General features: G+C 39.6%; 33 protein-coding genes and 1 pseudogene (2 of these 34 cut by a window edge). 12 read left to right on the plus strand and 22 right to left on the minus strand.

From position 1 onward, the window contains the following. Both ACFG4S_RS06650 and ACFG4S_RS06655 read left to right on the plus strand, forming a co-directional pair. Positions 1-2,847: the 3' portion of an NB-ARC domain-containing protein gene (locus ACFG4S_RS06650; RefSeq protein ID WP_392534038.1), read on the plus strand. It extends 681 nt beyond the left edge of the window; 2,847 of the gene's 3,528 nt are visible here — the last part of the coding sequence; its start codon lies beyond the left edge, outside the window; its stop codon occupies positions 2,845-2,847. 153 nt (positions 2,848-3,000) lie between these two features. Then, positions 3,001-3,228, plus strand: a pseudogene (locus tag ACFG4S_RS06655) (IS4 family transposase); the annotation flags it as partial. 171 nt (positions 3,229-3,399) lie between these two features. Here ACFG4S_RS06655 and ACFG4S_RS06660 read toward each other — a convergent pair. Then, positions 3,400-3,819, minus strand: coding sequence for a hypothetical protein (locus ACFG4S_RS06660; protein ID WP_392534039.1), 420 nt, complete (start codon positions 3,817-3,819; stop codon positions 3,400-3,402). Positions 3,820-4,189: 370 nt separating this feature from the next. Here ACFG4S_RS06660 and ACFG4S_RS06665 point away from each other — a divergent pair, with 370 nt between their 5' ends. Then, positions 4,190-4,483, plus strand: a complete 294-nt coding sequence (locus ACFG4S_RS06665; RefSeq protein WP_392534040.1) for a hypothetical protein — start codon at positions 4,190-4,192, stop codon at positions 4,481-4,483. 12 nt (positions 4,484-4,495) lie between these two features. Here ACFG4S_RS06665 and ACFG4S_RS06670 read toward each other — a convergent pair whose 3' ends face one another. Beyond that, complete coding sequence (locus tag ACFG4S_RS06670) at positions 4,496-6,202, minus strand: putative bifunctional diguanylate cyclase/phosphodiesterase (protein WP_392534041.1); 1,707 nt, start codon at positions 6,200-6,202, stop codon at positions 4,496-4,498. Between the two features lie 1,049 nt (positions 6,203-7,251). Between ACFG4S_RS06670 and miaB the strand changes: the two genes are divergently transcribed. Next, a complete protein-coding gene (miaB, locus tag ACFG4S_RS06675; protein WP_392534042.1) occupies positions 7,252-8,616 on the plus strand; it encodes a tRNA (N6-isopentenyl adenosine(37)-C2)-methylthiotransferase MiaB in 1,365 nt (454 codons plus the stop codon). 99 nt (positions 8,617-8,715) lie between these two features. Here the strand turns inward: miaB and ACFG4S_RS06680 are convergent, their stop codons facing one another. The 3 genes from ACFG4S_RS06680 to sat all read right to left on the minus strand — a co-directional run bounded on the left by ACFG4S_RS06680 (position 8,716) and on the right by sat (position 13,103). Then, positions 8,716-8,925, minus strand: coding sequence for a hypothetical protein (locus ACFG4S_RS06680; protein ID WP_392534043.1), 210 nt, complete (start codon positions 8,923-8,925; stop codon positions 8,716-8,718). Between the two features lie 531 nt (positions 8,926-9,456). Continuing rightward, a complete protein-coding gene (locus ACFG4S_RS06685) occupies positions 9,457-11,589 on the minus strand; it encodes a caspase family protein (RefSeq protein ID WP_392534044.1) in 2,133 nt (710 codons plus the stop codon). Between the two features lie 335 nt (positions 11,590-11,924). Further along, complete coding sequence (gene sat, locus ACFG4S_RS06690) at positions 11,925-13,103, minus strand: sulfate adenylyltransferase (RefSeq protein ID WP_392534045.1); 1,179 nt, start codon at positions 13,101-13,103, stop codon at positions 11,925-11,927. Positions 13,104-13,242: 139 nt separating this feature from the next. Between sat and ACFG4S_RS06695 the strand changes: the two genes are divergently transcribed. From ACFG4S_RS06695 to ACFG4S_RS06710, 4 genes are all read left to right on the plus strand, one after another. Beyond that, positions 13,243-13,506, plus strand: a complete 264-nt coding sequence (locus ACFG4S_RS06695) for a hypothetical protein (RefSeq protein ID WP_392534046.1) — start codon at positions 13,243-13,245, stop codon at positions 13,504-13,506. 309 nt (positions 13,507-13,815) lie between these two features. Beyond that, positions 13,816-19,818 (plus strand): AAA family ATPase, encoded by a 6,003-nt coding sequence (locus ACFG4S_RS06700; protein WP_392534047.1) that lies wholly within the window; start codon positions 13,816-13,818, stop codon positions 19,816-19,818. Positions 19,819-19,821: 3 nt separating this feature from the next. Beyond that, a complete protein-coding gene (locus ACFG4S_RS06705; RefSeq protein WP_392534048.1) occupies positions 19,822-21,363 on the plus strand; it encodes a response regulator in 1,542 nt (513 codons plus the stop codon). Positions 21,364-21,417: 54 nt separating this feature from the next. After that, a complete protein-coding gene (locus ACFG4S_RS06710; RefSeq protein ID WP_392534049.1) occupies positions 21,418-21,891 on the plus strand; it encodes a hypothetical protein in 474 nt (157 codons plus the stop codon). An 84-nt stretch (positions 21,892-21,975) separates the two neighbouring features. Here the strand turns inward: ACFG4S_RS06710 and ACFG4S_RS06715 are convergent, their stop codons facing one another. Then, positions 21,976-23,325 carry an N-acetylmuramoyl-L-alanine amidase gene (locus tag ACFG4S_RS06715; RefSeq protein WP_392534050.1) on the minus strand — a complete coding sequence of 450 codons (1,350 nt, stop codon included), beginning with the start codon at positions 23,323-23,325 and terminating at the stop codon, positions 21,976-21,978. Between the two features lie 508 nt (positions 23,326-23,833). Here ACFG4S_RS06715 and dnaG point away from each other — a divergent pair. Together dnaG and ACFG4S_RS06725 are read left to right on the plus strand one after the other, a co-directional pair. Beyond that, complete coding sequence (gene dnaG / locus ACFG4S_RS06720; RefSeq protein ID WP_392534051.1) at positions 23,834-25,756, plus strand: DNA primase; 1,923 nt, start codon at positions 23,834-23,836, stop codon at positions 25,754-25,756. 43 nt (positions 25,757-25,799) lie between these two features. Next, positions 25,800-26,015, plus strand: a complete 216-nt coding sequence (locus tag ACFG4S_RS06725; RefSeq protein WP_392534052.1) for a hypothetical protein — start codon at positions 25,800-25,802, stop codon at positions 26,013-26,015. 136 nt (positions 26,016-26,151) lie between these two features. Here the strand turns inward: ACFG4S_RS06725 and ACFG4S_RS06730 are convergent, their stop codons facing one another. The 5 genes from ACFG4S_RS06730 to ACFG4S_RS06750 form a co-directional block, all read right to left on the minus strand. Continuing rightward, a complete protein-coding gene (locus tag ACFG4S_RS06730) occupies positions 26,152-27,072 on the minus strand; it encodes an Rpn family recombination-promoting nuclease/putative transposase (RefSeq protein WP_392534053.1) in 921 nt (306 codons plus the stop codon). Between the two features lie 389 nt (positions 27,073-27,461). Next, positions 27,462-27,797 (minus strand): XisI protein, encoded by a 336-nt coding sequence (locus tag ACFG4S_RS06735; RefSeq protein ID WP_392534054.1) that lies wholly within the window; start codon positions 27,795-27,797, stop codon positions 27,462-27,464. Next, positions 27,785-28,204, minus strand: coding sequence for an element excision factor XisH family protein (locus ACFG4S_RS06740; RefSeq protein WP_392535926.1), 420 nt, complete (start codon positions 28,202-28,204; stop codon positions 27,785-27,787). The genes ACFG4S_RS06735 and ACFG4S_RS06740 overlap by 13 nt, the downstream gene beginning before the upstream one ends. An 89-nt stretch (positions 28,205-28,293) precedes the next feature. Continuing rightward, positions 28,294-29,307: a glycerophosphodiester phosphodiesterase gene (locus tag ACFG4S_RS06745; protein WP_392534055.1), complete on the minus strand. Its 1,014-nt coding sequence runs from the start codon at positions 29,305-29,307 to the stop codon at positions 28,294-28,296. A 346-nt stretch (positions 29,308-29,653) separates the two neighbouring features. Continuing rightward, positions 29,654-31,192, minus strand: a complete 1,539-nt coding sequence (locus tag ACFG4S_RS06750) for a glycosyltransferase family 39 protein (RefSeq protein WP_392534056.1) — start codon at positions 31,190-31,192, stop codon at positions 29,654-29,656. A gap of 637 nt (positions 31,193-31,829) precedes the next feature. Between ACFG4S_RS06750 and ACFG4S_RS06755 the strand changes: the two genes are divergently transcribed. Further along, positions 31,830-32,180 carry a histidine triad nucleotide-binding protein gene (locus ACFG4S_RS06755; protein ID WP_392534057.1) on the plus strand — a complete coding sequence of 117 codons (351 nt, stop codon included), beginning with the start codon at positions 31,830-31,832 and terminating at the stop codon, positions 32,178-32,180. A gap of 119 nt (positions 32,181-32,299) precedes the next feature. Here ACFG4S_RS06755 and ACFG4S_RS06760 read toward each other — a convergent pair whose 3' ends face one another. The 6 genes from ACFG4S_RS06760 to ACFG4S_RS06785 form a co-directional block, all read right to left on the minus strand. Beyond that, a complete protein-coding gene (locus ACFG4S_RS06760) occupies positions 32,300-32,980 on the minus strand; it encodes a RibD family protein (protein WP_392534058.1) in 681 nt (226 codons plus the stop codon). 30 nt (positions 32,981-33,010) lie between these two features. Beyond that, entirely contained in the window at positions 33,011-34,522 is a 1,512-nt protein-coding gene (locus ACFG4S_RS06765) for a BamA/TamA family outer membrane protein (protein WP_392534059.1), read from the minus strand. A gap of 111 nt (positions 34,523-34,633) precedes the next feature. Beyond that, positions 34,634-35,641, minus strand: coding sequence for a 2-hydroxyacid dehydrogenase (locus ACFG4S_RS06770; protein ID WP_392534060.1), 1,008 nt, complete (start codon positions 35,639-35,641; stop codon positions 34,634-34,636). A 198-nt stretch (positions 35,642-35,839) separates the two neighbouring features. Continuing rightward, positions 35,840-36,271 (minus strand): hypothetical protein, encoded by a 432-nt coding sequence (locus ACFG4S_RS06775; protein ID WP_392534061.1) that lies wholly within the window; start codon positions 36,269-36,271, stop codon positions 35,840-35,842. Between the two features lie 58 nt (positions 36,272-36,329). Continuing rightward, positions 36,330-38,015, minus strand: coding sequence for a GUN4 domain-containing protein (locus ACFG4S_RS06780; RefSeq protein ID WP_392534062.1), 1,686 nt, complete (start codon positions 38,013-38,015; stop codon positions 36,330-36,332). A 30-nt stretch (positions 38,016-38,045) separates the two neighbouring features. Further along, complete coding sequence (locus tag ACFG4S_RS06785) at positions 38,046-40,121, minus strand: ABC transporter ATP-binding protein/permease (RefSeq protein WP_392534063.1); 2,076 nt, start codon at positions 40,119-40,121, stop codon at positions 38,046-38,048. Between the two features lie 124 nt (positions 40,122-40,245). On the opposite strand from ACFG4S_RS06785, the gene ACFG4S_RS06790 reads away from it, so the two are divergent. Next, a complete protein-coding gene (locus ACFG4S_RS06790) occupies positions 40,246-40,374 on the plus strand; it encodes a hypothetical protein (protein WP_392534064.1) in 129 nt (42 codons plus the stop codon). A gap of 27 nt (positions 40,375-40,401) precedes the next feature. Here the strand turns inward: ACFG4S_RS06790 and ACFG4S_RS06795 are convergent, their stop codons facing one another. From ACFG4S_RS06795 to ACFG4S_RS06815, 5 genes are all read right to left on the minus strand, one after another. Next, on the minus strand, positions 40,402-41,580 hold the full coding sequence (locus ACFG4S_RS06795; RefSeq protein ID WP_392534065.1) for a 2-isopropylmalate synthase: 1,179 nt from the start codon (positions 41,578-41,580) through the stop codon (positions 40,402-40,404). 84 nt (positions 41,581-41,664) lie between these two features. Beyond that, positions 41,665-45,891, minus strand: coding sequence for an amino acid adenylation domain-containing protein (locus tag ACFG4S_RS06800; protein WP_392534066.1), 4,227 nt, complete (start codon positions 45,889-45,891; stop codon positions 41,665-41,667). Next, positions 45,888-53,627, minus strand: a complete 7,740-nt coding sequence (locus tag ACFG4S_RS06805; protein WP_392534067.1) for an amino acid adenylation domain-containing protein — start codon at positions 53,625-53,627, stop codon at positions 45,888-45,890. Before ACFG4S_RS06805 ends, ACFG4S_RS06800 begins: the two co-directional genes overlap by 4 nt. Before the next feature lie 82 nt (positions 53,628-53,709). After that, on the minus strand, positions 53,710-56,925 hold the full coding sequence (locus ACFG4S_RS06810; RefSeq protein WP_392534068.1) for an amino acid adenylation domain-containing protein: 3,216 nt from the start codon (positions 56,923-56,925) through the stop codon (positions 53,710-53,712). 104 nt (positions 56,926-57,029) lie between these two features. Further along, positions 57,030-57,671, minus strand: partial view of an amino acid adenylation domain-containing protein gene (locus ACFG4S_RS06815; protein ID WP_392534069.1) — the 3' end only. It continues 5,949 nt past the right edge of the window; only the last 642 of its 6,591 coding nucleotides appear in the window; its start codon lies beyond the right edge, outside the window — the gene reads right to left on this strand; the stop codon is at positions 57,030-57,032.

Here is a 57,671-nt window from a genome sequence, read left to right on the forward strand (position 1 = left end):
CGTTATCGAGATGGATATGAAGGATATAGCGAACTTCTAAAACGATTAGGAGAAACGGAACAACAAAGCTGCTTAATTGTCACAAGCAGGGAAAAACCGAAAGAAGTTGCATCAATGGAAGGAGGTGGTTTATGTGTTCGTTCATTTTTGCTCAAAGGCCTTTTGGCAAATGACGGCCAAGAAATTTTAAAAATCAAAGGAATATCAGCTTCAGACGATGAACTAAGAACATTAGTTGCACGTTATGGAGGTAATGCTCTAGCTTTAAAAGTAGTTGCGACAACTATTCAAGATTTATTTGGTGGTAATGTTTCGGAATTTTTAAAACAAGATGCAGTTGTTTTCGGTGACATTTGGGATATTTTAGAGCAGCAGTTTGAACGTTTATCAGATTTAGAAAAAGAAATAATATATTGGCTGGCGATTAATCATGAGCCAGTTTCGCTTTCGGAATTACAAAAAGATATTATATCAGCATTAACATTCCAAAAGTTTGTGGAGGTTTTGGAATCTTTGGTGAGGCGCTCTCTAGTTGAAAAAAGCGAAGCACTATTCACTCTCCAACCTGTAGTTATGGAATATGTGATTAATCGCTTAGTAGAGCAAGTTTGTCAAGAAATTAGCACTCATAATATTGATATTTTCCGATGTCATGCTTTAGTAAAGGCAACGGCAAAAGACTACGTAAGAGAAAATCAAATTCACCTGATCCTTAAACCAGTAATCGAAGGGCTTTTTGCAATCTTTAGAAGCCAAAGAAATCTGGAAAATCATCTAATTCAAATTCTTGCAACCCTCAGAGAAATATCGCCGCTAGAACAAAGTTATACTGCTGGAAATATTATTAATTTGCTGGGTTATTTGGGAACTGACCTGAGTGGTAGTGATTTTTCTAATCTAACTATTTGGCAAGCAGATTTGCGGAATGTAAATTTGCAAAATACTAGTTTTGTAAATGCTAATCTAGCTAAATGTGTTTTTGCAGAAACCATTGGCGGTATTCATGCAGTGGCATTTAGTCCTGATGGCAAACTATTAGCTACAGGAGATACTAATGGTGAGGTTCGCCTGTATCAAGTTGCCGATGGAAAACAACTGCTCATTTGCAAAGGACACACAGGTTTTATCTGGCCTGTAACTTTTAGCCCCGATGGTCATCTCCTGGCTAGCGGCAGTGATGACCAAACAGTGAAGTTGTGGGATACTAACACTGGGCAATGCCTCGCCACCTACCACGGTCATACCGCTGGAATCTGGTCAGTTTCCTTCAGTTCCAATGGTCAAATTCTTGCAAGTAGTAGTGAAGACACAACGGTAAGATTGTGGGATGTTGTTACCGGACGATGTATTCAGACTTTCCAAGGACACAGTAGCCGAGTCTGGTCAGTAGCCTTTAGTCCTGATGATACAATGCTTGCTACTGGGAATGATGACTCCTCCATCAGACTGTGGGATATTAAGACTAGTCAATGCATCAAGACTTTCCTGGGACACACCCATAGGGTGCAGTCAGTTGCTTTTAGTCCAGATACTGATAAGCTAATTAGTGGTTGTCATGACCGAACGGTAAGGCTATGGGATATTAACACTAGTGAATGTCTTTATACTTTTCAGGGTCATACTGATTTGGTTAATTCAGTTGCGTTTAGTTCAGATGGCGATCGCCTAGCAAGTGGCAGTGATGACCAAACTGTAAAACTGTGGGATGTTAACACAGGTCTTTGTCTCAAAACTCTTAAGGGGCATGGTAGTCGTGTATGGTCAGTTGCTTTTAGTCCTGATGGTAAAATGCTCGCCAGTGGCAGTGATGACCAAACAGTGAGGCTGTGGGATGTTAATACAGGTGGATGTCTCAAGACCTTACAAGGTTATTGTAATGGCATCTGGTCGGTGACCTTTAGTTCCAATGGTCAAATTCTTGCAAGTGGCAATAACGACCAAACAGTGAAACTTTGGGATACTAGCACTGGTTTTTGCTTAAAAACGTTGCGGGGACATAGTAATCGCGTTACATCAGTTTCCCTCAGCCAAGACGGTAACCTCCTTGCCAGTGGCAGTGAGGATCAAACTGTGAAACTGTGGAATGCCAACACAGGTCAGTGTCTCAAAACCTTGGGCGGACATAGTAATCGGATTATATCAGTTGCCTTTAGTCCCGATGGTAAAATGCTAGCAACTGGCAGTGATGACCAAACTATAAAACTGTGGGATGTCAGCACAGGTAAATGTCTCAAAACTTTCCAAGGGCACACTCAGCGGATTTGGTCAGTTGCTTTTAGCCCCGATGGTCAGACACTAGCCAGTGGTTGCCATGACCAAACAGTAAGGTTGTGGGATGTCTGCATTGGTAGTTGCATTCAAGTTCTGGAAGGTCATACTGACTGGATCTGGTCAGTCGTTTTTAGTCCTGACGGTATGACTTTAGCAAGTAGCAGCGGAGATCAGACGGTGAAACTGTGGGATATCAGCACAGGTAAGTGTCTGAGAACCTTGCAGGGGCATACTAATTGCGTATACTCATCTACCATCAGTATAGATGGTTGCATTTTAGCCAGTGGTAGCGGAGATCAAACAATCAAGCTGTGGGATTTAAGCACCAACAAAGAAATAAAAACTTTGTCAGGACATAGCAAGTGGGTTTGGTCGGTTGCGTTTAATCCTCAAGGTAAGATTTTGGCCAGTGGTAGCGAAGATGAAACGATTAGGCTTTGGGATGTAGAAACAGGTGAGTGCCTAAAAACTCTGAGATGCGAAAGACCTTATGAAGGGATGAATATTACTGGGGTGACTGATTTAACTGAGGCAACTATTGCAACCTTGAAGGTTTTAGGGGCGTGTAATTTTTAGTTCTACCTGGTATCGGCTCATCGTTGTCCCGCCGTTTCAAGGAAATGTTCTCAAATATGCGATAAATACTGTTAGATAAAGACATAACAAAAACTTATCGTCATACAGTAGCACGTGATTCATCAAGTTAGCACCTATTTTGGCCGAATACCAATGGTACAGACAACGGTTTCTCAAGGTTGCGATTATTTGGGCAAAATACCTGCCAATGTCAAATTCCTTACAGAAAAAACTTTAGAAGATGGTTCGTATCTATCGTACATTTATCCTTCAGAAAAGCTGCGAAAAAAAGGTTTTCAGCCTCTACTGGTACGAGTTATTGAATACACAATTGAGCATCCTGAACACCTTCTACACCAAAAGGTAACAGAAATAAATAACTGGGCAGATAGATTAAATAACCAACTTGAAAGAGTGCTGACGTATGATGAGTGAATCCCTTGAAGTCTAATGCAACGGAAAGCGAACTTCTTCGGGAAAAGTTTGGTGCAATTAAAAATTGTGATTGATCATTCGTGCTGGGTGATTAAATGACGAGTTATCAATGACAGATTATCTTCTTCTGCGTCTGTTATCTAATAAATTAACAGCAGCACCAGCAGCAGCACCATTGACACCATTTTTCCAGGTAGTTCTACAACCACCAGAAATTGCACCTGCTAATACACCAGCACCAGCACCTACACCGATATCTTGAACAGGTAAACGTCCCTTTCTTCTTCTGGCTCTGGTGCTTCTTACACCATTGGCAGCATTAACAGCAGCACCAGCAGCAGCACCTTTAAAAGCATTGTCTAATACCGAACCACAATTTGTTAAAACCCCACTTAATACACCTGCTCCAGCTCCAATGGCTGCATTATTAATAACTCGGTCATCAGCAGAAGCAGGTTGAACCGGGATTAAGCTAGTACCAGCTAAAGTAGCAGCCATCAAGCCAGGTAGGAATGCGCGTTTTAGCATGTTTTGCATGGTAGTACCCTCTGAAAATCTTACGATTGGTGAACAACCAAATTTCAGTGCGCTCACTAAGCCTCGTATTTCTAATTTTAGACAATAGAAATATTATCTAAAATAAGGATATTTGGATAATTAGACACACTAAAAGGTAATTTTAGCCCAAAGCTTGTTGTATTTACTGAGTGGACAATAATTAAACTGACACATTAACTAAAAAATAGTAAACCAAAAAGTTTTTCTTCAAAGAGCGCATTTTGACTTGGAGCGATCGCGCTTGACGCTCAGAACCCTTGTAATCAATTTTGTGGCATCGCTGCTTTATTGGTATGGCAACCGCGTTTGAGCTTTGTAGCTCTCTCAACGCGAGGCGACTGGATGCTGAGTGATTTACAAGGGATTTCCTGCACAGTTAATTCGACAGAATTTATTCAAGTTGGCAAATGGTTTGGAAGGAATGTATCTCAGCTTCAATAAAAATCCTTTTGAACCTGACGATGACGGCAGTAGCAAAGTCCAACCACAACCCCAAACCGACCAAGATCCTTTTGAGAATTTAAAACAGCAAGATACTGTCAAACCACAGCCTGTTTATAATACCAATGGTTGGGCGTCGGAAGCTATGCTCATTGACAACCGGAACTGCTATTTCTTGGTCAGTTTTACCCCAGACATTTGAGACCTATATTTATTATGCAGCTATCTGCTGTCTTTGCGGGGAATTCTGCTTGAGTATTTCGGTAATTCTGTCAGTGGGAGCAGGGATACCAAAGTAGAATCCTTGTCCTTCTTGACACCCACACTTTTGTAGATACTCAAGCTGTTCTTCAGTTTCCACCCCTTCGGCTGTAATTTTTAACTGGAGGCTTTTAGCTAATGCAATTATGGCATCGGTGACGGCGGCACTATCAGAATTAGATGTCACGTCTTGGACAAATGAGCGGTCAATTTTGAGCATGTTCACAGGGAAGCGCTTCAAATAGTTGAGAGAAGAATAACCAGTACCGAAGTCATCCAAAGCTAGCCATATTCCTAGTTCTCGTAATTTTTTCAGAGTTTTAACGGAATGCTCAATATCACTTATCAAAGAGCTTTCAGTGACTTCCAGTTCTAGATAAGATGTTTGCAATCCTGTCTTCTCTAAGATTTGTTTGACAAGCTCAACTAAATTTAGTTGTTCAAATTGTCGAGCCGAGAGGTTCACTGACATACGAATTGGTGGCAGTCCAGCAACTTGCCAAGCTCGATTTTGAGCGCAAGCGGTTCGCAACACCCATTCACCAATAGGTATGATTAAACCGTTATGTTCGGCAATGGGAATAAACTTTGCTGGAGAAACCAAACCTCTAGTAGGATGTTGCCAGCGCAATAGTGCTTCCATTCCTGTGATTTGTCTGGTGTGCAAATCAATCAGTGGTTGGTAATAAATTACCATTTCGCCGCGCTCCAGCGCCCCATGTAATTCGTTTTCTAATGCTAATCGCTCTTGCAATTGAGCATTAATTTCTGGTGAATAAAACTGGTATTGACTAGACCCTTGCTGTTTTGCTTGATACAGTGCTATATGAGCCTGCTGTAATAGTAAATCTACACTATTTCGATCGCCTAAGTCACTAATTGTAATACCTATGCTGGCTGTGATGTGAATGTGCTGACCATCTATAAAGAAGGGTTTAGCCAATGTACTTTGTAGAATACTTGTTAAACTAATCACTTTTTCAAAGGAAAAGATATCTATGTGAGCGATCGCAAACTCATCTTGACTCAAACGCCCCAAAATATCTGTTTTAGCCATACAGTTTGTCAAGCGTTGGGCAACTGCTCTTAATAGGTGATTGGATGTTTCATGCTCCAACCCATGACTTATAGCAGTGAAATCATCAATGGCCAGCGAAAGAACAGCAATTAGTTGCTGGGGATTTTGAGATTGTGACACATTTTGATTAAGGCGATCGCAGAATAAATCCCGATTCGGTAACCCAGTTAGATTGTCGTAATTACTAATGTGGTGAATTAACTCATCTAATTTGTGAAGAGTTTGTGAAGTATCTGCCATGAGAGTACCTGCCTCATCCGTAAATTGTCTAGGCAGTTCCGGTAATTTTTTGGTTTGCAAATAGTCTTCCAATGCCGTATGAGTCAAAATAACCGGAGCAAGCAAGTAACGCAGTACAGCGAGGGTCGCTGCTGTACCCGCTAGTGTAGCCAAAAGTGCATTCAACAGTACTTGCATTGCCATCTCCCAAGAATAGGAGTTGGAAGTCACGACATTGAAGATTAAACTCAGAAGTGGTACGTGAGTTCCCAAAAAAGCCACTACCATGATTTTGGCAGTATAACTTTTTTTGAGTAATGGGAATTGAGCTAGAAAAGAGTATAGAAAGAGTTCCTGATTCATCTGTATACACCTTAATTCAGACTTGAGATTCAATAAATGATTTAGTAGTATTAAATATTTGGCAATTTACTGATTCCAGATTAATCAATATGCAGTAAAACTAGCTGTGGTTCATTCCTTTCGATTTGAGTGATGTCTAACGACAAGCCGCTTCCCTACGAAAGAAAGGTTACGCCAACGCGACTATGCACTTTTCCCATCGACTGCAATGAAGTTGCTGGATTATCAAGCAAGATACTTTAAGATTACTTTGATTTATATATTGCTGTCATATATTGACACTAGTTATTAGTTCATTAACAGACTTTATCTGTGTCTTCATCAAAAAAATACGTAGTTATAAAATTAGTTATAAGTACTTAAAGTATGAATTTTGATTCCCATAACATTCCGATTTGATTTTGATAAATCTACAAGAGTAACAAAGTACATCTGTAAGTCTCGACAATCGGTATATGCAAGATTGGAGAAAACTGCATGATATCGTTTCCGCCCTTTCCAGAGAGATAATTGTTGTAGGTAAAACTGCGCCGCTCGCCGCTAGTCACGTAACCATAATTTTAACTATTAAACTTGAGGAAAAATACATCTATTAATAGTAATTAATAGCCACATTTTTGAACTCACAAAGTACACAGGATCAAAAATATAGCTATTATTCATTGGGAATATCTCACCTTTGCAAATATACCAGGCGATTAGAAATCGCGCCTACGCGGACTCAAAGAATTTGAAACCCACGCAGGTCGGTTTTGTCTGTATAGCCGCTAATTCGATTCGCTAGGTCAGGTGTGTTTTTACACTCATTGAGATACTCCCTTATTCATTCACCTTTTAGGCTGACTAAAATGCAGAATTTATTACTGATAGGTGCATTCTTTATCTATCTAAAGATTGCAAAAAACTGCATTGCAATTTAGACTGTTTTTCACATCAATGGACTACGGTTGAGACAGAGGTAGAGAGGAAACAATGCATCACCTGAGTTAAGAGCGTTATAAAATAGAAATAAAGTTTATATACATTACGCTAATTAAGCAGAATTGCCCATGACCACTTCTAAACGCCACTACCACATAACTACTTTCGGTTGTCAGATGAATAAAGCTGACTCAGAGCGCATGGCTGGCGTCCTAGAAAACATGGGCTTTGAGTGGTCGGAAGACCCAAATAATGCAGATGTAATTCTCTACAATACCTGCACAATTCGAGATAATGCCGAGCAAAAAGTATATTCTTATCTTGGCAGACAGGCAAAGCGCAAGCACGAGCAGCCTGATTTAACCCTCATAGTTGCTGGTTGCGTTGCCCAGCAAGAAGGCGAAGCACTGTTGCGACGCGTGCCAGAATTAGACTTGGTAATGGGGCCACAACATGCCAATCGTCTGAAAGATTTGCTGGAGTCAGTGTTTGAGGGTAACCAAGTTGTGGCAACCGAGTCGGTTCACATTATTGAGGATATCACCCAGCCGCGACGGGATAGTAAAGTCACAGCTTGGGTAAATGTGATTTACGGCTGTAACGAACGTTGCACTTACTGCGTGGTTCCCAACGTGCGCGGTATCGAACAATCTCGCACACCAGAAGCTATTCGTGCAGAAATGCTGGAATTAGGACGACAAGGTTACAAAGAAGTTACTCTACTCGGTCAAAATATTGACGCTTACGGTAGGGATTTACCAGGAACCACACCAGAAGGTCGGCATCTACACAACTTCACAGATTTACTTTATTACGTCCATGATGTGCCAGGGGTTGAAAGGATAAGATTTGCTACAAGCCATCCCCGTTATTTTACAGAAAGACTAATTCGGGCTTGTGCTGAGTTGCCCAAAGTCTGCGAACACTTCCACATTCCCTTTCAATCTGGGGATAATGAACTTTTAAAGGCGATGGCGCGGGGTTATACTCATGAAAAGTATCGTCGGATTATTGATACTATTCGGCGGTATATGCCAGATGCTTCAATTAGTGCTGATGCAATTGTTGGTTTTCCTGGGGAGACAGAACAACAGTTTGAAAATACTTTGAAACTAGTAGAAGATATCGGATTTGATATGTTGAATACAGCCGCATATTCACCCCGGCCAGGGACACCCGCCGCTTTGTGGGACAATCAACTGAGCGAAGAAATTAAAAGCGATCGCCTACAACGGCTCAATCATCTGGGAAACTTAAAAGTAGCAGAGCGATCGCAACGTTACTTCGGACGCATTGAAGAAGTTTTAGTAGAAGACGAAAATCCCAAAGATAAAACTCAAGTCATGGGACGCACTGGTGGTAATCGTTTAACCTTCTTCGCCGGTGACATCAACGAATTGAAAGGGCAGTTATTAAAGGTAAAAATTACCGAAGTTCGCCCTTTTAGCTTGACGGGTGAACCAGTTGAAGTGCGAGAAGTGATGCCAGTTTAATGCTTTGCGATTTGACGGTTTATGACATACTCACACCGAGATTGCACTCGAACAGTCAGTGTAAGTATGTCTTAGTCATCTGAAGTTCAATTCCTCTACTTAACCTCGGGGGCGATCGCAATGATAAGGATAAAGCCACTCACACTTGAAAAGTCCGTGGGTATGTTTTTCAAAAAAGGTTCCAGCGTGACGTCCAGGTGATATGTCGATTCCAGCCTTGCTTTTTATTTCGTATAACCAAGGAAACGCTACTACTAAAACAGCAATGACAGCAAATATGGAGAAAATTGTGGTTTTAAGAAAGGGCATTTTTCGATAATTGCTGTTGTGGTTTTGAGGCATAGTATAAGTGAAAAACTAATAATCGATCTTAGCCTAAACCTGAAATCAGATGCGAAATATTCTAGAACCGCAAAGTTTGCTAGAGAAGGTCAAATATTCAGGTAAACTAGGGAACGCATAGAATATGTGGTGTATAAATCAATACGGTTCAGTTAAGGGCTACTGGTACAAAATTTTGGGTTTTCGAGACGCGATAAATCGCCGTCTCTACAAGTTTTTTGGTCTTATCTGAACTGTATTGGTGTATAAATGGCAAGAAAAAGCCCTCAACCAAAAGCGACATTATCTGAAGTACTAGATAATTCGCCAGAATATCTGCGAAGATGAGCGAATTTTCTTGCGGTTGCGGGGTGCAGCTTTAGTGCGTCGGAAAGGGCGTGTAGTGTTACCTCGTTGTCAACTTTATGCGGAGTATTTCCGGGAGTATCTACAAGGAGAATACGATTTTGTCTTTTGTGAATGATGACTGATGCCCGATGCCCGATGCCCAATCTGTATTTACACAACCTGAAAACTAAAGCTCAGGCTTGCCCAATTATTCACATCCAAGATATATGAGTCAGCAGCTGTGCCGTTCATCTCGGTTTTGATGGCGCTAGCGTTATGCAAGTCTTGTAGTAAGGCTTGTATAACATCTAGGGAATTTAACAATGGGGCAATTGGCTGTTCGTCGGGTGCGGGATATTTCGCAGTGTTCATAAGGGCGAGTGTTGCAACCAAGGGGGCGCTATTAAAAATTAGTTGTTGTTCGGAAAAGAAGGCTGGGCTGGGAATTACCCATTCAGAACCAGCATTAGTTTTGGGTAAGGTGAGGGTTTCTCCTGGGGCGATGACAACTTCTTTGAAGAGGGGCTTGGTCTCGGTAGTGTTTGTTTCTGGAGGAGTTTCCCAAGAGTAGAAGGCAACTGCTGTTTGATTATTTTTTAATCCTAACAAGATTAAATATACTGGGCGATCGCTTTGATTTTCCACACGATACTGTATTCGACTACCAATAGGCACAATGGGAGTGCTGAGTTGGGAGTGCTGAGTGCTGAGTGATTTTTCTCTAGTGAGAGTTCGTACTGTTTCTCGTTGTGTTAAGACCTCAGTTAATGTACCACGAATTATCTCTAGGCTTGCTTTGATTGCTAGGCGGGAAGAACCTGCATTTTCTGTCAGTCGCCATAACTTGGCTGCTAGCAGGGTGGATAATTTTGGCACTAACCGCAGTACTGCCACTTTTACTGCTTCCCCAACTTCCCCAGCAGTGTTGGGAATTAACTCGCCATCAAGAGTAAATAGTCCATAACGACTAGGTGCTTGCTGTAGCTTACCAAATATATAATCGGCTGGTTGTTCCCCTGCTGTGACGGTGGATACATGGGCAGTGGCAGCAAAGCCACTTGTGGCATCTACTCGTTCAATTCTTTCTAGTCCAGTATCTAGACCAATTATTAAATTAATATTTCTTGGTAAAACTCGGACTGCTTCTTGAATAAGTTGCCCGACTTGTATGGGAGTTGCACCTTGAATTTTGGCAATTTGGGCTTTTGCTGTTAATCCAGTACGCGATCGCAATATCAATTGCTCTGTTGTTGGTAGAGTCAATCGAGAATTAACTCCGTAGTATAGCAGCACTTGGGCAGGTAATCCTCCTAACCACAAATGGACTGTTTTACCGTCTTCTTCAATAGCTCTCACCACGCCCTCTGCACCAATGCTATTATCTGGCAGTTGAGACGTTACATGTAAAATTTCTGCATCTTGATTTTTTTGAGTTTTTAATAACCCTGGCTGCTGTTTGCTACCCAATTTATACAGAGAATTTCCCACATGGGAGAGGGCGACTGGAATTTTTGTCGCTGGGGTAACTTCCCATAAATACTGCGTCAAGGCGTAAGTAAATAACCCCGCACTAAAACCAGAAAAGAGTTCTTCCCTGGCTGACTGCTTTGGGTCTGAGGTCGCTGTTAAAATAACAGGAGTGCTGGGTGATTTTTGAGTTTGAAGTTGTTTGAGAAATTCGAGTTCTTCTATTGCTAACTTCGCTTCTACTGACTCTGGAAGGGCGCGAGTTTTTAATCCCATCGCTGAGCTAGGAGGATAATAGCTAGTATCTAATACTCCTGTGACTTTATTTGTCGGCAGCGATCGCAATAATAATAGTAATGTTTCTTCTAATAAATAATTGACTATTTTACCATTTTCTGTAGTTTGACTTTCATTAGCTGGCACCAGAGCATTTTGGATTGTCTCTGGCAATGTTTCCAATTTGACACGACTGCCATAGCCGCTAAAGTGAAAGACAACTACATCGCCAGGTTTAGCTTGCTTGCCCAGATGGTCTAAAAAAGCTGCCTCAATGAATTCTCTGCTAGCTTGTTCCTCAGTTAAAGTCAAGATATCTGAACCTTGGAAGCCAAAGCGATGCATTAAAAGTTCTCTTTGAAGTTCCACATCAGTCAGACAACCACTGAGGGCGGAAATTTTGGGGTATTGGTTGATACCAATTAATAATGCTAACTTGCGCGGACTGGGTTGTGCCAAAGCATAGTAATAGCGATTTCCCAAAGTCAACCACTCAGCTTCAGTTAGCCCCAATACGGCAAGTATTGAGCCAATTCTGTTTAAAAACGTGCGCCGTTTCATAATTTAGCTATCAGTCCTCAACCTATCAGCTAGCAGCTTAAAGGTTTGAGACCTGTAGTGTAAAGTGACAGATGGTGTTTAGATGAAAGTGGGCATTAGGAGTGCTGTACATGAATAGCGGGGCGTTTAGCCCGTGCTGAGTTAGGAGTTAGGATTATCTCCTATGTCCCTCATCTCCCTCATCTCCCCACTCTTAGAGGTTGTTTGAAAAGTAGTTAACTGTGATTTTAGGCACTTTTAGATCCCCCCTAACCCCCCTTAAAAAGGGATCTAAAACGTTTTGCTACCAACAAGAGGACTTTTCAAACATTCTCTTAACTCAGCACTCTTTTGCCCTAAACCGATACCTGTATACGCATTGCCCGCGCTAACTCTGCGGCTACCTCAGGACGAGAAAATTCTGGTGGAGGTAACTCACCTCGTCGCAGCATTTCCCTAACTTTGGTTCCCGATAGGTGAATGCGTTCTTCTGGCTTACTGGGACTGGTTTTAGTCGTAGCCATCTGCTTAGTGCGGGTGCAGTAGAAAGCGTGTTCAAATTTCATTGGCACAATGCCTAATTCACCTAGCTCAAATTCATCAAAGATGTATTGAGCGTCATAAGTGCCGTAGTAGTCACCAACGCCAGCATGATCCCGGCCAACGATAAAGTGAGTACAGCCGTAGTTTTTGCGAACTAAGGCATGAAAAATCGCTTCACGAGGGCCAGCATAGCGCATTGCGGCAGGATTAATTGCCAGAATCACGCGATCGTGGGGGTAATAATGTTCTAGCAAAATTTCATAGCAGCGCATCCGCACGTCGGCGGCAATGTCATCATCTTTTGTTGCCCCTACCAATGGATGCAAAAATAGCGCATCTACTGTTTCTAAAGCACACTTTTGGATGTATTCATGGGCGCGGTGGATGGGGTTGCGAGTTTGGAAACCGACAATGGTTTTCCAGCCATTTTCCCGGAATATTTGCCGTGAGGCAGCGGGATCGATTTGGTAAGTGGGAAAATTGGGATGAGAATCGCGTTGCAATAGCCAGATGTCGCCAGCCAGATGTACTGAACCTTGGTTATAAAGTACCTGCACACCAGGATGATTTGCATCATCAGTGCGATAGACATTAATTGCTTCGCGGGTTTTGTCGTAGTTATATTTTTGGCTGAGTTGCAAAACTCCAATAAACCGCCCTGCGGGGTTATCTAGACGAATCAAGCCACCTTCTTTGAGTGGAGAAGCGATTTCTTCGGCTACCGATAGTGTAATTGGTATTGACCAGGGAATACCATTAGCTAGTCGCATTTCTGTAACAGTGCGATCGTAGTCTTCCTGGTTCATAAAACCCGTGAGTGGGCTAAAAGCACCGATCGCGATCATTTCTAAATCAGAAAGAGCGCGATCGTCAAGTTGCACTCGTGGCAAAAAGTCGGCTTTTGAAAGAAATTCCTCTCTTTGTTCTGGTGTGGCGATACGGTTAACCAACTGTCCACCGTGCGGGGCAATGGCATCTGGATGGTGACTCAACGTAATCCCCTCTAAATCTTATTATTAGTGCTATTGTTTCAGACTATGTACTAACTTATCAAATGGTGGGACAAAAGATTTTGGGTATTGGGCACTAGCCATTGGCAAGGACGCAGTGAGGAACTTGAGCAAATGCAGCATGGTTACATACAAGCGACGTGCGCTTGATTGGTGTGACGGCTACGGGGGTTATGGAAAGTCGGTGTTGGTTGCTAAATTATGTGAAACTGTAACAGCAGATTTTCCCCAACAACTTTGGATAAGTTTTAGTAATGCATATCCTTTGGATGTTTGGGAACACTGGCTGTTGGATCAAGTTGAAAAAACCAGCACCAAAAAAACCAGAGGATTTATTAGTTTAAGTTTGTTCTTGTTGGCAAACAGAAAAATATGGCGTTGCTGAATAATGGGATGATTGGAGCTGACGCGGTGATTGGAGAAAGGGGAAACCATTAAAATCCCCAACTACCAATATAACTTGCTACTAATGCTCTATTTTTTGATGGGATGATCGTGGACTATCCTGTGCCTTAAGTTATATAGCTGTATTACTAAATATTTAGTTTTATTTAGCTTTTAAAAGCTTATCAATTAAGTTGGGAATCATTAATTGTAATCAAAAAAATTTGGGAATTTTAAGCGGCTGCATTTCGCCTACTAAGTTAAACTCATATCTAGTTCACTTTAATTCTTTATACTAGACAAGAAAAAAATGCTAACGCTTCCTGGCTATGTTCCTGCTAAAACTTTACATGAAGGCATCTCTAGGGTTATTTACCGCGCTATTAAACAGATAGATGAAACTTCAGTCATTGTTAAAGTTCTCAAAGCCGAATATCCCACCTTAGAAGAATTAACAGCACTGAGACACGAATATAAAATCCTCAACAGCTTGATAGATGTTGCTGGAGCGATCAATCCTTTAGCTTTAGAAAAGCACCAAAACGGATTAGCACTAGTTTTAGAAGATTTTGGAGCTGTATCGCTGAAAAATTTTATTGATTCACAAACACCATCATTAAAAGATTTTTTGATAATTGGTATTCAACTAGCAGATGCTTTAGCAAGTATTCACGATCGCCAAGTTATTCATAAAGATATTAAGCCACAAAATATTATTATTAATCAAAACAATTTAAATAGTAAAATTATTGATTTTAGTATTGCATCACAGTTATCTAGAGAAAAACAAACTGTGGGTAATCCTAACTTAATAGAAGGCACATTAGCCTATATGTCTCCAGAGCAAACAGGAAGAATGAATCGGTCGCTTGATTATCGTACCGATTTTTATTCATTGGGAGTCACCTTTTATCAAATGCTCACTGGGTTAGTACCTTTTGATAGTAATGATTCCTTAGAGATTATTCACTCACATATTGCTAAAACTCCAGTTTCACCTCACAAAATACGGTCAGAAATTCCGCTAGTAGTTTCTGAGATTGTGATGAAATTATTAGCAAAAACAGCGGAAGATAGATATCAAAATGCATTGGGGTTAAAAAGCGATTTAGAAGAATGTTTAAAGCAATTAAAAAATAACGCTGAAATTGCTAATTTTACTATTGGTAACCTAGATTTATATAGTCAGTTTATCATTCCACAAAAACTGTATGGCAGGCAAACAGAAGTAAATATATTATTAAATGCTTTTGAACGCATCAGCAATGGACAAACAGAAATGATGCTAGTATCTGGATACTCTGGAATTGGCAAATCTTGCTTAGTAAATGAAATTCATAAGCCAATTGTCGGCCAGAGAGGATACTTTATTTCGGGCAAATTTGACCAATTTAAACGTAATATTCCTTATGCTTCATTAATTCAAGCTTTTCAAGAATTAATGCGACAACTATTAACAGAAAGTGCTGAATCTTTACAAAATTGGAAATCTAAAATATTAACTGCCCTTGGTCAAAATGCTCAGATTATCATAGATGTCATACCAGAAGTAGAGTGCATTATTGCCTCTCAGCTTGCAGTACCACAATTAGGTGCAGCAGAATCGCAAAATCGTTTCAATCGAGTATTTCAACAGTTTATTCATGTCTTTACTAAACGGGAACATCCTTTAGTTTTATTTTTAGACGATTTACAGTGGGTAGATTCAGCTTCTCTCAAGTTAATCGAGTTAATTATTACCGATCCAGACAGTGAATATTTATTATTAATTGGAGCTTATCGTGATAATGAAGTCAGCGCAACTCATCCCTTAATCCATACCTTAGAGCAAATTCAACAGGTTAGAACTAGTATTAGTAATATTGTTCTCAGTCCTTTAAATTTTGACTGTGTAAATCAGTTAATTGCTGATGCTCTACATAGCAATATTTTAATAGTTAAACCTTTGGCAGAGTTAGTATTTAACAAAACTCAAGGTAATCCATTTTTCTTAACTCAATTACTCAATTATCTTCAACAAGAAAAATTATTAAATTTTAATTTTAATCAAGGAGTTTGGCAATGGGATGATCGGCAGTTACAAGGTATTAATATTACAGATAATGTTGTCGAATTGATGCTTGCCCAGATTCAAAAGATGTCAATAAAGACAATTGAAATTTTAAAAATAGCTGCTTGTATAGGAGACAAATTTACCTTAGAAGTTTTAGCAACCGTTAATGAAATACCTCAATCAGAAGCTGCCGCCGATTTATGGAAAGCTCTCCAGTCAGGTTTGATTTTACCCTTAAATAATTCCTATAAAATCCCCTTAGTATTGGAAGAAAAACAAACCGGAGCAGATAAATCAGGAATATTATTAAATAATGTATATAAAACAATCACATACAAATTTTTGCACGATCGCGTGCAACAAGCGGCGTATTCTCTAATTCCTGATGAGAAAAAGAAAATAACACACCTAAGAATTGGTCGGTTACTACTGCAAAATTTTACGCCAGAAGAACAAAAAGAAAATATCTTTGCGCTGGTCAACCAACTCAATTACGGGACTGAACTGCTCACATCTGAATCAGAAAAATGTGAGATAGCTCAACTCAATCTCATCGCAGGTCAAAAAGCGAAAGCAGCAACCGCGTATGATTCTGCTGTCAAATATTTAAATGTCGGTTTAGGACTGTTAGCAGAAGATAGTTGGAAGAGTCAATATGAACTAACATTAGCGTTACATACCGAAGCAGTAGAAGCAACCTACTTAAGTGGTGATTTTAACGGGATGCAGAAATTTGTTGGGATAGTACAAAACTGCGCTAATTCCTTACTGGATACAGTGAAGCTGTACACAGTTCAAATTCAAGCTTATGTATCACAGAATCAGCCCAAAGAAGCAGTTAATACAGGGCTACAAATCTTAAAGTTGTTGGGGGTAGAATTTCCTGAAAAAGTGAACCCTTCAGATGTTGGGCGAGGATTTGAGGAAATTACATCAATTTTAAATGGAAAAGAAGCTTCTGATTTAATTGACTTACCTTTAATGACTGACCCTGATAAATTAGCAACCTTGAAGCTGCTATCAAGCCTATTTGCTGCTACCTTCATAGTTAGGCCAGAACTGATACCTTTAATGGTGTTGAAACAGGTAAATATATCCGTCGAATATGGCAATGCTGCTGTCTCTCCCTTTGCTTATGCCCTTTATGGCTTTCTTTTGTGCGGGGTCATAGGAGATATCGAGCAAGGCTATCAGTTCGGTCAATTAGCTTTGAGTTTGCTGTCAAAATTGAATGCTAAAGAAATCAGCACTAAGACCAGCCACATGGTGAATGTCTTTGTCCGACACTGGAAAGAACACTCCAAGGATACCTTAGAACATTTTCGCTCGGATTACTCTAACGGACTAGAGACTGGAGATTTAGAATATGCTGCCTTTGGTGCATTTGAATATTGTCTTTTCTCATATTTAGTTGGTCAACAACTAACTGTCCTTGAACGAGAAATAGCAACTTACTGGAATGCTATTAATAAAATTAAGCAAGAAACAGCCCTTCATTATCATGAAATCACTTCCCAAGCCGTCTTAAACATGATGGGAAATGCTAAAAATCCTTGCATTTTAAAAGGTGAAGTCTATGACGAGCAAAAAATGCTACCCATTCATCAGCAAAGCAAGGACCAAGTAGCTATGCAACTTTTATACTTCCACAAAGTTGTGCTTTGTTATTGCTTTGAAGACTACTCTCAAGCGCTGGAAAATATCGTTCAAGTAGAAAGTTATTTTACGGCAGCTACAGGAATGATTATATTTGCTCTGTTTTATTTCTACGATTCTCTGGTGCAGCTTTCGGTGTATATCGGTAGTCCAGAATCTCGGCAACAAGAGATTCTCGATCGCGTCCAAGCTAATCAAGACAAAATCCAAAAATGGGCGCATCATGCCCCAATGAATTATCTGCACAAATTTTATCTAGTGGAGGCAGAACGGCATCGAGTACTCAACCAAAATGTTGAGGCGATGGAGGATTACGATAAGGCGATCGCCCTTGCCAAAGAAAACGGATACATCAACGAAGAAGCGATCGCTCACGAACTCGCTGCCAAATTTTATCTGTCATGGGGTAAACAAACTATTGCCCGAATTTACATGACTAATGCCTATCATACCTATAGCCATTGGGGGGCTATTGCTAAAGTTAAAGATTTAGAAGCACGCTATCCGCAATTGATCGCGCGTAGACGCATTCGCGAAGCATCGCTAAACACACAAAAGCTAGAAACGAATTATCAAGAACTTACTCAGATAAATTCCACAAGTAATGAAAGCACTCACTCTCTCGACCTGATGACCGTGATGAAAGCTTCTCAAGTTCTTTCTGGTGAAATTGTTTTGAGTAAATTGCTGGCTAAATTAATGCAAATCGTGCTGGAGAATGCTGGCGCTCAAACTGGATATTTAATTTTAGAAATCGACGGAAATTTACTAATAGAAGCAGAATCAACAGTGGAACAAGACGATGTGATTGTGATGCAATCAAAGCCAGTAACCACTAGTTGCGAATTACCTATATCTGTGATTAATTATGTAGCTAGAACACAGGAAAATGTTCTATATAGTAATACAAGTTATGAGGTAATTTTTGCTCAAGATCCTTACATAGTTACCCACAAACCCAAATCATTATTATGTACCCCGCTTCTGCATCAAGGAAAACTCAGCGGCATTCTCTACTTAGAAAATAATTTGACAACGGAAGCTTTTACCCCAGATAGATTAGAAATATTAAAACTCTTATCTTCACAAGCTGCAATTTCCATTGAAAATGCTCGTCTCTATAGTGATTTAGCCGCAGCTAACACGACTTTAGAAGCAAAGGTTCAAGAGCGAACACAAGAGTTACAAGAAAAAAATGTGCATTTACAAAAAGCAGAAGCAACAGCTCAATCTGCTAATCGGGCAAAAAGTGAATTTTTAGCCAATATGAGCCATGAACTGCGAACTCCGCTAAATGGGATTTTAGGTTATGCCCAAATCTTGCAGCGAGATAAAGATTTAACTAGTTCCCAAAAAGATGGCTTGAATATTATTTATCAATGCGGCGATCATCTTTTAAACCTGATTAATGAAGTTTTAGATCTTTCCAAAATCGAAGCTCGGAAAATGGAATTATCTCCTACAGAGTTTAATTTTTCAGATTTTCTAGAAGGAGTTGGAGAAATTTGCCGGATTCGCGCTCAACAAAAAGGTATTTATTTAATTTATCAGCCAACAAGTAATTTACCTCAAGGCGTGAGAGCCGATGAAAAACGATTGCGACAAGTTTTAATTAATTTACTCGGTAATGCAGTGAAGTTTACAGAAGTGGGTAAAGTAACTTTAAAAGTTGGCTATCACAATTATAAAATTCGGTTTCAGGTAGAAGATACAGGAGTCGGAATGGCTCCAGAACAATTACAAGAAATATTTTTACCTTTCCACCAAGTAGGCGAAAACAATCGCAAAGTAGAAGGCACCGGATTGGGACTATCTATTAGTCGGAAATTAGTGCAGATGATGGGAGGAGAAATTGAAGTTCAAAGTACATTAGGCAAAGGAAGTATTTTCTTTTTTGATTTAGACTTACCTGAAGTTGAACAATATTCGGAGTCAGTCAAAGCAGTATCACAAAATATTATCGGTTATCAAGGTAAAAAACGTACACTGATTATTACTGACGATAAGTTAGAAAATCGGTCAATTTTAGTCAAAATGTTAAGTCCATTAGGATTTGAAACTTTGGAAGCAGTTGATGGTCAAGATTGTTTGGATAAAGCAATTAAATGCCAGCCAGATTGTATATTAATGGATTTAATGATGCCCAAAATGAGTGGTTTAGAAGCAACTCGAAGATTAAGGCGATCGCCAGAAATTCAAGATATTATAGTCATAGGAACTTCTGCTAGTGTTTTTGATTTTGATCGACAAAAAAGTCAAGAATTAGGTTGCAATGATTTTCTAGCCAAGCCAGTAAGAATATCAGAATTATTAGGAAAATTGCAAATATGTTTAGAATTGGAATGGATTTATGAAGAGGAATCAAAAAAAGGCGATCGATCTCAACCTATGTCCGAAGAAACTTTGATCTTTCCAACTGAATCAGAAATCGCTACTTTGTTAGCTTTAGCGATGAAAGGAGATCTCAAAGGAATTATTGAACAGGCAACTCATTTAGAAGATTTAAATTCTCAATATATTCCTTTCTCTAGGGAACTACATCAATTAGCGAAAGGATTTCAAGTTAAAAAAATTCGCGAATTTCTCAAAAATGCTGGGAGTTAAGTTATGAATCCGAAAAATACAGAAAATAATGTAATTTTAATTGTTGATGATACTCCCACAAATTTAGGGGTACTATTTGATTTTTTAGCAGATTCGGGATTTCAAGTTTTAGTTGCCCAAGATGGCGAAGATGCAATTGAACAGATGGAATATGCCTTACCTGATTTAATCTTATTAGATGTACTGATGCCGGGGATAGATGGTTTTGAAACCTGCCGTCGTATAAAAGCTCAGGAAACAACAAAAGATATTCCTGTGATTTTTATGACTGCACTTTCTGATACAGTAGACAAGATAAAAGGATTGAGTCTAGGGGCGGTAGATTATATCACGAAGCCATTGCAGCATGAAGAAATTTTAGCCCGTGTCAACATTCATTTGAGCTTGCGAAACTTAACCAAAAAATTACAACAGCATTCTCTGCATTTAGAACAGGAAGTTCAAGAGCGTTTGAGAGCAGAACAAGCACTTTTGCAATTAACTGCTGAATTAGAAAAACGAGTGGATGCAAGAACAGATGAACTTCAAAAAGCTAATAAACAATTAAAACAGGAAGTTCAAGAGCGGAGCTTAACAGAACAAGCTTTACACTTATCAGAAACTCGTTATCGAGAACAAGCCAATCAGCTAGAAATTGCTTTTCGCCAACTGCAAGAAACTCAAAGCCAGTTAGTCCAAAGTGAGAAAATGTCTAGTCTTGGACAACTGGTAGCAGGTGTAGCCCATGAAATTAATAATCCAGTGAGCTTTATCTATGGAAACTTAACTCATGCAAATCAATATGCTGAAAATTTGCTTTCCCTCTTAGATTTGTATGCTAAGTACATTCCTTTACCACCGTTAGAAATCCAGGAAAAAGTAGAGGCAATAGATTTAGAATTTCTGATTGAAGATTTACCTAAACTGTTATCTTCTATGAAGATTGGTGCTGAACGCATCCGTGAAATTGTTCAGTCATTGCGAAACTTTGCTCGTTTAGATGAAGCAGAAATGAAACGCGTGAATATCCATGATGGTTTAGATAGTACACTCTTAATTTTGGAGAATCGACTCAAAGATAATACAAAAAATGCAGATATCAAAATTATTAAAGAGTATGGAGATTTACCACTAATAGAATGTTATGCCGGACAACTAAACCAAGTATTTATGAATCTAATTGCCAATGCAATTGATGCTTTGGAAGAATATGAAAAGCTGCAAATTTCACATCATATTCAGATTGAACCTCAGATTCTGATTCGGACTACAGTCATTGATAAGGACTCTGTTTCTATTCACATTGGAGATAATGGGGCGGGAATGAGTCAACATGTGTTACAACGCCTTTTCAATCCTTTTTTTACGACAAAACCTGTTGGCAAAGGAACAGGTTTGGGATTGAGTATTAGTTATAAAATTGTTTCTAAACATCAAGGTCAGATACAGTGTATTTCTGCACCCGATCGCGGAGCCGAATTTATTATTACCATTCCCATACAACAGCGATCGCTCGAACTTGCGTGTTTAATACCAACTGGTATAAATAGTACTTGTTATGGGTGAAATATTATTTAGTTGTTTGTCCGATTATATGCTTAGACAGTAGGTTCAATCTACATGAAAATACTACCCTACGATACCTTTACGGTTTTCACCTCTGACCCACTACCCATAGTTTTGCAGCGGCTGAATGACAAAATTGAACCTACAAAGATATTTAGATTCTCCAGAGAACACGCCCCTTATCAAGGAACAATTTCTGAAGAAGGTTTTCAAATACGTCGCATAATTCACTACCGCAACTCATTTTTACCAGTAATTAGAGGACGTTTTGAAGTAGAACCCTACCAAATATTGATTCATGTACGCATGAGCGTAAATTCTTTTGTTATGGGATTTTTAGGGTTCTGGTTTTTATCCTGGTATAGTGCGGTTATTCCTATAACCTTAACGACTGCTATACCTAATTATATGGCTGCGGTATTTCTCGGGATGCCTATGATAATGGCGATCGTTTTTTGGGTAGCTTTTTGGTCAGAAGCAAATCGCAGCCGCAGTGAATTATCCCAAATTATTCAGGGAGAAATATAGTTAAATTAAGCGCTTATCAGTTAAGTCATAATTTATCTCAGAAACTCTATAATAATTTCGGCAATCTGTTGCTTGAAGCAGCACTTACAACAATCCGGCTGACTCATACAATCGCTTGATCATGGCTGTAATTCTTGCACCATAATCTAAATCTGCTGACCATCGTCCTGATAACTGATCGATTAATGGCGCAATTCCCCGCGTCACAAAGCGAAATCTGGGATCTACTACTTCCTGTACCAAAGGTTCTAAACTAGCATAAGCTTTTAAATGTTGGATGTGTGCCCTCACTCCAATTCTGGCACTTTGAAAAGATGCAGCTTCCGAACCACCACCGATCGCTCCTAAGCCCGCAAAATTATTTTGCTCAGGTTTAATATCGCCACCAAATCGTAAAAATCCAGTTTCTACACACATTTGGCAAAAGGCAATATCATAATTTACTCCTTCTATATCTGCTTCTTCCCGATACAGTTTTGAGATATCAGGAAATTTTCCCAACGCATCTTCATTATTGTTTCTCAGGAATAATTGTAACTGTACTTCTGAAGTATTACCGTTCGACATCACCCGGTCTAATTTACCAGCGCAAACTACTAAATTTGAACGCAAGCTAACAGTACGAGTTGAAGCATCCCACGTAACTGCAACATGAAAATCTCGCAATTCGATGGCTTTGACATACACTATTCTGCGATAGGTAATTCGATTAACATTCGGTGTTTGGGAAAGGTCAATTCTCAAAATATCTACTAAATCAATGGGGATGTAAGCATTACCATTAACTAACACGCCTTGTTCTGAATACTTTTGCCCGTTAATATTAATATTAATTGCCGGATAACTCGCTTCTGTGGGAATTCCAGTAGGATCGATTACACGACTCCAAGATACCAATCCATCAGCAATTCCCAAAGCAAAATCGCGGCGACGACTTTGTAGCAAAGCCCGATCCTCTGGACTGCTGAGAAACCCCACTTGCATTAACAAAGCCGGAAGCGTTGTCCGGCGACAAAATGCCAAGCTACCCAATCCGCTATCTGTATCTGGCTTGACTCCGCGATTCGGTAGTTGGGGAACACGGCGCAATAATGCTACTAGCAACTGTTCAGCATTGGTTTTGCGCTCCGTATTGTTGGCAATGTAGAAGATACTAGCCCCGCGCACAGAAGGGCTGCTAGCGGCATCAGATTGAATTTCTAGAGCGACATCACCGCGACTTCCACGGGAATTGATCCAGGTGATAGTTTGGGCGGCACTCAAGTCATCGGGGACTGCTAAAATTTCCAAATTCCGCGCTCTTAGTTCCGTGACAATCAAATCCCGCAGCAGAATCATTTCTTTAGCTTCAGTTGTACCACCCGCGATCGCACCCGGATCGACTCCTCCAGCTTCTTTGCCTCCGTGAGCCGCCGAGATAAAAATACGTCCCATCTTCAGTATTTCCTCTAATAAAATTAAGCGTAAGCAATCCTAGACATCATGGTGGCTTAACAACAAGAATATAATACCTAGCAGAAGCGCTTTGTCATTTGTCCTTTGTTATTTCTCCAAACTTGGGGGTTGGAAATTGGAGACTAGTAAAACTGGGTATTATATTAGTACGGCACAATCAGTACTAATCCAAAGATTATGGTGTGGTTGAAAAGGTAATCTACTGCTGCTCAATGGCTTTAGGGCGATCGCATCTTAATATCTCAAGTTTGCGCGTTCCATCAAAACATTTTTAAGTGACTGGACGTACCACACGAATTAGTTTTCCTTGCAACGGTTCTTCTGCTGTCACAGCCTCATCTATCCGTGCTGCAAACTGTTCCAATTATAAGCATTAATAAATGCCGCACTTTTGGCAGAGGAATCCTTCACAGGTAAATTGATTAGTGTGGTGCTAACTAGTTGAAAATTGCGGCAAAATATAATCAATTATAAATAATGCCTAAATATGCAATTCCCCCGCTTGCACCCAGACACAATTGAAGAAGTGAAACTACGCGCTGATATTGTAGATGTCGTATCAGAGTACGTAGTTTTACGCAAGCGTGGCAAGGATTTTGTCGGTTTATGCCCCTTCCACGACGAAAAAAGTCCCAGCTTCACTGTCAGCCAGACCAAACAAATGTACTATTGCTTCGGCTGTCAAGCTACGGGAAATGCCATTAAGTTTGTGATGGAGTTGGGAAAACGTTCTTTTCCTGAGGTGGTGCTGGATTTAGCACGGCGTTACCAAGTACCTGTGCAAACCCTGGAACCCGAACAACGCCAAGAATTACAGCGTCAGCTGTCTTTGCGCGAACAATTATATGAAGTTCTGGCTTCGTCGGCACAGTTTTATCAACACGCCCTCAGACAATCCCAAGGGCAAAAAGCAATTGAATATTTGCAATCTAACCGGAAATTGAAAGAAGAAACAATACAGCAATTTGGTTTAGGTTACGCCCCCGCGGGTTGGGAAACTCTCTCTCGCTATTTGGTGCAAGACAAACATTACCCAGCGCAACTGGTGGAAAAAGCGGGATTAATTAAGCCACGTAAAGAAGGCGGCGGTTATTATGATGTGTTCCGCGATCGCCTGATGATTCCCATCCGCGATGTCCAAGGGCGTGTCATTGCCTTTGGTGGTAGAACTCTGACTGACGAGCAACCCAAATATTTAAATTCACCAGAAACGGAACTTTTTAGTAAAGGTAAAACATTATTCGCCCTCGATCGAGCCAAAGGTGGGATTTCTCAACTCGATCAAGCAGTGGTAGTAGAGGGATATTTTGATGCGATCGCCCTCCACGCAGCCGGGATTAATAACGCCGTTGCCTCACTGGGTACAGCCTTAAGCTTAGAACAAGTGCGGCTAATATTACGCTACACCGAATCGAAGCAGTTAGTACTGAACTTTGATGCCGATAAAGCCGGAACCAATGCAGCCGAAAGAGCGATCGGGGAAATTGCTGAATTAGCATATAAAGGAGAAGTTCAATTAAAAATTCTCAATTTACCTGATGGCAAAGATGCTGATGAATACTTGCATAGCCACACTCCAGAAAATTATGGAGAACTGTTAGCAAATGCCCCACTTTGGCTAGACTGGCAAATTCAACAAATTATTCAAAACCGCGACTTAAAACAGGCTACCGATTTTCAACAAGTCTCCAAACAGCTAGTAAAGTTATTAAAAAACATTAATAATATTGATACACGCGACTATTACATTGACAAGTGTGCTGAAATACTCAGTTTTGGAGATGATATACTTAAACCCTTACGAGTAGAAAATCTTTTAACTCAGATTGCGCCAGTTGCCACTTCCCGTAAGCCAATGTCTTTACGCAAGAAGCAACCTATAAACGTTAATCAAATCAATGCTCCTACCGGAGGCAGTCTTTTAGAACTGGCAGAGGCTTTATTGCTGAAGATTTACCTACATTGTCCCGAACAGCGACAAGCGATTATTGACAAACTAGAGGGGCAAAATTTAGAATTTAGCCTTTCTCATCACCGATTTTTGTGGCAACAGATTTTAGAGTTTAAGGTGGGGCAGATAAATTTAATATCAAATCTGCAAGACAGATATCTAGAATTGGCAGAGGAATTGGAATTAGTTTCCCATTTGTTTCATCTAAATGAGAAAAGCAAGAAAGAAATATTGCGTACCTCGCACGTGGTTCAAGCTGCAATCGCTTGTATGGAACTGGTGATGAGTCAAAAGCGCTACCGTCACTTAGAGGAACAATGGAAACAAAGTGATGAGAAAGCTGAACCGGAGCGATATGAATACTATGGTAAGGCTTTTCCAGCCGAAAAACAGCGGTATCTGGAGTTAAACGAACAGCGTAATTTTTCCATACAAGAAGTACAAAGATTTAGTGATTAAGGCTGTCACGAATCTTAGTTATCTCAGCTAAATCATTTGCTAGTTGCTTACTCCCCAAGTAGTTCAAGTTGCGATCGCTTGCATGGATTTGGTAATGCTCGAAAAACGCTATCGCCACTTTTTAGAACTATGGCAGCAAACCGATCCAGAAGCAGAACCAGAGAAGTATCAATTTTATTATCAGGCTTTCTATGCTGAAAAAATCAAGCTTCAGAAAATAGACAGACAACGCTTATTTTCCATCACCGAATTGTTGTAGTGATATAGCTTCGGATAATTAAGCGTAACGAAATAAACCAAAGACGTAACGCACCAATTTATGATGGAGGCGATAATAGAGAATGGTGCGTTACGCTACCCTAACAGCAGCCTACAAGATTTGAGATTGTACCCTCTTACTTACCTGCAAACCAAGCTTCCAAATCAGCAATAGTGGTAAAATCTAGCAGCGCTTCACCCAACTCTTCCAATTGTGCAATTGGCAAATTCTCAATCCGTTCTTGCAGTTGAGGAGACAGTAAACCAAAACGACGGTTAAGTAGACGGTTAAGCAAAGCTAATTCTCCTTGCTTTCTCCCTTGTTCAATACCTCGTTCGATACCTTCTTCCATCCAACTGGTGACTATTTGCATAACATCCTCCTGCTGTCTTGGTTCAATCGTAGCAAGTTCTTCTTCAAAGCGTTTTTTCTCTTCGGGGTTTAATTTGAGATAGGTATCAATAAATCCCGATATTAATTGCATTTGTGCTGGGTTTAATCCCAAACTCGCAAGCAACTGTAACGACATTAGCTTAACTATCGGACGTTCCTGCAAATCCATCCGCATTTTCGACATTAATGCACTAGCTAAGGGATTTCGCTGATTTACAAAAGCTTGCCATTGTAATTGATTTAACTGGATAACTTCGTAATTAAATTCCAAAATTTTCTTGTTGGGAAAATCGATGCGATAGCAATTCGGTTCTGGTGTTTGTGGAGAGTCGTGGGAATAAATGACGATGGGATAAATTGGGAAAGCATATTTTTCATGTAAACGAGCGAAGTATGCAAACATTCGTCGCTCAAAAGCTACTTGGGAGTATGATTGGTGTTCGGTGTGGATGATAAATACAGTATCCTGATTGCTAAATTTGGCTTTAACAACGATATCGAGAATTTTTTTCTCTCCCTCGGTGACATCGGTAAATATTTCCTGGGTTAAAAATTCAATTGAGTCCCTTTCCCAATATGCGCTGACACTGGGAAAGAATAACTCGATAAATTCAGGAAAGAAGTTAGTCAGGAGTTCTTTGAAGAGTCTGTCATGGTCTATCATTTGGGCATTGATTGTTCCTGGGTATGTGACAGCTACGATAAATTTAAAGCTTTACCAATCATCTCAAATAGCCGTTACACCCAACAAAACAAACATAAAAACCAACAATATTTCATCTTCGATTACAATGGCAGATAAATTATTCATCAAACATCAAAATTTGTCGTGCGTCTTCACCCAGCTACAATCAGAGGAAAGATTAGGTCTTACTACTTTCACGTAAGCAGGTAAAATCCGCACTAAATCCAGCGATAATCAACATTTAAAAATAGTTGTAGATGACTCAAATAACCCTTCCCTAAATACAAAGCAGGTCTTTGTTTAATTTTTTGTAGTATTTCATATAAATTAGACACATTCAACCTCAGTTTATCATTTACACTTGGACATTAACCCACAGCATATTCCGTAAACTGCCGCATAAACGGTGAGTGAAATCCTAAAACAATATCTTCTTTTAGAACTCCAACATTAACCAAATCAACTGCAATATCATCTTCAGTACCATTCCATTGCAGCCAAACTTTGCCATCTTTAATATCAATATGCAGGATGCAACTGTGTACCCACTTTTGACCTTCCCACCCTATATAAACGATTTGATAATGGTCGCGTTCTGTATCAAAAATTGTTTCAACTTCAATATTTCCGTAAGCAGGTTTTTGCTTACCATATTCTGAAAGTATCTGTTGTACAATTTGGCGATATCGTGCTATTTTTTCCATTCAACAATCACCTCACTCTCAACATTATAGATAATCATTTTTACTTGATTTTCCTCTACCATTTCTTTAGGGAAATCAAGTTTAAAAAATGTTGTGTAAGTCGTAAAAGGTACTGCTAAATATAAAATACGCTCTGGTTCTCGTCGCTTTAATGCACCTCTATAATTGATAAATTGTCCCAGCGCGGTGTGAAATTCCGAGATAGCAGACGACTTTTCTAGAAAACTCTTGACTTCAACAGCAATTTTTTCGTTTTCTTTTTCTGCTGCAATCAGTTTTTCTGCTGCCAAATCAATAGACATTTTTACACCACCCAAGTTAAACGTAAGGGGGTCATGAGTTATCTGCCAACCATCCTTTTGTAAAGCTATTTTGACAACCTCATGAAAGACATCTTTAGCATACACGCTTCTCAATTATAGTATTTCCTACTTCTATGCTATCGTGTCAGTGCATTTTAAGCACAACTTCTTCCGTACTCCTCCACTATTGATATTTATGGAGAAGAAAGCTTAAACCGAAGGTTTTCATTCACAAAAAAAGCCATATCTGGGTAGTCGCTAAATACGCCATCAATACCTAAACTGAAGAATAGTTCGTATTCGCCTTGGGGATTTCCTTGAAAGTCCAGCGGTAAGAAGTAATCTTCATTGCGAAAAGTCCAGACATGAACCAGCAAACCAGTTGCATGAGCATCCATAACTAAAGATGTCGGTGAGAGCAATTTACCATTGTTCTCTTTGGGAACCAGCAGATTTTTATGAACGCCGATCGCCTGTGCATATTTAGCAATTTCTTCTAAACCTGATAAACTTGTTAAATCTGAATAAGTGCGTTCGTTTCCATTAACGACAAAATCATACGGTTGACCACTATTATTTAGCAATTGCACCAAAGGTAATTCAGTTTTTGTAGACAAATATTGTAAATTACTCACTTCAAAAGACTGGATGAAAATAGGTGCATTGGCTCCTTGATAATCATTAGCTGTTAGAATTTCTAATAGAGGTATTTCTAGGGCTAACCCAATCGATTTAAAGTAAGTTGGATGCTTAGTTTCTGGATAAATGCCGATCGCACGATTAATTTCGGCACTTTTATTCTTAGCTAAATCAATGATTTCTTGGAATGTAGGAATTTCAAATAATCCATCATAGACGATATTTTGCGATCGCAGTTGGGGAATTCGCTCTTTCGCTCGTAGTGTTTTCAGTTCTCTAAGGGTAAAGTCTTCGGTAAACCAGCCTGTTTTTGACTCTCCATCAATTATTTTGGTGGTTTGAAGGTGAGCAAATTCCTTATGCTTAATAACGTCGGTAGTTTCAGAAATTTCATTTTCGTGACGAGCAATTAAAACACCGTCTTTTGTGGAAACTAAATCTGGTTCAATATAGTCAGCCCCAAGTGCGATCGCTAATTCATAAGCAGCTAAAGTATGTTCTGGACGATAGCCGCTAGCACCTCGGTGTGCAATTATAATTGGAGCTTTACCTGTGAATGCGTTAGTCATTCGTGTTCAGCGTAACTGAAAGTTTGAGATCCTGATAAATGCAGAATAACGCAGTTCATCCCCTTGAAAACGGTGATTTAGGCAGAGCTATAAATATTTAGTATATATAGTTAACTAAGGAACGTGGATTAAATAAGAAAGATGCAAAACTTCATCTTGTCTCTAGCTTCCCTCTCCTTTATAAGGAGAGGGATTGAGGGTGAGGTAAGCCAGGGACATAAATTGTATGTTATTTAATTCTTATTCCTAAGTGGTGGGTACAGAGCAAACACTAATTCTTCCTACACCCTGCACCTCACACTCTTGTTTCTGGCTTCACCAAAAGCAGCACTTAGTTTTCAGACCTTTATTTTTTCCTGGTAAATTGATATATTTTCATATAAGGCCAACTATGCTCATCTGTCAAGTTATATAAACTACTCATTTCACTTCTAAAATTACCTTTTAGAGTCCCAGAATATTCCCGATTGAATATGGCAAATACAGTATTTGCATTATTAGTGAATGTACTAACTTTTTCTCCGATATTTTTTCCATTGATTGTTTTGAGAATATAGTCCGGTAAATATAAAGTCGATGAATCTCCATAATATTGGAATAATCTAGGTTGTCCCAAAAACAATACAGATTTTGCAGATTCATCTCGATTTTTGATCAGATAATGAACAGCGGATCGGTAGTCATCTTTTGCATACTCTGGATTTAAATAGTAATTAAAACTTGAATAAACATTCATAATTAACAGAAAAATCATAGCCATTCTGGCAATTTGAGACAAGATATAAAGTTTGTTTTCAGGCTGATATTTTTGCAAAAAAGCTGATGGCAGGAGAATGAAAAGTGGTATACAGAGATAAAAAGAGTGACGTGGTAACCAATTAATTTTAGTTAGTGTGGCAAACAGAAAAGATAGCACAAATGATGTGACCAAAATTGATGCAAATAAGTAATCAGCACGTTGGTATATTTTTTTCTTATGGCCTTTCAATAAACTAATTGCTAAAGCTACGAAAAGTACAGTAGTGACAATAAAAAGTATTAGTAACTCCGGCCAATAACCAAGCACAATCTGTACTTTGTTATCATCGCGCAATCTCTCCAATGGTGGTCCATAGGATGTCCCAACTAATATACCGTAGATTACAAACATAAGGTTTTCAATTATGGGTAATCCGGTACGAGTAACTGAGGTAGCTGTTGGATCGGATACAGCAGGCGAAGACAAATAAAACCAAATCATTGGTGAAGAAAAAATTACTGGAAGTATCCACCATTTGAGCCATTCTTGGAAATTTCTATAGACAATCGCATGAGACAAACAAATGGCTGTACTAAACATTATTGTTAGAACACTGCCAAAGGCTGCTATAGCAGTAAAAATGCCAAAAAATACTTGTGGAATAATCTTATTACTCTCATCATCATTCATTGAATAACTAAAGAAATATATCTGAAGTGAAGCGATAAATATTAATAATGAGTAAGGTCTAGCATCTTGGCTATAGAATACGCTAAAAGAACTAACCGCTAGAATTATGGATGACCAGAACGCATGTTGTTTTCCATAAAGACGTAGACAAGTAAAGTAAATGGTAACTACTGAACCAACTCCAAGCAAAGCTGAGAGAGAACGAATGGCAAATTCACTTTCCCCAAAGAGCGATCGCCAATAGAACAATGCTAAGTAGTAAAGTGGTTGATATTTGTCACCAGCTTCTCGATTTATAATATTCGAGAGATTTGCTTGAAAAGTTTTACCATCAGATAAAGCTAAGCTCCAGCCTTCATCAAACCAAAGGCTTTGATTCGACAACAAAAAGAAACGCATGAAAATGCTGACTACAATAACCGTAAAAAACACAAAATAGTATTTTGACTGTTTCATGTAAACCTCTAAAGCATTGATATACGGGATGTGCAACTTTTCAAATATCAAAATTCCACCCTTTACTTAAGCGTTAATATCTCTATGTTGGGGTAGAATAATCCGATCTATGGAAGACATTATCATATTAACGAGTATTTTGTACTGTGAATTATTCCCTTCAAGAAAGTAACCTACGGTCAACTAATCGATGACTGCTAGAGAAGCATCAGTTACCTATAAAAATGCTGTACTACCTGCTGCTGCGCTCATAAGCTGGAAATTACTCGCCCACATACCTAAATTCTAGGTTGAGATTACGACTTTCTGAATTGCTGAATCTGGCTGTCTCAATACAAAAATTCCTAGTAATCTTCATGACACCTTTACTTTTATACCAATTTAACGTGAAGTTGCACATATCTTGATCCCCCTAAATCCCCCTTTTTAAGGGGGACTTTAATAGATGTTTTTCTGGTTCCCCCCTTCTTAAGGGGGGCTAGGGGGGATCGAATTATATGCAGCTTCATAAAAAATTGGTATTAAGCCTATTTTGACAGCATAAACGCTCACAATTGATTTACTTGAGATTCTTCCAAGTATTTCTGAGATCGCATTAAACTTTTAAAATCTCCAGCAGATAATTAGGTAGATTGCCATGAGTGAAAATACAGAAACGATTTTCAGTAAAGTCATTCGTCGAGAAATTCCCGCTGATATTGTTTATGAGGATGATTTAGCGTTGGCATTCAAAGACATCCACCCCCAAGCACCTGTTCATATCCTCGTCATTCCCAAAAAACCTATTGCCACACTAGCTCATGCTGAATCTCAGGATTCTGCTTTGTTGGGGCATCTTTTGTTAACCGCCAAACATGTTGCTGAGTCAGCTGGACTGAAAAACGGTTATCGAGTTGTTATTAATACTGGTGATGATGGTGGTCAAACGGTCTACCACCTACATCTGCATATCTTGGGAGGACGGCAGTTAGACTGGCCTCCTGGTTGATAAAACTACTTAAAGAGTAACCTAAAAGGCGCTCTCCGAAAGGAGAGCGCTTTTGATAATAGTTTAGTTTTTATAGCCTGTGGGAAGCCACTACGCGTTTATGGATACAAAATACATTCTCACTTGAGTGTGCGATAGTGCAAGAATAACTCACTTCCAACCTGACGAGTTTCCATGAGTTCGAGTTTAGGAGCAGCACTGGGAAGAAAACCTTTGCCATCTACAGGAGTAGGCGCACTCTCTCCTCCATAAATGACGGGCAAAATGGTCAACCACCAATCGTCAATTCGCCCTGCTTCCACTAAAGTAGCTGTTAAAGAGCCGCCTCCCAAAGCAAAAACTTTGCGGATACCCCGCTGTGCCATTATGTCGTAGGCTCGATCCCAATCGAGATCTGTATCACCCAGTTGAATTAATTCGGCTAGCTGGTGGAGCCTTGTTGTATGAGAACTGCGCTCTAAAGCACTCTGTGTCGTAAATATCCATCGCTCAATGTCTTGGCTAAAAAAATTCATATCCGGTGGTAGATTAAGCGAAGCTGTCACCACACAGGTAATAGGCTGGGGAGACTGACCCCGAAATTTACGTGCTGCCAAGTGTTCGGGATTTTCAATTGTAAAGGCTATCCCTTCATTCCGAACCGTCCCGGCTCCCATTAAAACTAGATCGGCGAGAGAGACTTGATACTCAAGGTGTGCGTGATCGAGTGGAAAAGAATTACGTGGTGCTTTAGAATCTACAGGACTGATTTTTCCATCAGCCGTCATGGCGAGAATCACAGTTGTTTGGATGGTTGACATAAATACTCCTAACTGATGACTCCTGCTGTATCAAAATCGTTGGCCTGTGGTAATTTCAAATCTAACTTCTCCGCGATCGCTTATTCCTAAATCACCTCTAATTAGCCCAAAGGGTGAGTTTGCTCGCAATCCTAAACCGTAACCAAAGCCACTTCCAGGTTTGTTTCGCAGCACTCCCGGTTCTCCTAGTACGGTGTCGCTAGATCCGAAATCTGAGCCGAAGTCAGTAAAGATAACTCCTCCGATTGACTGGAAAATTGGGAAACGATATTCGACAGAAGCTAAGCCATAACTCCGACCACTGGCAACTTTACCATAACCGTAACCTCTGACAGAATCCAGCCCACCAATATTAAATGCATCAGCTGGTGGAAAATCTCCAATGGTTGTACCAATTTGCAAATTAATCGCCAACATTTCTGGATTATCGGTTGGTCTACCATTACCTATCCAGCTGACTGGGAAATACTGAATATAGTCTCCTCGTAGTCGATTGCTGGAAATATTGCCTAATCCAATGGGAATTGCTTGTTCTGTGCTGAGGGTAAGGATCGATCCTTGGGTGGGGTTATCTCGGCGATCGCGTTGATCTCGAGATACAGCAAAGGATACTGTAAATAAGTCATCAATGCCAGTACCACTGACAGATAAAGGACTTCCTAATCTATCGACTTGGGCAACGTTGTATTCTGCATCCCGTAGGCTAATTCTGGTATAGTTGAGAGCTACAGTTGCATCCCAGTTATCGAAAGATTTTAAAACTCCCACAGAACCGCCAAACCTTCCCTCGCGCACTTCATCGCCGTTAGATAATCTAATATCTTTGTTGAAGGTTCCCGATGTATTTCGACTACGAAAAGCTCTAATGGTATAACCCAAGCGGTTTGGTTCTTGAGAACGATAACGGCTAGTAAACTGGCCATCAAACTGGACATCTTTACTACTGATTTGCACAATTGTATCTAATTTATCGTTCAGACCGCTGACATTTGCATCTTTATAACCGACTCGACCATAAAGCCCAACATCATCATTATTACCGCCTCCTAAAATTAGAGCCGGAAATCCCCGCTCTTGGATTTCATAAATAATGTTAATGCTAGAGCCATCTTCTTGTCGATAAACATTGACTTGATTAAATGACTCTAATCTCCTCAATCTTTGTAAGTCCGCTGCAAGTAAATCTTCACTGAATACCTCACCAGGTTTGAGTCTCAGCAGACCAATGATAAAATTTTTCTGGGTACGCCCAATGATTGGTTGACCTTTGTCATCAAATACCTGACCTCGATTGTTAATAAAACGAATCTGGATATCTTTGACAACTTTTTGGGAGAGTTCCATTGCTTGGATATCTACTGAACTCAGTCCTTGATAATCACCATATTTAGCATACCCTCTCTCTATCTGGATGGTAGATTCAGGGGTTCCAATACCGTTTTTCCCATTCTCAGTAGAAGTTTGTGATTGTGCAAAAACCTGTGGATTTTTGACCACCACTAACATGACTGCGATCGCCACTACAGCTATTTGAATACGCATAAATCAGGCTTTTTCATTACCCATATTTTGGGAACACTTAAATTGTCCCATTATGGCAGGTAAATCTGGAAAATATCGTTTATAGCAGTTGGTGAAGTAGCGATCGCTTCTTTAGCTAACTTTCACTTCAGCGCGGATTTCATTCGCACAGGGACGACCTTGTTCAACATCTGTAATATTAGCAAAAGTTGTCTCTGCAATATTGTGTAGAGCTTCTGCAGAAAAAAAGGCTTGGTGTCCGGTAATCAGTACATTCGGGAACGTTGTCAAACGTTGGAAAATATCATCTTGAATGATTTCGCCAGACAAATCCTCAAAGAACAATTCGGATTCTTGTTCGTAAACATCCACACCAAGATAGCCAATTTTACCAGACTTCAGTCCTTCAATCACTGCTTGAGTATCAATCAGCGCTCCTCGGCTGGTATTAATTAACATCACGCCTGACTTGATTTGTTCTATAGCTTCAGCATCGATCAAGTGATGGGTTTCGGGAGTCAAGGGGCAATGCAAGGAAATAATATCAGAATTGGCAAATAACTCAGGCAATTCTACATATTTGCCGCCTAATGCCTCTAATTCGGCATTGTGATACACATCGTAGGCCAGTAGGTGACAACCAAATCCCTTCATAATTTGTCCTAAAATCAGACCGATTTTGCCGGTGCCGATAATCCCCACTGTACGCTGATGTAAGTTAAATCCTAAAAGTCCATCTAAGGAAAAATTGCCTTCCCGGACGCGATTATAAGCACGATGAATTTTCCGATTTAGACTCAAAATCAATCCCACAGCATGTTCTGCTACACCATAGGGTGAATAAGCAGGAACACGCACAACAATAATCCCCAAGTTTGCTGCTGCTTGTAAGTCTACATTGTTAAATCCAGCACATCGTAGCACAACTAGGCGAGTTCCCCGTGAGGCGAGTAGTTCTAAAGTTGGCGCATCAACCTGATCGTGGACAAATACGCAAACCGCTGGAAATCCAGCGGCGAGGATAGCGGTATCCCGATTTAAACGGGGTTCAAAAAAGACTAACTCATGTTGAGTGAGAGAATTTGCAGCTGACAAAAACTGGCGATCGTAGGCTTTTGTACTGAAGATTGCTACTTTCATGCAAAATTTTAGGCTGTATGCTGCACGGTGTTCGAGTACATCATAACTTGAGATTCAGAGGAGCGATGTCTACCATGAGCTATGCCTGGATGCTTTCAATTGTTGTCAAGATTAATTTCTGAACTAAAGCAAAAATTTAGGATTTTAAATATGGCGATCGCTTAATTAATTGTAATGCTATCTTCTATTTATTTCTAGTTATTGAAACGGTGTTCTACTATTAATTATTTTTGTTCCCACAATTGATTCTTCTTTATCCTTTAGGAGAAAATTAGAGCTATTAATTCTCATAACTTCATAAATTTCTGCCATCAATACAGAACTTAAAGTAGCTGCAATGTCTGCAAGAGAAATTTTAAAAGCTAGTGGTATCCTAAAATTCAAAAATGATTTTGGCATATTTCTAACATTTAAATGCAATTTTTTTTGACTTACGTACCATACCCCAGTAAACTTATTACCTGTTAAAAGTTCTTTAGGTCTCGAGAAAAGATGTATTTGAACCCTGGTTTGCTCGTAAGTCATATCATCTCTAAAATCAATGGTTATTTTTTCTGAATACGTATCAAAACGCCATTTCCCAAAAAGTAAAATTTCTATTTCGATATCGGAATGTTTACTAGTATTCATTCATATTTCTCCTTAAATTTAGCTTTAGCTGGAATTTTTATGATTAATAAATCTGTGATTAACGCATGGTAAAACTTTCGTTACAACTTTTTACACGAGAAAAGAATAAGTGCATTTGCCAAACTAACCAAGACTTTACCCGCCAAGCTCCCATTGAAAGAGATTCTGTAGATGATTTTGGAGATAATTCCAAGTTATATTGGTCATATTGTAGCCATTTGGCTGGGAGGTGTCCCATCGGTGTCATTGGGGACAATTTAAAAGTTAGTTGCTCATAGTCCAACCATTTTCCCTCTTTTCGCCAACCAAGGCGATCGCCTAGTCTCTTTTCTGCTTCGTAATCTACTTGACCACCCATTTCGCTCCAGATAATTTGCTGAATACTGAAGCCAAAATAACCATAACTATATTGTTCCCAAAGTACATCCATAACATGAAAGTCTTGACAAGAAAAGTTATCAATGTCCTCTTGATAAACTTCATTCCAATAATTTTTACCTATGACTTTTAGCATTAATTTAGTAGTTTCAAGATCAGCTTCTTTCCACTTATGCTGAGCTAGGAGATCCCGCAATTGGGTATAATCGATTTTCTGATTGTGGAGAAAGTTTTTTGTCAACGTAACATTGTTAGTCAGTCCCATAAATCCTGTTTCTTCAACAGCAGATAGAGGCGCTGTTGCAACAAAATTTACTTCTGCTATCCCTAGCACTTTCCTTTGATTGCTCAGTTCCTTGGATATATAGTTAGATATTAAATCAATACCTTTGTCTAAAAAGATACTATTTTCACTCAAATCAAAATTATCGATTTGCCAATCTAATAATTGAGATTCAATAAAAGCATCTTTTAATCTAGCTTTTTTCTCATAACTCGTCACCATAAAATCGAGAAAAGTTTCAGAAATTTCCTCGTTTTGTTCAAGATTAAATAAATTTGACTGATACTTTAAAATATTATCCCCTAGATTTTTAATATCTCCGACAGTTGCATAAAAATATTCATCTACTTTTACAACTTCATCTATTAAAGATTGAAAGGGACTAAAGTAATCTTGTAAAGAATTTTCAAAATTGATTGCAGTATGAGCAATTTTTGCTATTTCTTGACGAATCTTATAAGCTTTTTTTTGATATTCGTAAATCTCTTGGTATATTTCTAAATCTTTAACTATTTGCTGAACGATCTCTTTTTGACTTTTGGTATCTTCTGCAAGATTTTTAATTCCTTGTCCCAGTAATCTTATTTTTTCTAAAATTAAAAAATAAGCGTTACTTAACAGTAAAACTGCTTTAAAATTTTCTTGCTTTTCCCATATTAGTTGATCGACTATTCTCGGATTTTTATGATTTTTTAGCTCTAGCTTTCTTCTTTCATCTTCTAAACTTTTTATTTCCAAATATTTTTCTTGGAATAACTTTTTTAAATCGTCTGTAAGTCTTAGCAAAAAAACATGATAAATATCCTTATAATTCTCTAAGAAATCAATAATATGACTGTAGTCTTTAATGAATAATTGAATTTCTTCAAAAATTTCTCCTTGGCTAATTTCTTCTTTTCGCTTAATTATTCCTCCAAGCTTGTGATGATATTTAACACCTTCTTTAATTAATTTTTGACGTTCTCTAATTTTTATTTGAAGGGTTTTTACACTGTTATTTTTCAGGACAGGTAATTGGTAAGTTCGTTCGTAAATTGAAATAGTTTCGTAAGTAATTAGTTGTCTTTGCTGCTTAGTTAGCATGACCTTGATTTGCCAAATTAAAAATAGTCGTTAAGCTCTTACCCATTTCAAAACTTTCGGGTCTTTATCATAGCGATAGGTCAAGCCATCCTTAGCAGCAATAGACTTTCCAAGGCTAGCCTTGCTGCGGATGGTATTAATACTAGAGTCTGTTAACATCTGCATTTGCTGATGGGAAAGACCTACGATTGTGCTGATATTAGTTGATATTTGTGGTTGACTTCGTGATTGATTATTGGGTGAAACATCTATTGTAATTTCTGCATTTTGGGGAGGATTAATATTCGGTAAAACCTCTATCGTAGTTTCAGTATTTTCAGGAGAATTAGTGACCAATTCTTTTGCTTTTTGCAGCCGATAATCTTCTACAGTCAAAAGTTGCCAACTAGAATCTTGTGATAGTTCCAAAACCCATTGATGATAATTAAATAAACTTTCCCTATGTCCAACACTGATAAATGTTGTTTTTGTCTCTTGTAATTGTTGATATAAATTGCCTTCATTTTTTAAATCTAAAGCACTCGTGGCTTCATCTAATATAGTAAAGCTAGGACGAGTAACTAATAATCGTGCGAATGCAAGGCGTTGTTGTTCTCCCAGCGATAGAATATTTTCCCAAGGAACTTCAGTATCAAATCCCTCGACCCGACTGAGCAAGTTTTGCAGATTAACTTGTTGCAAAACTTCTTTGATTTCTCCATCGCTAATTTTACGATTTATATTAGGATATATTAACTGTTCGCGCAAAGTTCCCAAAATTATATAAGGACGTTGGGGTAAAAATAACACATCTTCTAGAGGTGGCCGCACCAGACGACCAGTACCCGCATTCCACAAACCAGCGATTCCCCTCAATAGAGAACTTTTACCTCGACCACTAGGCCCCACAATCAATAAACCTTGTCCAGGTTCAACAGAAAGTGACAAATCTTCAACGATCACCTTTTCATAGTTGGGCGTTTGTAAAGTAACATTCTCAAAAGCGAGATGGTTTTCTTCGATTGTTTTAATAGTACTGACTTTCTCTGGTTCTTTGGTCACAAAGTCTAACGCATTAGACAACTCAGATAAACGCTCAACGTAACTAGAAAATCGTCCTGAAGTTGCAAATTCTCTGATTAATTCTGCCATAGCATTGGCAAACAGATTACAAGCTAAACTGGCTTGGCTAATTTGTCCAAAATCAATTTCACCTTGAATCTGTAAAGGTCCGAATACTATAAATGGAAATATTTGGATAACCGCCTGATATCCCCTAGTAAAAATATCTTGACTTATCTCCCAATCAATCTTGCGTTTAGCACTTTTAATAATATTATTAAATCTTCGCTGGATTATATTTAATTCTTGTTTCTCTCCCTGAAAAAAAGCTATTGATTCAGCATGATTACGAACATGGGTAAGGCTGTAAGTATAGTCCGCTTCAAATTCGAGTTCCTGTTGTTTAATCTTATTCAATTCTTGAGCTAAGTAAATAGCAATTAAATTACCTATTATGGTATAAACAACCAATGCAACTGCAATAAATTTGGAAAGAGACCAGAGAATTATTAGAAAAACTATCATTTCCAGTACTTTTTCTAAGAAAGTAGCTGAAAAACTGAGAGCATTTCTGGTGATTGGTTCGATTTCTTGAGATAGACGTTGGTCTGGGTTATCAATATCAGATTTAAAGTTTATTTTATAATAAGCTCGTTTGCTTAAATATTTTTCTAAAATTTGTTTATTTAGCCATTCATACCAATCAAGAGCGATTTTTTTTCTGACAAATTTAGAAACACCTACCAAAAGCGTTACCAACACTAGGGCTCCACCGTAGAGCCATAAAGTATCATAAAACTTAGAAAGATCGTTTTCCTTAGTGATAATATCAAGTAGATCGCGAGTAACGAAGCTATTAAAAACAGTTACGCCCACGAGCGCAATGATTAATAAGATTAGGAGAATAAGCATCCCCCATGCGCGAATAACATCTGAAAATACTCTTCCTTCTGCCTCTGTGGGATACCAGTAAGGCCCGGCGATCGCTTTGACATTTTCCCAAAATTGAGTAAAAGCCGAATTAGTATTGGTTATAGGTTGCTTATGAACAGTTTTAGATTGCATGTTGTAAAAATCAGTTGAGGCTCTAGAGGCTGACTGAATAACTTTGGTATTTTACTATATTGACTACATCCTTTGTTTTGCAATACTTTTAGGTTGTATATAGCAGTATGCAAACAAAGTCTATATGCTTTCCCTCTGGGATGTAGTGGGATCTGTGCTTTTCTACCAAACGCTTTGCGATCGCACTAGCACTTCTCAACTCTTAGAGACCCTGCGCCAACAGGAGCGATCGCCTTTTCCCACCATCCGATAATTGTGAGCTATTACACAAGAAGATGGATTATTTAAAGACGCCATTTTTCCATAACTCTAATACCTCCTTGGCTGTAAAATAGCGTTCTTGCTCAACAGCAAGAGATTTAATCACTGAGCGCATTTTTTCATATTGCTTCCTTGGTTGAGGATTTTGCAGTTGCTTTTCAAATAAATATTGAAAATTACTGACTCCGCTCCATTTACCGAAGAGAACTTCTATGCTGTTGTAACGAAAAGCAGCATAGCTTTGAGGATCGCTAAATAAAGAATTGACATGGATACCTGATTCGTGACGTTGAGCAGTTTGAGAGTAAGGTGCCGCTGGACGAATCCCCAGTTGCTCAATGTAATCTGTCACAGCGGCGATCGCATCATAGTTAATCCCTTTGACTTCAATTCCAAAGCGGACTCGCAACCCATTTAATACCTGCTCGTTCGCAACATTTCCGGCTCGTTCCCCAATCCCGCAAAACGTACCCGATACTAAAGTTGCCCCAGCCATAACAGACTGGAGAGTATTTTCCAGAGCCAAGCCCATATCATTGTGGTAGTGTACCCCGAAAGCAACCCCAGTTGTACATTGCAGCAGGTCGTTAATCCAGATATAGCTCTTTTCTGGACTGAGGACTCCGACTGTATCACAGAGCATAAAATGATCGATATAAGGACTGCATGAGCGGATACATTCGACTAAAAAGTCAAAATCGGCTCTTGAGGCATCCTCGGCCGCAAAGTCTACAGTCATTCCAGCAACTGTAGTGGCATAGTGCAAATTTTCAACAATTACATCAATGGCATTTTGGCGAATTCTCTCGATTACTTTTGTTGGGATATCATCATCAATAGTTTTTCCTTGAAACTCCTTCAACAAACGGATCTGAGGATCTCTAAGGAAGAGTAAGCGATCGGAAAGGCCGTAGAAAAGTATGATGCGCTTAACTCCGTACATTTTGGCTCGATCGATGTACTGCTTTCCCATCATGGTAGCAGCAGCGATCAGACTATCCAATCCATCCAATACTAATGATTTAACTAGCTTTTCTTCTTGCTCATGAACACCGGGCATGATGGATATTCTATCTACTCCCGTTTGGGCAATTAGATGGGCGAGTTTTTGTTTAGTTGGATAAGAAAAGAAAATACCTGCTTGTTGTTCTCCATCCCGGAGAGTTTCATCGCAAAATATGATAGGAAGAGTTTCCATTGCTTTAGACCAATTAAAAATTTAAAATTAAGAAAATCAAACTAATTTAAAAGAATCACTGATTGTAAGTGACGCTTTTTTTGCTCATTTATGCTCTGCTTTCTCTAGCATTGTCGTCTGTAATTGCGTGGCTAATAGTTTGACATTGGGTTCATAAAGCATTCGACCGTGGTTTCCAGGTACAGAAATCACCTTGACAGGCTTTTTAGTATAAGTTTGCCATCCCCAATCCGGTAAATCGTAATCAGAAAAAGCTTGGATTTCTTGCAAAACAATTTCATGAACTTCTTGAGCGCGGAATAAAATAATCGGGGCACAAATTGGATGATTAGGCTGATAATTTGCGTAATTGAGTGTTAGTCCTTTCATTACTTTCATATTGGTTTTGAGCAAAGAAAGGGTGGAGTGTTCTGGTAAAATATTATGCTGATACAAATATTCTGCTGCCAGATCCCACATAGTTTGGTCATTGGTTTGAGCGGCTAAATCGTCATATTCCAGTCCGAAAGAAACTCCCTTTAAAATTTCAAGTCGTCGAATCAATTGCCAAATCCAATCAAGCTCTGTTCTATTACTAAAATACTCAGGTTTAGAAACTAGTCCAGCATCCAACATAGCTAGTAAACTCACCGTTTCACCTTGCTGTTCTAGCTGAGAGGCTATTTCAAAAGCAACGGCACAACCTGAAGAATACCCTGCTAGTATGTATGGACTTTTGGCTTGCTTTTGACGTAAGACCTCAATCAGTTGACTCGCATGATCTGCTACTGATTTAGGTAGTGCGCTAGAGCCGTCTCGTCCTGGAGTTTCGAGTCCATAAACTGGACGCTCAATTCCTAGATTGATTGCCAAATCTCGAAAATAGAAGCTGTGTCCGTTTGCACCAGGAAGCAAAAATAAAGGGGTTGCATCACCTTGAGATTCGAATGAAAGTAAATCAGGATTTAACTGTTGAATCTCAGCATTACAAAGTTGTTCTGCTAGTTGAGCAATAGTAGGATTCTGAAATAAACTACTTAAAGAAAGTTGTTGATCAAAGACTTGTTGAATATTATTGAGCAGTTTGATTGCTAATAAAGAATGACCGCCCAAATCGAAAAAGTTATCATGAATTCCAATATCTCGATGTTCCAGGACAGCAGACCAAACTTGCGCTAATTGCTGTTCAACTTCGTTACGCGGAGCTTCATATAAGCCGTTAATTAAAATATTTGGAGCAGGTAAAGCTTTCCGGTCAACTTTACCATTGGGAGTTAAAGGCAACTCATTCAGTACGACAATCTGAGCAGGTATCATATAATCGGGCAGACGGGATTTAAGATGATTTTTCAATTGGATAGACAAATCATTGGTGATGCCCGTTACATAAGAAATTAAACTTTGATTGCTCTCAGTTTTATATAAGGTGACAATTGCTTCTTTAACTGATGGATGTTGTAACAAAATCGATTCAATTTCACCCAGTTCAATTCTAAAGCCCCGCAATTTAACTTGATCGTCTATGCGACCCAGATATTCAAGATTTCCATCAAACCCCCATCTTGCTAAGTCGCCAGTTTTGTAAATTCGCTCAATTTTACCGAATAACTCAACTTCAATAAATTTCTCGGTGGTTAAGTCGGGACGATTGAGATAGCCTCGTGCTAAACCTACTCCAGCGATGGACAATTCTCCGGGTATTCCTGGGGGCAATGGTTGATTGTGGACATCTAAGATGTAGATGCGAATATTAGATAATGGTTGACCAATTGGTGGTTTTTTGCCATTGGGTTGACAAATTGCGATCGCTGCAACAACTGTAGATTCAGTAGGCCCGTAGCAATTAAACAAACGCCGTCCCGTTCCCCACTGGGTAACTAATTCTGCTGGACAAGCCTCACCACCAACCGTTAGACATTGCAAATCGGGTAAAGTCGCTTGAGGTAAGACAGACAAGACCGAGGGAGATAAAAAGCTGTGGGTAATTTGGCGATCGCTTAAAAAGTCAACTAAGATTTGACTCGGTAATAAAGTTTCTTTTTTAGCCAGATATAAGCAAGCACCAGTAACGAAAGTAGTCGCAATTTCCCCAATAGACAGATCAAAACTAAAAGAAGCAAACTGAAGTAACCTGCTGTGGTGTTCAACTTGAAAAGTTTTACCCCAGGATAAGGCTAGATTAACAATTGCTTGATGCTCAATCATTACCCCTTTGGGTCGTCCCGTCGAACCAGAAGTATAGATTATATAAGCCAAATTATTCGGCGTAATTTGAGGACTGAGATTTTCTTTTGAGGCTTCGGTAAAAGTTTTCTCATCTAAACAAATTACCTGACAGGGATTTTCGAGGTTAGCTAAGGGTAATTGGTCTAATAAGAAACTTTGGGTCAGTAACACCAATGTCTTAGAATGTTCTAACATGAACGCAATTCGTTCTTGAGGATAATTAGGATCGATCGGTACATAAGCTCCACCTGCTTTGAGAATACCGAGTAAACCAATAATCATTTCTAAAGACCGTTCAGCGCAGATACCAATTAAAGTGTCTGGCTTAATTTGCTGATTTTCAATTAGATAATGAGCAAGCTGGTTCGCTTTTTGATTGAGTTGCTGATAAGTTAGGCTTTGGGATTCAAATACCAAAGCCAGATTATTAGGGTTTTTTGCAACTTGTTGTTCAAATAAGTCAACTAAAGTTTTATCGTAGGGATAATCAGTTTGGGTTTGATTCCAGCGTTGTAATTGTAGAAGTTCGGGCGCCGTCATCAAAGGCAGAGTCTTGATTGGTTGTTGAGGATTATCAACAATTCCCTTCAGTAAAACTTCAAACTGTTCCGCCATTCTTTGGATAGTATTTTTCTCAAAGAGATCGGTGGCGTATTCCCAAGTTAAATTTAACTGGTTATCAGATTCTACGACCATAAGTGCTAGGTCGAATTTAGCAAACGGATAAGTTAATGGGAGCCATTCAATCTCTAGTCCTGGCAAACTTAGGTCGGGACTTTCGTTATTTTCCAGTGCTAACATGACCTGGAATAAAGGGTTATGACTCAAACTGCGTTCTGGTTGCAACTGTTCTACCAGATACTCAAAGGGAATATCTTGATGAGAGTATGCATCTAAACAAGTTTGGCTAGTTTGTTGTAGGAACTCGATAAAACTTTGCTCAGGCTTGATTTGGTTACGCAGTATTAATGTATTGACAAAAAAGCCGATTAATCCTTCTGTATGGCTATGGGTGCGGTTAGCGATGGGAGAACCAATACATAAGTCTTCTTGACGACTGTAACGAGAAAGCAGAATACTGAAAGCCGCCAACAAAGTCATAAACAAACTTGCGCCTTGCTGTTGACTTAAAGTTTTAATAGCCAGAGTTAAGTCAGGCGATAGGGAATAGCGATCGCGATCGCCTCGGTAGCTTTGCAATGCTGGACGAGGATAATCGGTGGGTAACTCCAGTAATGGGGGAGTATCTTGGAGTTGATTTTTCCAGTAGTCAATCTGAGTTTCTAATACTTTGCCTTGTAACCAATTTCGTTGCCAGTTTGCGTAGTCGCTGTATTGAATGGGCAAGGGAGCAAGATTTGGGGTTTGACCTTGGGTAAAAGCGGTATAAACTTGTCGCAACTCACGGACAAACACACCCATTGACCAGCCGTCACTGATAATGTGGTGCATATTGATAAGTAGCACATATTTCTGCCCCTCAAGTTGCAGGAGTTTTGCTTTAAACAAAGGGCCAGTATTTAAGTCAAACGGTTCTTGAACATGAGCATCGATAAAATGCTGAAGGGTTGGAGAGTGGGAAAGAGTTTCTTTTTTTGCAGTCCCCAACTTCAGGTTTTGTGAATCTAGTACTGTTAAAACTTCGATGTCGTCTAAATTTTTGATGACAATCTGGGGATGTCCCGCCACTGTGGGGAAATGCATTCTCAAACTTTCATGCCGATTCAGTAAATAAGCCAAACTAGAATGCAGAGCATCAATGTTGAGGTTTCCATGCAGTTGCAAAACCATCGGCATATTGTAACTAGCTGATGACCCTTGAAGTTGCGCTAACAGCCAAAGGCGTTGTTGAGCAAAGGAAAGAGGCTTGGGGACATCATCTGGTAAGGTCGGAATTTCTTCTGCCATAACAGATCCCGCTTTGGCAGAATTTAAGAATGCTAATATATCTGCTTTGTTGGCTTGAATTTCTTGCTTGAGTTCAGAAGTTAAGGCGTTTTTACTAGTACGAATCCGTAACTTATCATCATCAGCCCAAATTTTGCAGCCTATATTCTGCAAACGAAGCATTAAAGAAACTACTTGCTGATTTTGTGTCATAGTCATAGTTCAATTTCCTCTTCGTCTGAGTTTAAAGGTTGCATATCTGCGATGGATGAATTAATCCAAATAGAGGTATCGAGATAATTTGCTAATTGAGTCAGGGTGGGAAATTCAAATACCTTCCGCAGAGGCAGTTCAACTTTGAATGTGTCACGAATGCGGGCAATTAATTGGGTTGCTAATAAAGAATGACCACCTAAATTAAAGAAGTTATCCTGTCGGGCGATCGCTTCAAATTTAAGCAGCTTCGCCCACAATTCGGCAAGTAATTTTTCTGTCGCTGTTACAGGCAATTCAATGTCTGTTGAGGAAACGGTTCCATTTGGTGCAGGTAAAGCTTTACGGTCTACTTTTCCATTTGGTGTTAGTGGTAGTCGATCTAAAACCATGAAATGGCTAGGAATCATATAATCAGGCAGATTTTTAGCCAGAAAATCTCGCCATTCGGCTAATAACGCTGGATCGACTTGATTGGTGCGATATTGCAACGGTTGATTTGCATAACGTTGCCAAGGTTTCAGTCGTAAATTTTTATCCTGAGAAAATCTTGGCAATATGGACTCTCCAGGGATATTCCGTTGGAAAACAACATCATAATCAGAAAACCCTGTAGAACTATATTGGATAAAAGGTGTATAGGGCAATTCTCGCACTAAAGTTCGGAATGCTTCGGGTTCTATGCCTGATTTAGCTTTGGCAACTGCCGCTTTTAAATCTGAAACAGTACCATCTAATTGAGAACTTTCTTCTAACAGTAACATTTCTGAAGTTAGATAAGCATTGGGAACACCTTTAATCCCTAGCAAATCTGCTTGTTGAGTCGTTAAAATTCTCTCGATTGTTTCCAGATTTAGTTGCTGGCTCTGCCAATCTAACCATTCAGGTTCCGCAAGAGGAATATCTGTTTGATCCAAATGTAAAACAACGTCATAACGAAAACGGTTCATTTCTGTTTGAGCAGAACCTCGTTTCAATTGAATTTGTACATGACTAATTCGAGGGAATTTTTGTTTGAGAGCGATAAAGAAATCAGGGTCAATCAATAATTCGCCTTCGGTGCCGATGCTTTTTTGAATTTGTTGACGCAAGTCTTTAATTGATAATTCATCAGGGGCGCGATAAAACTCAACTGCGGTGTGGAAAGCTTCTAATAAATGGAGATTTCGCACATCCCCAATAAAGATTTTTCCCTGATTTTTCACAGATTTTATTGCTCCCTCTAATACTGACAACAAGTAATCTAAAGAGGGAAAATACTGAATTACAGAATTGAGTATTACCAGGTCATAATTATTTGTTTCAATGCCGTCAAACTGGTTAGCTGCACCTTGTTTTAAAGTAACTTTTTCTTTGAGAGACTGCTGTTGAAGATGTTGTTCAATATAATCCAACCCTGCTGCTACAAGGTCTGTACCCAGGTACTTTTGACAATGGGGAGCAATTTTCAACAATAACATCCCTGTGCCACAACCGATTTCCCAGACCCGTTTGGGTGCAAGTTCTAGAATTTGCTCAACAGTTTTATCCCGCCATTCTTGCATCACAGCTTTGGGATAAGGTTTTCCCGTATAGCTATCATTCCAACTAGCCAAATTTATGGTTGGGTCATCTTTTATATCTTGTGGTTGATGGTAGGCATCATGGAAAACTTGTTGCCATAATTCCACCTGTTCATCTTGAAGGTCTTCATCCTCTGTTCCTGTTGGGACAATATATGCTACTAGACGTTGATCGAAATCACTGTCTTCTCGGATAATGACAACTGCTTCTTGAATTTTTGGGTGTTTGAGTAAAGATGCTTCAATCTCGCCTAATTCAATGCGGAAACCGCGAAGTTTGACCTGGCGATCGCTGCGACCTAAATATTGCAAATTGCCATCGGGTAGCCAACGAGCTAAATCGCCAGTTTTATAAATCCGCTCAGTTTGATTGAACAGTTTGATGTCAATGAATTTTTCAGCACTCAAATCGGGACGATTCAAATAACCCTGTGCTAAACCTGCACCTGCAATGCAGAGTTCCCCAGGAATACCAGGGGGAAGGGGTTGGTCATAGCTATCTAAAATATAGATGTGGGTATTGGCAATAGGCTTGCCGATGGATACCACAGCGCCTTGAGAATAGTTTCTTCTCTCAAAAGTATTTATCTGATAGATATCTGACCAAATAGTGGTTTCTGTCGGGCCATAAAGATTCCAGAGTTCAGCACTTTTTTCTAATAGTTGATTAGCTAGTTCCCAGGTTAAAGCCTCACCGCCACAAAAGATCTTAAGTTGTGTTGAACCTTTCCATCCTGCGGTTAACAATATACGCCAAGTCGCTGGAGTCGCTTGTATGAAAGTAGCATCAGAGTTAACTAATTGTTCTGATAACTGTAAACCGTCAGAGGCGATTTCACGACTGACTAAAACAATTTTGGCTCCTACTATCAGAGGTAAATAAATTTCTAGTGCAGCAATATCAAAGGATATAGTGGTGATAGCTAGAAGAGTATCGGAAGCAGCTATTCCAGGCTTTTCCTTCATCGAATATAAGAAATTCGTCAGTGAAGAGTGACAAATTGACACACCTTTTGGTCTTCCCGTAGAACCAGAAGTATAAATGACATAAGCTAAATCATCAGGGTTACTTTGGAGATTGGGATTATTTGTTGTTTGATTGACCGATGTTTCTGGCTCTAGAAATACTACTTGACAGGGATTTTTGAGTTTTTCTAGGGGAAGTTCCTTTTGAATGGGGTTTGTTGTGAGTAATATCGAAGCATTACTATCTTCGAGCATTAAATAAATGCGATCGCGGGGATAACTCGGATCGATCGGCACATAAGCCCCACCCGCTTTGAGAATAGCCAACAAGCCAACGATCATTAGGAGCGATCGCTCCACGCAAATTGCAATCAATGGATGATCGGGTAATTGTTGCTCTTTTTTGAGTTCCAACAAATAATGCGCTAGCTGATTGGCTTTTTGGTTGAGTTCTTGATAACTCAGGCTTTGATCTGCAAATACCACCGCAATATTATCGGGCGTTTTTGCCACCTGTTGTTCAAATAGACTCACCAAAGTCTGATTTTTAGGATAATTAATATCGGTTTGATTCCAAACTTGCAGTTGTTGAATTTCTGCTGTTGTAATTAAGGGTAGCTGATGAATCGGCTGTTGGGAGTTTTGGATAATTGCTTCCAGCAAGACTTCAAAATGTCCCGCCATGCGCCTAATTGTTTCTGCTGCAAATAAATCTGTGGCATATTCCCACATACAATGCAGTCGATCGCCCCTTTCGGAAAAATCCAGTGTTAGGTCAAATTTGGCAAATGGTAAACTTTGCTCTAAATATTGAATATCAAGCCCTGGTAAACTAACATTTTTCCCTGCTTCTTGAGTATTTTGCAACACCATCATCACTTGAAATAAGGGATTATGGCTCAGACTGCGTTCTGGTTGTAACTGTTCTACTAAATACTCAAAGGGAATATCTTGATGAGAGTATGCATCTAAGCAAGTTTGGCGGGTTTGTTGGAGTAACTCACTAAAACTTTGCTCTGGCTTGACTTTGCTCCGCAATACCAAGGTATTGACAAAAAAGCCGATTAATGATTCTGTGTTGTTATGGGCACGGTTAGCGATCGCACTACCAATACATAAATCCTCTTGACGGCTGTAACGAGATAGTAAAATACTAAAAGCCGTCAACAGAGTCATAAACAAAGTAACTCCCTGTTGTTGACTAATAGCTTTAAGTTTCTGAGTCACTTCATGACTCAAACTATATTCCTCACGCCCACCTTGGTAACTTTGTTGCGCTGGACGCGGATAATCGGTAGGTAAATCAAGTAATCGGGGAGCATCGCCTAGTTGTTGTTTCCAGTAATTTTCCTGACTTTCTAAAATTTCCCCTTGTAACCAATTGCGTTGCCAAGCTGCATAATCGCTATACTGAATCGGCAACGGTGACAAATTTGGAGTATGCCCCGCAGCAAAAGCAGCATAAGTCTGTTCCCATTCGCGCTTAAACACCCCCATTGACCAGCCATCAGTAATAATGTGGTGCATATTAATCAGCAGGACATTTTTCTGTTCGCTAAGTTGCAGCAGTTTCGCTTTGAACAGGGGACCAGTATTTAAGTCAAAGGGTTCTTGGGCGTGACTATCAGCTAACCGTTGTACGGTTTCTGCTTGAGTTTGCGGATCGAGCGATTGTAAATCTGCAATCGTCAGTACTTCTATATTCTCTGGATGTTGGACAACTACTTGCGCTTCTCCCTCCAAAGCTGGGAAATAAGTGCGTAAAATGGTGTGGCGATCGATGAGATAATCAAAACTTGCACGCAACGCCTCAATATTCAACTTGCCTTCAAGTTGCAGAGCCGTTGACATATTGTAGGTAGCTGAGGTTCCAGTGCCTTCAAGTTGGTCTAAAAACCAGAGTCTTGATTGAGCAAAGGACAGATTTTTAGGAGCATTTTCAGGTTGTGGTGTGATGGGTGGTAAAGCAATTACTGAAGAAGCTTTGTCAATTTCTGTGGCCAACTCAGATAAAATGCTGTGTTCAAATACCTTGCGGACAGATATTTCTACCCCAAAAGTGTCACGAATACGAGTAACTAATTGAGTTGCTAACAGGGAATGTCCGCCTAATTCAAAAAAGTTATCTTGGCGACCAACAGACTTAGTTTTCAGGAGAGTTTGCCATAAGGTCGCCAGCAGTTCTTCTGTTGGGGTAACAAAGGCTTCAAAGTTAGTTGAAATAGCTGTATCTGGTGCTGGTAATGCTCTCCGATCTAGTTTACCGTTAGCCGTGAGAGGTAACTGTTCCAGTACCATAATCTGGCTAGGAACCATATAATTTGGCAGTCGAATTTTTAGGTAGTCTTTGAGTTGACCCCCTAAATTGTTGGACTTTTCTGCCGCAGTGACATAAGCTACTAACCTGGGATTATTATCAGCTTCATATAAAATTACAACTGCTTCTTTAACTAAATAGTGTTGCAATAATAGTGATTCAATTTCACCTAATTCAACCCGAAAGCCCCGTAATTTAACTTGAGCATCAATGCGACCTAAATACTCAATGTTGCCATCATCTGTCCATCTAGCCAAGTCACCAGTTTTGTAAATACGCTCAGTTTTGCCAAATAATTCAACTTCAATAAATTTTTCGGCAGTTAAATCGGGACGGTTGAGATAGCCTCGTGCTAAACCAACTCCAGCGATGCACAATTCTCCAGTCAGTCCAGGTGGTAATGGTTGATGATGAGCATCTAAAATGTAGATGCGGATATTAGATAAAGGTTGACCAATAGATGGTTTTTTCCCATTGGGTTCACAACGAGATATACTGGCGATAACCGTCGATTCTGTTGGCCCATAGCAGTTAAAGAAACGTCGTTTTTTTCCCCATTGTGTTACCAACTCGGCTGCACAAGCTTCACCACCAACGATTACGGCTTGCAAATCAGGTAATGAAGCTTGAGGTAATACAGATAAGACGGAAGGAGGTAAGGTGAAATGGGAAATTTGGCGATCGCGCAATAAGTCAACTAAAGTTTGACTAGGTAACAAAGTTTCTTTCTTGGCTAAATACAAACAAGCACCTGCGGATAAAGCAGTGGCAATTTCACCAATAGACAAATCGAAACTAAAAGAACCAAACTGAAGCCAACGGCTATTGTGTTGAACTTGAAAAGTTTCAGCCCAGGCTAAACTTAAGTTGACAATGGCGCGATGCTCAATCATCACCCCTTTGGGTTGTCCGGTTGAACCAGAGGTATAAATTATATAAGCTAAATTATCAGGAGTACTTTGAGGATTGGGATTATCTGTTAATGCCGAATTAAAAGTTTCTCGATCTAAATAAACGATCTGGTGTTTAAGTTTAGTTAAAGGTAATTGCTCTTTGAGGTGACTTTGGGTTAGCAACACCGATGTCCCAGAATCTTCTAACATGAACTCAATTCTTTCTTGAGGATAATTAGGATCGATCGGTACATAAGCTGCACCTGCTTTCAGGATACCGAGGACACCAATAATCATTTCTAAAGACCGTTCAACGCAGATACCAATTAAAGTATCTGGCTGAATGTGGTGATTTTGAATTAAATAATGAGCGAGTTGGTTCGCTTTTTGATTGAGTTGTTGGTAAGTTAGGCTTTGGGATTCAAACACCAAAGCGAGATTATGAGGGTTTTTAGTAACTTGAGCTTCAACCAACTCGACTAAAGTTTGATTTAGGAGATAATCAGTTTGAGTTTGATTCCAAATTTTTAGTTGCTGACGTTCGTTCTCTGGGATTAACGGTAAGGTATTAATCGTTTGTTGAGGATTATCGACAATTCCCTGAACTAAAACTGCAAAATGTCCTGTCATCCGTTGAATGGTTTTAGCCTCAAACAAATCGCCAGCATATTCCCATTCTCCTGTCAAGCCTTGGGGCGTTTCCCGGAAAATCAGCGACAAATCAAACAGAGTTGTGGTGTTTTCCCACGTGAAACGGTTAAGGGTTAATCCATTGATTTCTAGTTGCTGCTGGCTTTCATTTTGCAAACCAAAGGCCACTTGAAATAGGGGATGATGAGAAAGCGATCGCTCTAGACCCAATTCATCAACCAGTTTCTCAAAGGGTAAATCTTGATGGTCATAAGCATCTAGAGTTACTTGCTTGACTCGTTCAAGTAATTCTAAGAAAGTTGGATTCCCTTGCAAGTTGGTACGTAAAGCTAGGGTATTGACAAAAAAGCCAATTAATGGTTCTACTTCACGACGGTTGCGATTAGCGATCGCAGAACCAACAACAATATCTTCCTGTCCACTGTAGCGCGAAAGTAACAGGGTAAATGCTGTCAATAAAGTCATAAACAGAGTAGTTCCTGACTCCTGACTTAAACGCCTCAACTTCTGCGTCAAATCCTGATTGAGTTGCAAAAACTCGCTACATCCCCGATAGGTTTGAACTGATGGTCGGGGTTTATCTGTGGGCAATTCTAATAGAGGCGTGACTCCAGCTAATTGTTTTTGCCAGTAATTGAGTTGGGTTTCGAGTACCTTTCCCTGTAGCCATTGTCTTTGCCAGTGGGCGAAATCAGCATATTGAAGCGGTAATTCGGTTAAGGGTGAAGGTTTTCCGGCGGAAAATGATGTATAAAGGCTGAACAATTCACGACGGAATATATCCATTGACCAGCCATCGCAAACGATATGATGGATGACGAGCAACAACAGATGCGATCGATCGCTCAGTTGCAACAACTTTACCCGCAGCAAAGGTGGGTTTGATAAATCAAAAGGCTGTTGCAATTCTGCTATCGCTAATTGCCTGGCTTTGCTTAACTGGTTTTCTTCAGTCAATTTTCGCCAATCTAGCACTTGCATTGTCAGTTGAGGATGAGCGTGAATCACCTGTATCGGCGACTCATCTACAACCGAGAAAGTAGTACGTAGCACTTCATGACGTTGGACAATTGCTGTTATGGCTTGTTCTAAGACAGGTATATTGAGAAATCCATTAATTTGCCAGAAAAATGGCACATTATAGCCACTATTTTCGCCTTCTAATTGGTCAAGAAACCACAGTCTTTGTTGAGCAAAGGAGAGGGGAAGAGGTTGCTCTCTTGATATGGGTGTTAGGGGTGGAGTTAACCTGCCATTATTTTGTGAAAATTGTTGTTGATTTTTCAGCTTTTGTAGAACTAATTCTCGTTTTTCTGGTGAAAGGGCTTCTAGACGTTTTAGTAAATCGCTCATAATAATTCGTAATTCAAAAAACTTCGAGTTTCTCTGGTTATATCTGAACCTTAAATTTATTCTTTTTTAATTGATTGAATCTTTAAAAAAGCAATTCCTGTGTTACCTCTTCTTCTGATAACCGATCGATTTCCTCTAAAATCTCTGCTAGTGAATCATTTTCTGCTTGTTCAATCTGTTGAGCGATCGCTTTTTGGGCGAGTTCGGCAATAGTTGGATTTTCAAACAGATAACGCAGAGGAAAATCTAGAGAAAAGGTTTCTCTTAATCGAGAAATAACTTGTGTAGCGAGTAAAGAATGTCCTCCTAACTCGAAAAAGTTATCGTGAATTCCCACCTGTTTTACTTTGAGAACTTCAGCCCAAATCCTGGCTAATTCTTGTTCCGTAGACGTGCGAGGAGCAACAAAATCAACCTCTAGATTTCTTTGATCGGTATCTGGAACAGGCAAAGCACGGCGATTGATTTTACCATTAGGTGTGAGGGGGAATGCTTCTAGAAAGACGAAAGCAGTGGGAATCATGTAATCAGGTAGCTTTGTCTTGAGAAAATTTCGCAGAGTGCGAGGAGTTAGTAGATGATCTTTGGCAATGAGATAGGCTACTAAATACTTGTTCCCAGCTTCATTTTCCCGTGCAATAACCACTACTTGTTTTATCTCAGAATGTTGATTTAAAACTGCCTCAATTTCTCCTAATTCAATGCGGAAACCGCGAATTTTTACCTGTGTATCTATTCGACCGATAAATTCCAGATTTCCATCAGGGAGACGGCGTGCTAAATCTCCTGTTTTGTAAAACTTACAGGCTGCGTTATCCTCAAAAGGATGAGAAATAAATTTTTCACTGGTTAATTTTGGTTGATTTAAGTAACCTCTAGCAACACTCGCCCCACCTACATAAAGTTCTCCAGAAACGCCAATGGGAACTCTATGTAAATCTTTATCTAGTAGGTAAACTTTTCTGTCACCGATGGGTTTTCCAATGGGAATCGAATGTACATTGTCAGCAAGTTCTTGAGGAATCGGATAACAACAGATAAAAACTGTACATTCTGAAGGACCATAAGCATTAATTAATTGCGTTGTCGGCAATAGTTCTAAGGCGCGACGAACATGAGGTAAAGAAACGGATTCTCCGCCAAACATAAGTTGTTTAATTTCTGACAAAGCTTGTGGCATTGTGTCAATCATGAGATTGAATAGGGCTGTAGTCAGAAACAGGATGTTAACCCTTTGTTTTTGGATGATGAGACTTAAGTCTTCAGGCGTGAGAATTTTTCCTGGGTAAAGCACACAACACCCACCGTAAACCAAAGGCGACCAAAGTTCTAGGGTTAGTGCATCCCAGGAAATTGATGAATGTTGTAGCCAAATCTGGTTTGCATCAAGGTGAATATAATCAACCCCAAACATAAAACCAATAATGCTACGATGAGCAACTTCTGTTCCCTTTGGTGTGCCTGTGGAGCCAGAGGTATAAATGATATAAGCTAAGTTTTCTGGATTAACTTCACTGTGTAAATTGTCTTCTTTGTGTTGAGAAATTATTTCCCAATCTGAGTCAATATTAACCACAATTTGATTATCGATTGGGAGTTTACCTTGGAAATGAGTTTGCGTTAATAAGATTGGTGTCTGGACATCTTCTAGCATGAACGCTAGTCGATCTGTTGGATAAGCGGGATCTAGTGGAACGTAAGCCCCACCTGCTTTGAGAATAGCTAGGATTCCGATTACCATTTCGAGCGATCGCTCCACACAAATTCCCACCCGTACTTCGGGTTTAACTCCCAACCCTTGTAAATAATGAGCTAATTGATTGGCGCGCTTATTCAACTGACTATAAGTTAAATGTTGTTGTTCATATATAAGTGCTACCGCATCAGGTGTTTTTTCTACCTGTTCTTCAAATAAACTATGAATACATTCGTAACGAATAGAATCTATATTTTTACTACTTTCTTGGAGAATTAATTCTTTTTCTTCGACTGCACTGAGCAGCGATATTTGAGAAATATTTTGTTGTATACTAGTTGCCATTGCTGATAACAATGTTTGGAAATGTCCAATCATCCGCCCAATTGTTTCTTGCTCAAAACGACTGGTATCATAGACAATCCTTCCAGACAATTGTGATTGGGGATTAACTACAACCGTTAGTGGGTAATTAGTCCGTTCAAAACAACGAATATGACTAATTTCTAAAGTTTTTTTGGTATTTTTTTCAGTAGCATCTAGGGGATAATTCTCAAATACCAAAAGGCTCTCGAACAGAGGCATTCCTGGGGCAATATCACTTAGGCGCTGAATTTCTGCTAGGGAATAATAAGCATACTGTTCCTGTTCAAATGCTTGACTTTGTAATTGCTTGAGCCAGGATAACAATTCCGCTTTTCCACTGACTTGTAACCGTATTGGAAGGGTGTTGATCAGTAACCCAACCATCGAATCCACTCCTGCAAGTGTTGGTGGACGACCAGATACAGTTGCACCAAAGACCACATCACTTTCCCCACTGTAACGGGAAAGCAACAGCGCCCATGCTCCTTGCACCAAATTATTCAGAGTTAAATGGTGCTGTCGAGCCGTATATTGGAGTTTCTCACTTACCGTTTGAGATAATTGAAAAGTTTGCTCATTGTATATTCCCTCTTTGCCGTTCCCTGCCAATGAAGTAGGAACTTCAAACCCCTGGAGGGTTTGTTGCCAGAAGTTCTTTGCCCGATCGCTATCTTGTTGCTGTAACCAATTAATATATTCTCGATAGGGGCGAGAAGGTATCAGACGTAAATGTTCGCCTTGTTGATGTGCTTCATAAAAAGCTAAAAGTTCTTTGAGGATAATCTGCATTGACCAACCATCAAAGAGAATATGATGATGACTCCAAATAAATTGGTAAGTATACTCCTCTAGGTGGATGACAGTGAAACGCATTAAGGGAGGTTGAGCTAGATCGAATCCTTTTTGGCGATCGCATTTCAAAAAATCTTCTAAATGCTGTTGTTGTTCATCGGAGGTGAAATTCCGCCAGTCCAGTTGTTCCCACGGGAGATCTACTTGCTTACTCACCATTTGCAAGGGTTTTTCTATTTCTTCCCAATAAAAGGAACTGCGTAAAATTGGGTGTCGGGCTACAACTTGCTCCCAAGCTTGGACAAACCCAGTAAAATTTAATTCTCCTTGGAGGATACAAACCAACTGCTCAAAATAAACTTCCGATTCTGGGGCATAAAGGGTATGAAAAAGCATTCCCTGTTGCATGGGCGAAAGTTCATAAAGATCGTCGATATTGTTCATAATAATGGGGATTGGGGACTGGGGACTGGGGATTGGCGATTGGGGACTGGGGACTGGGGACTGGGGAAAGAAAGGACAAAGGACAAAGGACAAATGACAAATGACTACTTTGTTTTGTTTTTGTTGATTTTAGATAGGAATTTGTCAAGCTGTTTTTGGCTGAGTTTGGCTGCTGAGAAGTCAGAAGGTGTATGACCGATCGCATCAGGAGATTGACAGTGGGTAATTAGCGATCGCAATGCCTCCATGAATCCAAAGGCCAAACGCTCGATAGTCTCTTTTTTATGAATTTTCTCGCTGTAAGCCCAAGTCATTTCCAGCCTTTCTGCACGAATGAATCCGCTGATTCCTAATAGGTGGCTGCGCTGATTAAGTAAACTCTGTGCCGCTTTCATTTCTTTGGCTAAACCCAATACAGCAGATGCGTTCAGCACGCGATCGAATTGACCAAGGTAATTAAAACTTACCTGTGCTTGGGGTAACGCTTGTAGTTTTGTGCGTATTGTTTCATCCGGTTGTAAATATCGCAACACACCATAGCCAATTCCTCGGTTGGGAATCCGTCGCAGTTGTTCTTTAACTAACTTTAAAGCTTCTCCTGGATGGTCAACTTCTTCTAGCTGTAAATGAACGGGGAATAAAGTGGTAAACCAGCCCACAGTCCGCGACAGATCCACATCCTCAAACAAGTCTTCTCGTCCATGTCCCTCTAAGTCAACCAGTAGAGAACTTTCTCCTGTCCATTG

It is taken from the genome of Nostoc sp. C117 (assembly GCF_043099735.1).
Classification (GTDB): Bacteria; Cyanobacteriota; Cyanobacteriia; order Cyanobacteriales; family Nostocaceae; genus Nostoc.

What these genes read in the sequence shown, in the direction of transcription:
- ACFG4S_RS06745 (WP_392534055.1), bottom strand. Translation starts at nt 29,307, where the DNA reads ATGACTAACGCATTCACAGGTAAAGCTCCAATTATAATTGCACACCGA.
- ACFG4S_RS06695 (WP_392534046.1), top strand. Translation starts at nt 13,243, where the DNA reads ATGGTTACATACAAGCGACGTGCGCTTGATTGGTGTGACGGCTACGGG.
- miaB (WP_392534042.1), top strand. Translation starts at nt 7,252, where the DNA reads ATGACCACTTCTAAACGCCACTACCACATAACTACTTTCGGTTGTCAG.
- ACFG4S_RS06680 (WP_392534043.1), bottom strand. Translation starts at nt 8,925, where the DNA reads ATGCCCTTTCTTAAAACCACAATTTTCTCCATATTTGCTGTCATTGCT.
- ACFG4S_RS06760 (WP_392534058.1), bottom strand. Translation starts at nt 32,980, where the DNA reads ATGTCAACCATCCAAACAACTGTGATTCTCGCCATGACGGCTGATGGA.
- ACFG4S_RS06790 (WP_392534064.1), top strand. Translation starts at nt 40,246, where the DNA reads ATGCTTTCCCTCTGGGATGTAGTGGGATCTGTGCTTTTCTACCAAACG.
- ACFG4S_RS06800 (WP_392534066.1), bottom strand. Translation starts at nt 45,891, where the DNA reads ATGACTATGACACAAAATCAGCAAGTAGTTTCTTTAATGCTTCGTTTG.
- ACFG4S_RS06705 (WP_392534048.1), top strand. Translation starts at nt 19,822, where the DNA reads ATGAATCCGAAAAATACAGAAAATAATGTAATTTTAATTGTTGATGAT.
- ACFG4S_RS06700 (WP_392534047.1), top strand. Translation starts at nt 13,816, where the DNA reads ATGCTAACGCTTCCTGGCTATGTTCCTGCTAAAACTTTACATGAAGGC.
- ACFG4S_RS06810 (WP_392534068.1), bottom strand. Translation starts at nt 56,925, where the DNA reads ATGAACAATATCGACGATCTTTATGAACTTTCGCCCATGCAACAGGGA.
- ACFG4S_RS06805 (WP_392534067.1), bottom strand. Translation starts at nt 53,627, where the DNA reads ATGAGCGATTTACTAAAACGTCTAGAAGCCCTTTCACCAGAAAAACGA.
- ACFG4S_RS06670 (WP_392534041.1), bottom strand. Translation starts at nt 6,202, where the DNA reads ATGAATCAGGAACTCTTTCTATACTCTTTTCTAGCTCAATTCCCATTA.
- ACFG4S_RS06755 (WP_392534057.1), top strand. Translation starts at nt 31,830, where the DNA reads ATGAGTGAAAATACAGAAACGATTTTCAGTAAAGTCATTCGTCGAGAA.
- ACFG4S_RS06730 (WP_392534053.1), bottom strand. Translation starts at nt 27,072, where the DNA reads ATGATAGACCATGACAGACTCTTCAAAGAACTCCTGACTAACTTCTTT.
- ACFG4S_RS06780 (WP_392534062.1), bottom strand. Translation starts at nt 38,015, where the DNA reads ATGCTAACTAAGCAGCAAAGACAACTAATTACTTACGAAACTATTTCA.
- ACFG4S_RS06750 (WP_392534056.1), bottom strand. Translation starts at nt 31,192, where the DNA reads ATGAAACAGTCAAAATACTATTTTGTGTTTTTTACGGTTATTGTAGTC.
- ACFG4S_RS06710 (WP_392534049.1), top strand. Translation starts at nt 21,418, where the DNA reads ATGAAAATACTACCCTACGATACCTTTACGGTTTTCACCTCTGACCCA.
- ACFG4S_RS06660 (WP_392534039.1), bottom strand. Translation starts at nt 3,819, where the DNA reads ATGCAAAACATGCTAAAACGCGCATTCCTACCTGGCTTGATGGCTGCT.
- ACFG4S_RS06715 (WP_392534050.1), bottom strand. Translation starts at nt 23,325, where the DNA reads ATGGGACGTATTTTTATCTCGGCGGCTCACGGAGGCAAAGAAGCTGGA.
- ACFG4S_RS06775 (WP_392534061.1), bottom strand. Translation starts at nt 36,271, where the DNA reads ATGAATACTAGTAAACATTCCGATATCGAAATAGAAATTTTACTTTTT.
- dnaG (WP_392534051.1), top strand. Translation starts at nt 23,834, where the DNA reads ATGCAATTCCCCCGCTTGCACCCAGACACAATTGAAGAAGTGAAACTA.
- ACFG4S_RS06765 (WP_392534059.1), bottom strand. Translation starts at nt 34,522, where the DNA reads ATGCGTATTCAAATAGCTGTAGTGGCGATCGCAGTCATGTTAGTGGTG.
- ACFG4S_RS06795 (WP_392534065.1), bottom strand. Translation starts at nt 41,580, where the DNA reads ATGGAAACTCTTCCTATCATATTTTGCGATGAAACTCTCCGGGATGGA.
- ACFG4S_RS06685 (WP_392534044.1), bottom strand. Translation starts at nt 11,589, where the DNA reads ATGAAACGGCGCACGTTTTTAAACAGAATTGGCTCAATACTTGCCGTA.
- ACFG4S_RS06785 (WP_392534063.1), bottom strand. Translation starts at nt 40,121, where the DNA reads ATGCAATCTAAAACTGTTCATAAGCAACCTATAACCAATACTAATTCG.
- ACFG4S_RS06735 (WP_392534054.1), bottom strand. Translation starts at nt 27,797, where the DNA reads ATGGAAAAAATAGCACGATATCGCCAAATTGTACAACAGATACTTTCA.
- ACFG4S_RS06770 (WP_392534060.1), bottom strand. Translation starts at nt 35,641, where the DNA reads ATGAAAGTAGCAATCTTCAGTACAAAAGCCTACGATCGCCAGTTTTTG.